This is a genomic window from Rhodanobacter sp. PCA2 (assembly GCF_013620825.1).
In the GTDB taxonomy this organism is placed as follows: Bacteria; Pseudomonadota; Gammaproteobacteria; order Xanthomonadales; family Rhodanobacteraceae; genus Rhodanobacter_A.
The window spans coordinates 1-43,606 of sequence record NZ_NJIC01000052.1 but is presented as its reverse complement, the minus strand read 5'-3'; the positions used below and the strand labels follow the sequence as shown (position 1 = coordinate 43,606).

The following is a 43,606-nucleotide window of genomic DNA, read 5'->3' as shown; positions in this document are numbered from 1 at the left end:
GCGCAGGAATGGATGGGGGAGAACGTGGAAGGGTGACGGGCTTTCTCCCTGCGCCTGTGTGCAGGGGATGGGGTAATACAATCTCGCCGCGTGCCTACCCCCTCCCAACCTCCCCCTGCTTGCAGGGGGAGGGGCGAACGAAAACGCCGCCCGGAGGGCGGCGTTTGCTTGCATAGGATTGAAGCGGGGTGTCCCTTACTTGGCCTGCCCCACGATCCAGGTCACGGCCGCCTTCACCTGTTCGTCGGTGAGCGCGGGGTTGCCGCCCTTGGGTGGCATGAAGTTGCCGTCGGGGCCGTGGTAGCCGTCGATGGCGTGCTTCACCAGGGTGTCGATGCCCTGGGCGACGCGCGGCGCCCACATGGCCTTGTCGCCCAGCTTGGGCGCGCCGGCGATGCCGGCGGTGTGGCAGCTGTGGCAGAGGTTGTCGTAGATGGTCTTGCCGTCGGTGCTGCCGCCGTAGGCGACTTGCGAGGCGGCGGCCTTGCTGGCGGCCTCGGCGGCGGCCTGCATCGCGGCGCGACCGGTGTTGCCCGCGTACACCGCGCCGACGGGCGCGATCCGGGCGTCGACCTGAGGCTGTGCGTTCGGGTTGGTTTCCTTGGGTTCGTGGCGGTAGATCGCCAGAGCGACGAGGATCAGCACCACGGTCAGCACGCTCAGGCCGCCAATCAGCTTGGCGAACTGGTGCACGAACACCCGGTCGGAATCGTTCATGGAACCGCTCACGTATGTACTCCAGGTCGGTGGATCGTCCGGAAAGCCCCGTTGGCATCCGGCAGGCCGGTCGGCTGCCGCATGCCCGCACCTGCCGGGGCCGCGGTGCAGCGGGGCCGGTAGGGCAGGCACAAGGCCTGAAGTATAGACGAAGCCGCCGGCAAGTTTTCAGCCGGCCGCGGCGGCGATCTGTCGCGCTGCGGAACCGTGGCGCCCGGTGCGGGTCCAAGCCGGGCGATGCGGCGGGGGCGCATCCCTGCCATCGGTCATGCCGCACCCCTGTCAACTGGCATTGTTCCAATTCGTTGCAGTGCACCTATGCTTGGCACCCATACGCCGGTCGCCTGCCGCGTCGGCACGGGGTCCAACGGTGGCACAGTTCATTTGGGAGTTTTCCGCATGTCGCGTTTTTGGAAGATCGCGCTGGTCGTCGTTGCGGTAGTCGTGGTGGCCGTGGTCGCTGTGCGGCTGTTGCACAAGCCCGGCGGTGGCGGCGGCAAGGGCACTCCGCAGGGCCCGGGCGGCAAGGACAACCCGCCGGTGCCGGTCACCGTGGTGCCGGTGGCGAAGCAGAACGTGCCGGTCTACCTCACCGCGCTGGGCACGGTGCAGGCGTTGAACACCATCGCGGTGAACCCGCAGGTGGGCGGCCAGCTGGTCAGCCTGGCGTTCACCGAGGGCCAGCAGGTGAAGAAGGGCCAGGTGCTGGCGCAGATCGACCCGCGCACCTACCAGGCCAGCTACGACCAGGCGGTGAGCAAGCGCAACCAGGACCAGTCGCTGCTGGCCACGGCGCGCAGCAACTACGAGCGTTCGAAGGATCCCAAGTACAGCCAGTACGTGGCGAAGATCGACCTGATCACGCAGCACAACACCGTGGCGCAGTATGAGGCCGCGGTGGCGGCCGACAACGCCGCGATCAGCAGCGCGAAGACCCAGCTCGACTACACCCAGATCCGCTCGCCGATCGACGGCCTCGCCGGCATCCGCGGCGTGGACCCGGGCAACGTGGTGACCACCAGCAGCACCATCGTCACGCTGACCCAGCTGCATCCGATCAACGTGATGTTCACCCTGCCCGAGCAGAGCCTGGACATGGTGCGCAAGGCGCAGGACGGCGCGCCGCTGCAGGTCACCGCGCTGGACCGCGTGGACGCGCACCCGGTGGCGACCGGCGGCGTGCTGAAGGTGATCGACAACCAGATCGACACCTCCACCGGCACGTTCCGCCTGAAGTCGGAGTTCCCGAACGCGGACAACGCGCTGTGGCCCGGCCAGTTCGTCAACGTGCGGCTGCAGGTGCGCGTGGACGACGGCGCGCTGGTGGTGCCGGCGCAGGCCGTGCAGCGCGGCCCGGACGGCGACTACGTCTACCAGGTGCAGGGCGACAACACGGTCAAGATGCAGCCGGTGGTGGTCGCCGGCGAAGTGGGCGACAGCCACGTGATGATCGGCAGCGGGCTCAAGGCGGGCGAGCAGGTCGTCACCGAAGGCCAGTTCCGCCTGAAGCCCGGCAGCAAGGTGAACCCGCTGAAGCCCGGCGAAGTGCCGCCGGCGCCGACCGCGGCGGATCTGAAGAAGGCCAGCGAGCAGGGCAAGGGCGGCGGCCGGCGCGGCCGCTGAGCCCGGTCAGGCGGCCGCCGCCGCGGCGACGACCGCCTGACCTTCGCCGCCGTGGTGGCGGCCCGCGCATCACCTCCCGGCGGCCTCGGCTGCCGGCGAGCAGGAAGCCATCCACACAGCAGCACGGATACCCATGGGATTCTCGACGCTCTTCATCCGCCGCCCGATCGCCACTTCGCTGCTGATGGTGGCGATCCTGCTGCTCGGCATCCTGGGCTACCGCCAGTTGCCGGTGTCGGCGCTGCCCGAGATCGAGGCGCCCAGCCTGGTGGTGACCACCCAGTATCCGGGCGCCAGCGCCAGCACCATGGCGGTGCTGGTCACCACGCCGCTGGAACGCCAGCTCGGCCAGATCTCCGGGCTCACCATGATGAGCTCGGACTCCTCGGCCGGGCTGTCCACGATCATCCTGCAGTTCTCGATGAGCCGCGACATCGACGTGGCCGCGCAGGACGTGCAGGCGGCGATCAACCAGGCGCGCGGCGTGCTGCCGAGCAACCTGCCGTACCCGCCGGTGTACAACCGCGTGAACCCGGCCGACGCGCCGATCCTCACGCTGTCGCTGCAGTCGGACAGCCGCCCGCTGCGCGACGTCAACGATTTCGCCGATTCCATCCTGGCGCAGAAGCTGTCGCAGGTGCCCGGCGTGGGCCTGGTCTCGATCGCCGGCAACGTGCGCCCCGCGGTGCGCGTGCAGGTGAACCCGGCGCAGCTCTCCAACCTCGGCCTGACCCTGGAAGACGTGCGCAGCGCGCTCACCCAGGCCAACGTCAACGCGCCCAAGGGCACGCTCAACGGCAAGACGCAGAGCTATTCGATCGGCACCAACGACCAGCTCGCCGACGCCGCCGAGTACAAGAACACCATCATCGCGTACAAGAACAACGCGCCGGTGAAGCTCTCCGACGTGGCCCAGGTGGTCGACGGCGTGGAGAACGACCAGCTCGCCGCGTGGGCGAACGGCAAGCCCGCGGTGCTGCTCGACGTGCGCCGCCAGCCCGGCGCGAACATCGTGCAGACCGTGCAGCAGATCCGCCAGATCCTGCCCGAGCTGCGCGCCGCGCTGCCGGCCGACGTGCACCTGGACGTGTTCGCCGACCGCACCATCACCATCCGCGCCTCGGTGGAGGACGTGCAGTTCACCCTGCTGCTGACCATCTTCCTGGTGGTGGCGGTGATCTTCGTGTTCCTGCGCCGGCTGTGGGCCACGGTGATCCCGTCGGTGGCGGTGCCGCTGTCGCTGCTCGGCACCTTCGGCGTGATGTCGTTCACCAGCATGTCGCTGGACAACCTCTCGCTGATGGCGCTCACCGTGGCCACCGGCTTCGTGGTGGACGACGCGATCGTGATGATCGAGAACATCGTCCGCTACATCGAGCAGGGCAAGAGCGGCAAGGAGGCGGCCGAGCTCGGCGCGAAGGAGATCGGCTTCACCGTGCTGTCGCTGACCGTGTCGCTGATCGCGGTGTTCCTGCCGCTGCTGCTGATGCCGGGCGTCACCGGGAGGCTGTTCCACGAATTCGCCTGGGTGCTCACCATCGCGGTGGCGATCTCGATGCTGGTGTCGCTGACGCTGACGCCGATGATGTGCGCCTACCTGCTGAAGCCCGACCAACTGCCCGAGGGCGAGGACGCGCACGAGCGCCACCTCGCCGCCGGCAAGCGCACCGTGTGGGCGCGCACCGTGGGCCTGTACGAGCGCTCGCTGGACTGGGTGCTGGACCACCAGAAGCTGACGATGATGGTGGCCGCGGCCACGGTGGCGGTCACCGTGTTCCTGTACATCGCGATCCCCAAGGGCCTGCTGCCCGAGCAGGACACCGGCATGATCACCGGCGTGGTGCAGGCCGACCAGAACGTGGCGTTCCCGGCGATGGAGCAGCGCACCAGCGCGGTCGCCGAGGCGCTGCGCAAGGATCCGGCCGTGGCCGGCGTGGCCGCGTTCATCGGCGCGGGCACGATCAATCCCACGCTGAACCAGGGCCAGCTTTCCATCGTGCTGAAGGACCGCGGCAAGCGCGACGGCCTGGACAAGATCCTGCTGCGCCTGCAGCAGGCGGCGGCCGGCATCCCCGGCGTGGCGCTGTACCTCAAGCCGGTGCAGGACGTGACGCTGGACAGCACGGTGTCGGCCACCGAATACCAGTACGCCCTGTCCGACACCAACACCGCCGAGCTGGGCACCTATGCCGGCCAGATGACCCAGGCGCTGCGCCAGCGGCCCGAGCTGGCGGACGTGGACAACAACCTCGCCGACCAGGGCAACTCGCTCAAGCTCACCATCGACCGCGAGAAGGCCAGCCGCCTCGGCGTGCCGGTGCAGACCATCGACGACACGCTGTACGACGCGTTCGGCCAGCGCCAGATCTCCACCATCTTCACCCAGCTCAACCAGTACCGCGTGGTGATGGAAGTGGCGCCGCAGTTCCGCACCACCACCGCGCTGCTCGACCAGATCACCGTGCGCGGCAACGGCAGCGGCGCGCTCACCGGTTCCAACGCCACCAGCTTCGGCCAGCTCACCTCCAGCAACTCGGCCACGCCGTCCGGCATCGGCAACACCGGCAACGTGGGCTTCCAGATCGGCGGCGGCGGCACCATCCCGCTGTCCTCGCTGGTCAGCGCCAAGGTCGCCAGCGCGCCGCTGGTGATCAGCCACCAGCAGCAGCTGCCGGCGGTGACGCTGTCGTTCAACGTGGCGCCGGGCTATTCGCTGTCCGACGCGGTGACCGCGATCCACGAGGTCGAGGCGCAGCTGAAGTTCCCGCCGCAGGTGCGCGGCGAGTTCATCGGCAAGGCGGCGGAGTTCTCCAACAGCCTCGGCGACGAGGTGCTGCTGCTGCTCGCCGCGATCGTGGTGATCTACATCGTGCTGGGCGTGCTGTACGAGAGCTACATCCACCCGCTGACGATCATCTCCACCCTGCCGCCGGCCGGCGTGGGCGCGCTGCTGGCGCTGATCCTGTTCGGCATGGACCTGTCGGTGGACGGCATCGTGGGCATCGTGCTGCTGATCGGCATCGTGAAGAAGAACGCGATCATGATGATCGACTTCGCGATCGAGGCGCGGCGCAAGGGCATGAACGCGCGCGACGCGATCCACCGCGCCTGCCTGCTGCGCTTCCGCCCGATCATGATGACCACCGCCGCCGCCATGCTGGGCGCGCTGCCGCTGGCGCTGGGCAACGGCATCGGCGCGGAACTGCGCCGGCCGCTGGGCGTTTCCATCGTGGGCGGCCTGCTGCTCTCGCAGCTGGTGACGCTGTACACCACGCCAGTGATATACCTGTACATGGAGCGTTTCCAGGACTGGTTGCACGCCCGCCACGAGCGGCGCCTGCTGGCCCGTGCCCAGGCCGGTGGCGCAATGCATTGAGAGGCCGGTCCCGTCGGACACCGCGCGGCGAAACGGATCAACCGTTTCGCCGCGCGCACGTTGAGCAGAGCATGAATCCCAGCGTTTGCATCCGCCTTGCCGTGCCGCGGCCCCCCCGGGGCCGGGCATGAACATCTCCGGCAGCTTCATCCGCCGGCCCATCGGCACCTCGCTGCTCGCGATGGGCATGTTCGTGGCCGGCCTGATCTGCTACCTGCAGCTCGGCGTGTCGGCGCTGCCGGACATGCAGTTCCCGGCGATCTTCGTGCAGGCCAGCGAGGCCGGCGCGGACGCCTCCACCATGGCTTCCACCGTGGCCGCGCCGCTGGAGCGCCACCTGGGCCAGGTGCCGGGCATCCAGGCGATGCGCTCGTCCAGCTCCGAGGGCAGCAGCTTCGTCTTCATGATGTTCGACGGCAACGTGAACCTGGATTCCGCCGCGCGCGACGTGCAGGCCGCGATCAACGCCGCGCTGCCCGACCTGCCGCCAGGACTGAACGGCGCGCCCAGCTACCAGAAGGCGAACCCCAACGACGATCCGGTCATCGCGATCGCATTGACCTCGACCACGCAATCGGCGGCGGACATGTACAACGCCGCCGACACCTTGCTGGCGCAGCGCCTGCGCCAGCTCAAGGGCGTCTCCTCGGTGGACATCGCCGGCGCGGCCACGCCGGCGATCCGCGTGGACGTGAACCTGCGCGCGCTGAACGCGATGGGCCTGTCGCCGGACCAGCTGCGCAACGCGCTCACCGCGGCCAACGTCACCTCGCCGGAGGGCTTCCTGTCCAACGGCCGCACCACGATGGCGGTCAGCTCCACTTCGCAGCTGCATACCGCGGACGACTTCGCCAGGCTGGTCATCGCGATGAAGAGCGGCACGCCGGTGCGGCTGTCCGACGTGGCGAACGTCTACGCCGGCACCCAGGATGCGTACCAGGCGGCCTGGTTCCAGGGCAAGCCGGCGATCCTGCTATACGTGTACAAGAAGTCCGACGCGAACGTGATCGCCACGGTGGACGCGGTGCGCGCCCAGCTGCCGCTGCTGCGCGACTACCTGCAGCCCGGCACCACGATGACGCCGTTCTTCGACGACACGCCGACGATCCGCGCCTCCCTGCACGAGGTGCAGGCCACGCTGCTGATCTCGCTGGCGATGGTGGTGCTGACGATGGCGCTGTTCCTGCGCCGGCTCGCGCCCACGCTGATCGCCGCCACGGCGGTGCCGCTGTCGCTGGCCGGCGGCTTCGTGGCGATGTACATCTTCGGCTACACGCTGAACAACCTCACCCTGCTCGCGCTGGTGATCGCGATCGGCTTCGTGGTGGACGACGCGATCGTGGTGATCGAGAACATCATCCGCCACATCGACGCCGGCATGGGCCGGATGGAGGCGACGCTGGCGGGCGCGAAGGAGATCGGCTTCACCATCGTCTCGATCACCGCCTCGCTGATCGCGGTGTTCATCCCGCTGCTGTTCGCCGGCGGCATCACCGGCATGTTCATGCACGATTTCGCGATGACCCTGGTCGCCGCGATCGTGATGTCGGCGGTGGTCTCGCTGACGCTGACCCCGGCGCTGTGCGGGCGCTTCCTCAGCGGCCACCCCGAGCAGGCCGCGCCATCGCGGCTGGGGCGCGCGCTGGACCGCTTCCATGCCGGCATGCAGTCGATCTACAGCCGCGCGCTGGCGTTCTCGCTGCGCCACGCGCTGGCGTTCGCGCTGACCCCGCTGGTGCTGATCGCGGCCACCTACTTCCTGTTCGGCGTGGTCAAGAGCGGGCTGTTCCCGGCGCAGGACACCGGCCTGATCTGGGGCCGCGCCACCTCCGGCGCCACCGTCTCGTTCGAGCAGAGCCGGCAGCGCATGCAGCGCCTCACCCAGATGCTGATGGCCGATCCGGACGTGGCCACCGTGGGCACGCGCCTGGGCAGCAGCCGGCAGGGCGCCAGCGGCTCGTTCAACATCGACCTCAGGACCCGCGCCGAGGGCCGCAAGGACGACACCTTCGCGGTGCTGGCGCGGCTCAGCGCCAAGGCGTCGAAGTACCCCGACCTCAACCTGCGCCTGCGTCCGCTGCAGGACCTGCCCAGCGCCAGCGGCGGCGGCACCAGCCAGGGCGCGCAGTACCAGATCGGCCTGCAGGGCAACGACCTGGCCGGGTTGCAGGAGTGGCTGCCGAAGCTGGTGGCCGAGCTGAAGAAGAACCCGAAGCTGCAGGACGTGGGCAGCGACGTGGACGAAGGCGGCCTGCGCCAGAACATCGTGATCGACCGCGCCACCGCGGCGCGGCTGGGCGTGTCCATCGGCACCATCGACGGCGCGCTGTACGACGCGTTCGGCCAGCGCCAGGTGTCCACCATCTACTCGGACATCAACCAGTACAAGGTGGTGGTGAACGCGCTGCCGAACCAGACCGCCACGCCGGAGGCGATCAACCGGGTCTACGTGCGCTCCAGCAGCGGAAAGATGGTCCCGCTCAACGCGTTCGCGCGCCAGGTGCCGGGGCTGGCGCCCTCGGCGGTCACGCACGAGAACCAGTACACCACCATGGATCTCAGCTTCAACCTCGCGCCGGGCGTGAGCATGGGCGAGGCGATGGGGATCGTGCAGGCCACGGTCACGAACATGCGCATGCCCGGCGACATCAAGCTCAACGTGGGCGGCGATTTCCGCCGCTTCCAGCAGATGCAGGGCGGCATGCTGTGGCTGGTGCTGGCGGCGGTGCTCACCGTGTACATCGTGCTGGGCATGCTGTACGAGAACCTGATCCACCCGGTGACCATCCTGTCCACCCTGCCGGCCGCCGGCGTGGGCGCGCTGATGGCGCTGTGGCTCACCGGCACCGAGCTCTCGGTGGTGGCGCAGATCGCGCTGGTGCTGCTGATCGGCATCGTGAAGAAGAACGCGATCATGATGATCGACTTCGCCCTGGTGGCCGAGCGCGACCACGGCAAGGCTCCGCTGGACGCCGTGCACGAGGCCTGCCTGGTGCGCTTCCGCCCGATCATGATGACCACCATGGTGGCGATCCTCGCCGCGCTGCCGATCGCTATCGGCTTGGGCGAGGGCAGCGAGCTGCGCCGCCCGCTGGGCATCGCGCTGATCGGCGGCCTGCTGATCTCGCAGAGCCTCACCCTGCTCAGCACGCCGGCGCTGTACGTGGTGTTCTCCTGCCTCGGCGCGCGCTGGAAGGCCTGGCGCGCCCGCCGCGCCGAACAGCGCCGCGCACGCCGCGCGGCGCCGCTGCAGCAGCCCGGCTGAGTCCCGCTGCGCGCGTCCTCTCCCCCTCTGGAGAGAGGATCGCGCGCAGAGCCCCCGCCCGTCATCCCGGCGCAGGCCGGCAACCAGCCGCGCAGCCTTCGTCCTGGCCACGCAGGCGTCGTGCCATTCCCACCGGACCGACGCCGCGCCCGTTCGCCTGAACGCCCGACCCCCGCCCCGCGCGCAATCCCTCCACTCACCGTAATATGACGGCCCGGCGTCCGTCGGGTTACGGTCAGGGGACAGGCGGCATGGTGTGGTTTTCGGTGCGTTTCATGCGCAGCGGCGTGGTGCGGGCGGTCGCCGTGCTGGCCTTCGCGGCCTGTGCGTGGGCCACGGTGTGGCCGGAGCCGGAGCCGCTGCAGAAGCTGTTCGTGCTGGCCTTGATGCTGTGCGTCACCGGCGTGCTGCTGTGCGCCAGCCTGCGGCCGGCTTTTTCGCTGCTGTTGGCCGGCGGCCTGTTCTTTGGCCTGCGCTTCATCTCCGACCTCAAGGAGGCCTACCTCGAAACGGCCCTGATGCCGGCGGACTTCGTCTACTACGCGCGCTCCAGCCTGCTCGCCACGCTGCGCCATTACCCGCACCTGTACCTGCTGGGCGCCGGCGTGCTGCTGCTGGTGCCGCTGCTGCTGGTGCTGGCGTGGAAGCTGGATCGCCCGCTGCTGGCGCGGCGGCCCGGCCGGGGCAGGACGGCCTGGCGCATCGGCGGCGCGCTGCTGTGCGCGGTGGCGTTCCGCGCCTGCCTGCTGCCGGCGGGGCCGTTCGCCGCGCTGCACGACCGCAACGTGTGGGACAAGCTTTCCGACGACGCCCAGCTCACCAACTTCTTCGTCAACCTCAACGACGACGGCGTGACCATGCCGGCGATGTCCGACGACGCCACCGCGCTCAGGCAGTGGGGCGCCACCGCGCAGGCGCCGTCGGCCACGCGGCCGCCGCCGTATCCGGACATCGTGCAGGTGCTGGAGGAGAGCACGTTCGACCCGGCCATCTTCGCCGCCTGCGACGGCGTGCCGGGCTGCCGCTTCGCGATGTTCCAGCCGGACGCGCGCACGCGCGGCACCGGCATGCTGCGCACCCACACCTTCGGCGGCGGCACCTGGGTCAGCGAGTTCGCGGTGCACACCGGCCTGCCGCAGGACATCTTCGGCCCGGGCGGCATGTACGCGCCGTTCGTGCTGGCGCCGCACGTGCACGACACGCTGCCGAACCTGCTGCGCCGGCTGGGCTACCTCACCATCGCGATCTATCCCACCAACGGCGCCTTCCTCAACGGCCGCGACGCCTACCGCGCCTATGGTTTCGACCACCTCTACGGCGCGGGCGAACTGGGCCTGGACGAGTGGGAGGAAACCGACGCGCAGATGTTCGCCGCCGCCAGGCGCGCCTACGACAAGCTGAAGAAGCCGGGCCAGCCGGTGTTCGTGATGATCCTCACGATCAACCAGCACGGCCCGCACGACGACAACCCGATGGAGAAACTGCCGGCGCCCTGGCGCGGCATGGTGCAGGGCCTGTCGGGCAAGGGCGAGAGCGCGCTGGATTTCGACACCTACCTGTGGCGCCTGCACGATTCCGACGTGGCGATGCAGGGCCTGGAGCGCGACTTCCTCGACCGCGACCAGCCCACCGTGCTGGTGCATTTCGGCGACCACCAGCCGTCCTTCGAAGGGCTGATCCGCCCGCTCGAGCGCAGGCTGCCGCCGGAGTTGCGGCCGCAGCGCGACTTCCTCACCTACTACATGATCAAGAGCAACTTCGCCGGGCCGCCGCTGCCGACCTACCCGTCGCTCGACATCGCCTTCCTGCCGACGATGGTGCTGCAGGCCGCGGGCCTGCCGCCCGATCCCTATTTCTCCGCCGCCACCGCGCTGCGCGAGCGTTGCCAGGGCCGTTTCGACGACTGCCCGGACAAGCCGCTGCTGGCCTCCTACTACGCCTGGGTCTTCGGGCGCCTGCACGTGTACGAGTAGGCGCGACATGGCCGGACATGCCGCTGCAGCGTATCCGCGCGCGCTCGCCGCCGCAGTGCTGGCCGCGGCCGCCGCCGCGATCGCGGGCGCGTTGATGGCGCATGCGGCGCCGGGCTGGCAATGGCTGCACTGGTGCTGCAAGCCGCTGGCCACCGCATTGATCTTCGCGCTGGCGTGGCGCGCGCGGCCGGCGGTGTCGCCGCGCTATCGGTGGCTGGTGCTGGCCGGCATCGCCTGTTCGCTGGCAGGCGACGTGCTGCTGATGTTGCCGGGCGACCTGTTCGTGCCGGGGCTGCTGGCCTTCCTGCTCGCGCATGCGTGCTTCATCGCGGCGTTCCTTGGCGACAGCCGCTTCGCTGCGCCGGCGTGGCCGCTCGCCATCTGCCTGGCGTATGGCGCGGCGAATCTCGCGCTGCTGTGGGGCGCGGTCGACGCGCCGCTGCGCGTGCCGGTGATCGTCTACGTCGTGGTGCTGTGCGGCATGGGCGGACAGGCGCTGGCGCGCGCGTTGGCGCATCGCGGCGACGTGCTGGCGCCCGCGGCGTGGCGTGCGGCGCGTGGCGCGCTGGTATTCATGCTGAGCGACAGCGTGCTGGCCTGGGATCGCTTCCGCGGCCCGCTGCCGCTCGCCAGCCTGTGGGTGCTGTCGGCGTACTATCTGGCGCTGTGGTGGATCGCCCGCTCGGTGCAGGGCGACGGGCGCGGGGGCGGGGCATGAACACGCAGGAACTCATCATCACCTGGGCCACGCCGGTGTTCTTCCTGCTGATCGGCATCGAGCTGCTGGTGGCGAAGCTGCGCGGCCGCGACGCCTATGCCGGCAACGATGCGATCAACAGCATCGGCCTGGGCGCGATCTCGCAGCTCGTGGCGGTGTTCACCAAGCTGCTGACCATCGGCATCTACGCGTGGTGCGCGCAGCGCTTCGCGCTGTTCGAACTGCCCGCCGGCAACGTGCTGGTGTGGATCGGCGCGCTGCTGGGCTACGACCTCTGCTACTACTGGCTGCACCGCCTGGGCCACGAGGTGAACATCCTGTGGGCCGCCCACGTGGTGCATCACCAGAGCGAGCGCTACAACCTTTCCACCGCCCTGCGCCAGACCGGCAGCGGCGCGCTGCTGGGCTGGGTCTTCTACCTGCCGCTGGCGATCCTCGGCGTGCCGGTCGAGGTGTTCGTGGTGGTGGCGCTGATCGACCTGCTGTACCAGTTCTGGGTGCATACCGAGCAGATCGGCCGGCTGGGCTGGTTCGATCGCGTGTTCTGCTCGCCGTCCAACCATCGCGCGCACCACGCGGTGAACGATCGTTACCTCGACCGCAACTACGGCGGCATCCTGATCCTGTGGGACCGCCTGTTCGGCAGCTTCGTGGAAGAGGACGATGCCGACCCGCCGGTGTACGGCACGCGCTCGCCGCTGCGCAGCTGGAATCCCTTGTGGGCGAACGCCGAGGTGTACTGGCGCACCGCGCAGGATGCGTGGCACGCGCGGCGCTGGCGCGACAAGCTGCTGGTGTGGATCAAGCCGCCGGGCTGGCGTCCCGCCGACGTGGCGGCGCGCTTTCCCAAGCCGGCGTTCGCGATGCCTGCCGCGCGCTACGACCCGCCGATGTCCGGCGCGCTGAAGTGCTACGTGCTGCTGCAGTTCGCGCTGCTGCTGGGCATGGTCACCCAGTTCCTCGGCATGGCGGGCAACGCGGCGTTGTCCGTCCTGCTGCTGTATGCGGCCTACCAGGTGGCCGCGCTCTGCGTGCTGGGCGCCCTGATGGAAGGGCGGCGCTGGGCGTGGTGGGCGGAGGGCCTGCGCGCGCTTGCCACCGCGGCGCTGCCGCTGGCCAGCGGGCGCTGGTTCGGCGTCGCCCGCCTGGATGGCCGGGTCGCGCTGGCGATCGCCTTGGTGTTCGGCCTCAGCGCGCTGGCGCTGCCGTGGCTGCGCACTGCCGCGATTCCCGGGCGGCCCGTGACGGTTGACCCATGACCCCGGGCGGCCATTGGCTATGATCCCCCTGTTTCCCGCAGGAATGAGCGCATGAGTTTTCTGAGCCGGATACTCCGCCACAAGTCCGTGGAACAGCTGCAGAGCGAGGCGCAGCGCCGCGGCGATTTCCGCCGCGTGCTGGGCTTGTGGCAGCTCACCGCGATCGGCATCGGCGGCATCATCGGCGTGGGCGTGTTCGTGCTCGCGGGCCAGCAGGCGGCGATCAACGCCGGGCCGGCCGTGGTGCTCTCGTTCCTGATCGCCGGCGTCGCCAGCGCGGCGGCGGCGCTGTGCTACGCCGAGTTCGCCGGCATGATCCCGGTCACCGGCAGCGCCTACACCTACGGCTACGCCGTGCTCGGCGAACTGGCGGCGTGGCTGATCGGCTGGGACCTGCTGCTGGAATACGCGCTGATCGTCGCGGTGGTGGCGATCGGCTGGTCCGGCTACGTGCAGTCCGCGCTCACCGGCCTCGGCATCCACATCCCGGTGTGGGCGCAGGGCGCGATGGGCACCGGCGAGGGCCACGTGTTCAACGTGGTCGCCGCGCTGGTGACGCTGGGCGTGTCGGCGCTGCTGATCTTCCGCACCGAGTGGGGCGCGCGCTTCAACACCCTGGTGGTGGCGATCAAGGTGGCCGCCGTGGTGCTGGTGATCGGCATAGGCGCGTTCTACGTGAAGCCGGAGAACTGGGTGCCGTTCATCCCGGCCCGCGCGGTCGGCGCCGACGGCGTGGCGCATTTCGGTTTCCAGGGCGTCGCGGCGGCCGCGGCGGTGGTGTTCTTCGCGGTATTCGGCTACGACACGCTGACTACGGCGGCGGAGGAATCGAAGAACCCGCAGCGCGACCTGCCGCGCGCGGTGCTGCTGTCGCTGGGCATCTCGATGGCGATGTACCTCGCGGTGTCGCTGGTGCTCACCGGCATCGCGCACTACAACACGCTCAACACCGCGGCGCCGGTGGCCGACGCGTTCAAGGGCCTGGGCCTGGAGTGGGTGGCGTTGTCGGTGTCGGTGGCGGCGGTGTTCGGCCTGATCAGCGTGCTGTTCGCCTTCATGCTGGGCGCCACCCGCATCTGGTTCGCGCTGGCGCGCGACGGCCTGCTGCCGGGCTGGTTCGCGAAGGTGCATCCGCGCTACGGCACGCCGCACCGCCCCACCGTGGTGCTGGGCGTGTTCACCGCGCTGGTGGCCGGCCTGCTGCCGATCGAGGAGGTCGCCAAGCTGGTGAACATCGGCGTGCTCTCCGCCTTCATCGTCATCTGCACCTCGGTGATGATCCTGCGCAGGCGCAAGCCGGATCTGCACCGCGCGTTCCGCACGCCGTGGGTGCCGCTGGTGCCATTGGTCGGCATCGCGTTCTCCATCTGGCTGCTGGCGGAACTGCCGGCGATCACCTGGAAGGTGTTCCTGGTCTGGGTGAGCCTGGGGCTGCTGATCTATCTCGCCTACGGCATGCGGCACAGCAAGCTGGAGGACGGGCGCAAGTAGTTTCGTCGCGCGGCATGACCTCTGGCAGGGTGGTCGCGCGCAGGCGCGGCCTACCATCCAGCGGCCAAGCCGTCGTTCGCCGGAGCTTTCCGTGACCCGCCACACCCTGCATTCCAGCCTGCTCGCCGCCGCCGTGGCCGCGGCGTTTTCCCTGTCCGCCGTTGCCGCCGCACAGGATGCGCGTCGCGCCGCGCCGGTCGACCAGCCGTATGCCGGCACGCTCACGGTGAACGTGGACCTCACCGACGCGCCGAAGCGCATGTTCCGCGTGCGCGAGACGATTCCGGTGAAGCCGGGCGAGGTGACCCTGCTGTATCCGGAATGGATTCCCGGCGAGCACGCGCCGTCGGGCCCGATCCAGAACGTGGCGGGGCTGGTCATCACCGCGAACGGCAAGCAGCTCGCATGGCGGCGCGACCTGCGCGACATGTACGCGATCCATCTCGACGTGCCGGCGGACGCGGGCCAGCTCGATCTCTCGTTCCAGTTCCTCTCGCCAGCGCCGGGCGAGGACAGCCTGTTCGGCGCCAGCGCCTCGTCCACGCCGAACCTGGTGGACGTGGAGTTCAACCAGGTGGCGTTCTATCCGGCCGGCTACTACTCACGGCAGATCCAGATCCAGCCCACGGTGCAGCTGCCTGCCGGCTGGAAGTTCGGCACCGCGCTGCAGGTGGCCAGCCAGAGCGGCAGCACGGTGCGGTTCAAGCCGGTGAGCTTCAACCACTTCGTGGATTCGCCGCTGATCGCGGGCCAGCACTTCGACCGCGTGGACCTGGCGCCGGGCGCGAAGGTGCCGGTGCACCTCAACGTGGTGGGCGACGGCGCGAAGGACATCAAGCTCACCGGCAAGCAGCTGGAAGAGCAGCGCGCGGTGGTGACGCAGACCAACCTGCTGTTCGGCGCGCACCACTACGATCACTACGACTTCCTGCTCACGCTGTCCGACCACACCGGCCACTTCGGGCTGGAGCACCACCAGTCCAGCGACGACCGCCTGCCGGCCGACTTCTTCACCAGCGACGACATGCACACGCTGGCGGCCAGCCTGATGCCGCACGAATTCGTGCACTCGTGGAACGGCAAGTTCCGCCGCCCGGCCGACCTGTGGACGCCGAACTTCAACGTGAAGATGCAGGACGACCTGCTGTGGGTGTACGAGGGCCTCACCGACTACTGGTGCAGCGTGCTCACCGCGCGCGCCGGCCTGTGGACGCCCGAACAGTTCCGCGACACGATGGCGAACATCGACGCGTCGATGAGCGGCCGCACCGGCCGCGCCTGGCGCTCGCTGCAGGACACCGCCGACGCCGCGCCGCTCACCTACTACGGCGGCGGCGGCTGGGCCAACTGGCGCCGCGGCACCGACTTCTACCCGGAAGGCCAGTTGCTGTGGCTCGACGTGGACACCAAGATCCGTGAGCTGTCCGGCGGCAAGCATTCGCTGGACGACTTCGCGCATGCCTTCTACGGCATGGACAACGGCGGCTACGTCACCAGGACCTATACCTTCGACGACGTGGTGAGCACGCTGAACCAGGTGCAGCCGTTCGACTGGGCGAAATTCCTGCGCACGCGCCTCGACTACACCGGCCCCGAACTGCCCGAGCACGGCATCGCACGCGGCGGCTGGAAGCTGGTCTACACCGACAAGCCCAACGCCGAGACCAAGGCGATGGAAAACGTTCGCCACGGCGTCAACCTCGCCGACTCGCTCGGCCTTTCCGCCTCGAAGAGCGGCAGCATCCACGACGTGCAGTGGAACGGCCCCGCGTTCAAGGCCGGCCTGGTGCCCGGCCTCGTCATCGTGGCGGTGAACGGCAAGGACTTTTCGCCCGATGCGCTGAAGGATGCCGTCGACGCGGCCAAGACCGGCACAGCGCCGATCGAGCTGCTGGTGAAGAACGTCGACGTGTACAGCACGGTGAAGATCGACTACCACGGCGGCCTGCGCTATCCCCATCTGGTGCGTGCCGAAGGCAAGGACCTGCTCGGAGCGATCATCGCCCCGCGCAAGTGATACCGCGTTCCCCCACGACCGTTGCCGTGGAAAGCGCCTCCCCCGCCGCATGTGGATGGGCGGGGGAGGCGCTTTTCCTTGCATTGCCGCCGCGGTCTTTCCTGCCGGCGGGAAGGCATTGGCACATCCCGTGCCGGCGCGCATCCGCCATGACCAATGGCAGGGGGATGGGTCGCCCGGCCGGTCTAGCATCCGTGTTCCATGTCCGCGCCACGCGATCCGCGCGGCGGTAGTCCCAGGGAGAACCCATTGAAAGCCACACGCCTCGCCTCCGCCATCGTCGCCAGCGCCTTCGGCCTGGTCAGCCTCAACGCCTTCGCCGATGTGCCGCCGCCGCAGGACGTGGCCTACCCGGGTACGCTGCAGATCAAGGTGGACGCCACCGACCTCGCGCACCGCGTGTTCCGCGTGCATGAAGTGGTGCCTGCGCAGCCTGGCCCGCTGACCCTGCTGTATCCGCAGTGGCTGCCGGGCAACCATTCGCCCACCGGCCCGATCGACAAGTTCGCCGGCCTGGTGGTGAAGGCGAACGGCAAGGCGATCCCGTGGACGCGCGATCCGCTCAACGTCTACGCCTTCCATGTCGAGGTGCCGCAGGGCGCGGGCAACGTCGAGGTGGACTTCCAGTTCCTGTCGCCGCAGAACACCCGCCAGGGCCGCGTGGTGATGACGCCGGAAATGCTCAACCTGCAATGGAACGCGAACTCGGTGTATCCGGCCGGCTACTACACCCGCCAGATCAAGACCGAGGCCAGCGTGACCTTCCCGGCCGGCTGGCAGTTCGGCAGCGCGCTGGAAGTGGCCTCGCGCGACGGCGACACCGTGCACTTCAAGCCCACCACCTACAACACCCTGGTGGACTCGCCGATCTACGCCGGCAAGTACTTCAAGCGCATCGACCTCGACCCGGGCGCCAAGGCCGGCGTGCACATGGACATCGTGGCCGACGCGCCGAAGTACCTCGAGATCAAGCCCGAGCAGATCAAGCCGTTCCGCGAGCTGGTGCAACAGATGTACAAGCTGTACGGCGCGCACCACTACGACCACTACGACTTCCTCGTCTCGCTCAGCGACAAGATGAGCGGCAACGGCCTGGAGCACCACCAGTCCAGCGAGGACGGCACCTCCGCCGACTTCTTCACCGCGTGGGAGAAGAACGCGCTGGGCCGCGACCTGTTCTCGCACGAGTTCAACCATTCCTGGGACGGCAAGTACCGCCGCCCGGCCGACCTGTGGACGCCGAACCTCAACGTGCCGATGCAGGACTCGCTGCTGTGGGTGTACGAAGGCCAGACCCAGTTCTGGGGCCAGGTGATGGCCTCGCGCTCGGGCCTGTGGAACGAGGAGCAGGCGCACGACATGTGGGCCTACGTGGCCGCCACCTACGACAAGGGCCGCCCCGGCCTCGCCAGCTGGCGCAACGTGCAGGACACCACCAACGATCCCATCATCGCCCAGCGCGCGCCGCTGCCCTACCGCAACTACCAGGGCAGCGAGGACTACTACTCCGCCGGCCAGCTGATCTGGCTGGACGTGGACGGCAAGCTGCGCGCGCTCAGCGGCGGCAAGAAGAGCATCGACGATTTCGCCAAAGACTTCTTCGGCATGGACAACGGCAGCTTCGTCACCAACACCTACACCTTCGACGACGTGGTGAAGACGCTCGACGCCATCGCGCCGTACGACTGGGCGAAGTACCTGCGCGACCTGCTCGACGGCCACGGCCCGCTGACCGGCGGCTTCGCGTCGCACGGCTGGAAGCTGGTCTACACCGACAAGCCCAGCGCCGCGGTGAAGGCGATCGAGGCGCGCCGCCACTTCGCCGACCTCACCTACTCGCTCGGCGTGTCGGTGGGCAAGGGCGGCGCGATCAACGACGTGCTGTGGGACGGCCCCGCGTTCAAGGCCGGCCTGTCGCCGGGCATGACCGTCGTCGCCGTCAACGGCCACGACTACGATCCCGACGACCTGAAGGAAACCGTCGCCGCCGCGGCGAAGGACAAGAACCAGCCGATCGAACTGCTGGTGAAGGACTTCGACCAGTACAAGACGCTGCGCATCGACTACCACGACGGCCTCAAGTACCCGCACCTGGTGCGCGACGCCGGCAAGCCCGACACGCTGACCACGCTGTTCAAGGCCCGCTGACCGCAACCCCCCTCGCCTGAAGCCGCTCCCTCTCCCCTCCGGGGAGAGGGCCGGGGTGAGGGGACGCCTCGCGAAACCACTGCAACCCGGCAGTCCCGCCCGCATGGGCGATCCCCGCCATCTCCGCTATACTGCCCGTCCGCCGCGGACCGCAACGGTCCCGCGCGGTGCTGCACCACCACGCGCCCGTAGCTCAGCCGGATAGAGTAGTGGCTTCCGAAGCCATTGGTCGGGGGTTCGAATCCCTCCGGGCGCGCCATCTTGGCTCCAGGGAAACCCCTGGTCGCCCTCCAGTCGACATGTTGCAGGGCATCCCCTTCGGGATGGCAACCCTGCCGCGCGTCAGTCGCCAATCAGCCTTGGCGCGCGCGTCGCCGATAGCTGCATGTGGGGTGCCGAAGAATGTGTGGCTAATGCATCGCGTGGCGCGCCCGGGCCTGTCAGCGGGAGCTGGCGCGGGTCGATGAGCGCCGTGCATGACCGGGTGGAGTGGTTGCGATCCCCGGCACGGCGGCCCGGGTTTGCAACTAGCGTTCCTTCGCGCGTGCCGTGTTCGACAGCCTCCGGCCGAAGATCGCGGCGATGCCGAGAAACAGGACGGCGGTGCCCAGGTTCCATCCGAGGATCATCGCGGTGGCATCGAGCGGATGGAACATGGAAAGGGCGGTTGCCGTGATCGCCGAAACCGCGAGGCTCCCCATTAGGACGATCGACGTGGGCCGGAGCGTCGCCGTGTAGCGCAGCATCACCAGCATCAACAGGGACAGCGGCAGGCTGGTCAGCACGAGCGTGGCGAGGCAGCTCGAAGCCCCTTCCACCGTGATGGCGCCCGGCGGTACCGGCACCCAGCCGGCGAAGCACTGATAGCCGATGGTCGACAGCCAGGCGATCAGCGGCGGCGCGGGCAGGAGCAGCCATCGGCGCGACCGGTCCGGCAGGCTGACGAAGAAGGTGGCGACGGTCGCGAGGATGCCGGTCAGCAGCGACGAGACCATGTTGATGGCGAACACGGGGTCCCGCATGTGTTCGGCGAATTGCGGGCGCACGCCATGGCTGAGCGTCATGAGGCCCATGATCGCGGCGGCAAGCAGCAGCCACCCCAGCGCGCGCAACATCGGCGGCCGCAAGCGTTTCACGGGCGGGACGTTGGTGGCGAGGGAGAGGAGCAGATCGGAAGTGTCCATCACGAGTCCCTCCGGTCGGAGAGCAGGTTGCGCAAGTTCCGAAGCGCCCGGTGGGTCGCCATCTTGAGCGACGCCACGGAAAGCCCGGTAGCGTCGGAGGCTTCCTTCAACGACATTTCCTTCAGCTTGAGGAGATCGACCGCCGTCCGCTGGATCGGCGGAAGGTCATTGATGACCTTTTCCAGGTGCTGCTTTTCCAGCGCATCGTCGCTGTTGCCGGCTGCCGCGATGGTTGCCTCGTGCTCGGCGGTGAGCGGGGTTTCGCGCAGCGCCTGCCTGCCGCGGCGACGCAGCTTGTCGATGGCCCGGCGATTGGCGATGCCGACCAGCCAGGGCCCGAATGGCCGCGAGGGATCGTAGGTATGCCGGATCGAATGCAGCGTCAGCAGAATGTCCTGCACGGCGTCTTCGATGTCCCATGCATCCTTGATCCACCGCCTGACCAGCGATCGAAGGTAGGGCGTGATTTCCCGGAGCAGGCGCAGGTAGGCGGTCGAATTGCCCTCCTGGGCGTGCGCCATGAGGATCGACCAGTCGAGATCGCGCGATACGCCGACCTCCGGTTCCCGGGAGGCGGCTTTCGCTTTCCCGCGGATGGCCTCGCCATCCGAGGTCACCAGGGTGAGGCGCGCGTCATCCTGCATCGTGCCGGCTTCCGGAAGCAGAAGAAGCGAGCGGGCCATGGTCCTGCGGCCTTGCGGAGGAGCAGGGGGAGATCATCGCTGTGCTCTCGGCGAACCAGGCCGAACGGTGCCCTTGGCGATCCAGTGGTCGATGGAGATCGCCCCCGGTCCGACGGCGATGATGCCCATGGCCATGGCCGCCCAGTACAGGTGGAAATTCGCCCAGCCGTCCGGAAACACCAGCTGGATCACCGCGGTCATCAGCAAGAGGCCGAACGCGGCAATGCGCGTGGCGAACCCGGCCAACAGCAACGCCGGAAGCGCAATCTCGGCACATGCCGTCAACCAGGCCAACTGGTCGGGCGCGGCGAGCGCATATTCGCCGCCGAAGACATGCAGCTTGAACTGGTTCTCGAACAGGAAAAGCGTGGCGGGCGAAAGCGACAGGAAGCCGTCCCAGCGCGTGAGGCCGGAGCGCAGGAAAGGCAGCGCCAGCGCCACGCGCAGCACCGGCGGCGCGATCCAGCGCGCCAGCGTTTCCATCCGGGACAGCGCATGACGGACCGCGGCGGCCGCACCGCCTAACGAAACCAGCCTGGGGCTCATGCTTCCTCCAACGATCCGGTGGGTGCTGAGTCGTGGCCGACGACGATTCCGGCCTCGACCACGCCGCGCAGCGTGCCGGCAAGATCGAAACGCGAACTGGCCGAGTGGCCTTCGGCGGCGGCATCCACGATGGACGCTCCCGCCCGCAATGCCTCGATGAAAGCGGCGGCGCCTTCCGGCAGGCGTCGAACTTCCACCTCCATGTCGGGACGGGCGACGAGCGCGTCGCCACCGTCGTCGAGGTCGATGGACAGGCTGCCGTTGCCGTCGACGTTCGCCTGCCAGATTTCGACGATCGGGAAAACGGACCTTGCGATGCGGGCCGACGGATGCAGCACGAGCCGCAGGCGCGGGATATCTTCCGGCGGTATTCGGCCGAACGCGGACAGCGGCAGCGGCAAGGCATCGGCGGCGTGATAAGCCTCCACCCATCCGCGTTCAAGCCGGGCTACGTCCTGCAGGTAGGGCAGGGCGGCGGCCGGCTCGAACTGCCCGATGAACCGGGGGAAGCCGGCTCCGTAATCGAGCATGATCGGCGAGGCCGGCGGTTCCACCCTCACGTACGCACGTGCCATGGCAACGAAGAACTCCTCGCCGACGAGGCGAAGAATCACCGGATACGCGGCTTTCAGGGTTTCGACCAGGCCGACGACGACGTTGTTGCGATAAACGGCAAAGCGCCTGGCGCTCGGCTGCCCGTCGGGACCCTGCAGGCCGGTGGGGAGCGGCTGCTGCGCATCAAGGAGCGCAATGGCGAAGGCCGCCTGCTGCTCGGCAAGGCTGGCAGCGCGGACCCTCCGTGCGGGGTATGGAAGATTGCGGGTGGAGCCGCGAGCCGTGTCGATCATGGGCAGCCTCCGCCAGAACGAGATTGAGCGGGGGCGGCGCCATGGCTGCGATGGTTGCCGGTGCTGCCGGCGAAGGAGGGAGCTCGCCGTCGCGCGCCGTCGATGTCGGCCATGACGATCTGGGCGTGCTCGGCTTCCGCCTTCAGCGTGGGCCAGGAAGGCACGTTCGCATCCCATTCGATCAAGGTCGGCAGCGGACCGGTGCGTTCGATCACATGTGCGTACAAGGCCCACACCATTTCCGCGACCGGACGATCGTGCGCATCGATCAGCAGGGTGCGATGTTTTTCATCGGCATCGGTCGCAAAACCGGCCAGGTGAATCTGCTGCACGTCGGAAAGCGGACAGGCGTCGAGATAGGCAACCGGGTTCCAGCACTGGTTGGTGCAGGCGACATGCACGTTGTTCACGTCCAGCAACAGGCCGCAACCCGTGCGCCTGACGATCTCGGCAATGAATTCGGGTTCGGACCAGGTGCTCTCGGCAAAGGAAAGATAGGTCGAAGGGTTTTCGAGCAGCATCTGGCGACCGATCGACGCCTGCACCTGGTCGATGTGCTCCGCCACGCGTTCGAGCATCGCGTTCGTATAGGGCAGGGGAAGCAGATCGTTGAGAAAGCCGGCGTCGTGGCTGGACCAGGCGAGGTGCTCCGAGAAAAGCGCCGGTTCATAGCGATCGATCAATCGCCTCAGGCGCGAAAGATGATCCTTGTCCAGAGGACGATCCGCGCCGATCGACAGACCGACGCCGTGCAGCGACAGCGGATAGCGGTCGCGGATCGCGGACAGGTAACGGTGAGGCGGGCCGCCCGCTCCCATGTAGTTCTCGGCGTGCACCTCGAAGAAACCCACGTCGGGCGAAGTCTCGATGATCGTCCGGTAATGCTCGGCCTTCAGGCCAACGCCGGCGCGTTTCGGCATACGCATGTGAGACGGCTTGAGGGTCGAACCGGGCATGGCGTTCGTCTCGGGCGATACATGTGAGAGGGCGCTGGCCGGGCTGCGGAAGTCCGGCCAGGCGGGTCGTCAGACCTTGGGCTTGAGGCTGCCCATCCCGTTCGGCGTCTTGATGGCGGTGCAGGTGCCGGTCGCCACCAGCTTGAACGCATTGCCCTGGTAGTCGGCGGTGCTGGTGCCTGCGCAGGACGTGCCGGCGCCGGCATAGCAGTCGTTCTGGCCCTTCAGTGCGACGCCGAAGCACGGCTCGACCTTGCCGGACTTCACCTTCGCCATGTTGGCGGCCTGGACTTGCTTCTGCATCGGCGTGAATTCCTGGGCGGTCGCGGCCGTGGCGGCAAGCGAACCGAAGGCAACGGCGAAGGCGCCAACCACCAGCTTGGACATCAGTCGATCGGACATGTTTGCTCTCCTCAAAGTTGGGCCAGCCATGGTTTGCTGCTGGCGGTATGGCGGCCGTCGGGGCGCGCCTGCAAGTAAGGTTCGTTGTCGAGGCTGCCGAGGTAACGCCGGTGCGCAGAAATTTTTTTCATCGCCCTCGGCGCTTCGATGGGACTTCTGGATCGTGGAACGTTCATGCCGAACGGCGGCGTGCGTTTCGTCGATGCGCAGGTTGCACGGACTCGGGCGCGGCCTTGTTCACGACGCCGGCTTCGACGAAATCACCGTGCTCGGATGAAGCTCGGGCTCCGCTGCCAGCAGTTCCGGAACGGTCGCGAAGATCTGGGTCGCGGCACGGCCGGTCATGTGCGCGTCCAGGCTTTCGTCGCTGTCGAAGAGATCCACGAGGAAAATCTTGTCCGCGTCGGCCTTTGAGCGCAGCACGAGCCAGAGCATCGTGCCTGCTTCCTTTTCTACCGCGGGAAGTGCCGCGGCGATTCGTTTCGCTGCTTCCTCGCCCTGGCCGGGCCTGGCAGTGAAGACGACAACGCCTGCTGTCCTGGTCATGGATTCGTTCCTCGTCTCGGATGGTCTGGATGGCGTGCCTGTCCGGCTTCGCGAAGAAAGGTTCGCTACAGGGGCGGGCGAGGTAACGGGTTGGTCCGTGCCGCTGACATCTGACCGTCATTCCACGTGTTTACGGTGCGTGGGATGAGGCGCACCCGTTTCCTTACTCGTGGATCGATGGTCGTGGCCCGCACGGCCGGACGGGCGGCATGAGCGCCTCGCGGCGGAACTTCCTGCGCGCCGCCGGCAGCCTGCTGGGCGCCGGCGTGCTGGCCGATGTGCTTGCACGGCCCGGCATGGCGACGGATGCGATGCCGGGCATGCCGATGCGCAGCACGGCGGCCTTGCTCGCCGCGCCGAAGGTGCCGCTGGTGAATCCCGTCACGCTGGCGCCGTTCGTCGATCCCTTGCCGCTGCCGGTGCGTGCGCATCCCGTCGGGCGGCGCGAGCATCCGGCGTGGCCCGGGCATTCGCTGCCGTGCTATCGCATGGAGATGCGCGCGTTCGCGGCGCGTCTGCATCGCGACCTGCCGCCCACGCCGCAGTGGGGTTACGCGGGCAGCTCGCCGGGGCCCACGATCGAGGTGGAGCGCGAGCAGCCGGTGCTGGTGGAATGGACGAATGCGCTGCCAGCGCGGCATTTCCTGCCGATCGACCACACCATCCACGGCGCCGAACGCGACAAGCCCGAGGTGCGCGCGGCGACGCACGTGCACGGCGCGCGCGTGCCGGCGGACAGCGACGGCTGGCCTGAAGACTGGTACGCGCCGGGCCGCTCCGCGCTCAACCGCTATCCGAACGGGCAGGACGCGGCGACGCTGTGGTACCACGACCACGCGATGGGCATCACCCGCCTCAACATCTACGCCGGCCTGTACGGCGCGTGGCTGGTGCGCGATGCGCAGGAGCGCGCGCTGGACCTGCCGACGGGCGAACACGACCTGCCGCTGTTCCTGTGCGACCGCCTGATCGGCCGCGACGGGCAGCTGTACTACCCGGTGTCCGACGATCCCGCGGCGCCATGGGTGATGCAGTGCCAGGGCAATGCCGTGCTGTGCAACGGCAAGCTGTTTCCGTATCTCGACGTGGAGCCGCGCCGCTATCGCCTGCGCCTGCTCAACGTGGCGAACAGCAGCTTCTTCGAGCTGGCGCTTTCGCACGGGCTGGTGTTCCAGCAGATCGGCAGCGACCAGGGCCTGCTGCCGGCGCCGGTCGAGCGCGAACGCATCACGCTCTATCCCGCCGAGCGCGCCGACGTGGTGGTCGATTTCGCCGCGCTGGCCGGAAAGCGCGCGCAGCTGCAGTTGCATGGCGGCGGCATCGTGGAATTCCGCGTGCGCGAACGCGGCGGCCGCGACGATTCGGTGTTGCCCGCACGACTGCGGCCGGTGCCGCGCCTCGATGTTTCGGGCGCGCACGACCGCGTGCTGGCCCTGGGCGAGATGGACGATGCCGGCGGCAATGCGCTGCGCATGCTGCTCGACGGCAAGCGCTGGTCCGATCCGATCTCCGAACGGCCGCATGCGGGCCAGGTGGAAACCTGGAGCTTCATCAACCTCAGCGGCGACGCGCATCCGGTCCACCTGCACCTGGTGCGCTTCCAGGTGCTCGACCGGCGTCCGTTCGACCTGTTCGCCTGGAATGCGCACCGGCAGTTGAAGTACACCGGCCCCGCGGAACAGCCGCCGCCGCACGAGGCGGGATGGAAGGACACCGTGCGCGCCGACCCCGGCATGGTCACGCGCATCGCCGTGCGCTTCGAGGGCGAGCCCGGTCGCTACGTGTGGCACTGCCACCTGCTCGAACACGAGGACAACGAAATGATGCGTCCTTACGAACTGCTGCCAGGCTGAGTGCGCTGTAGCGCAAGTTGCTGCGAATTTTCATCACCTTGAAATGATCCGGCGTGCGCGTGTCTTGCACGCGCCAACACGCGGTCATTTGCGCGGACAAGACTGTCGCCCTGGCCGCGGCGCACACCCCCACGACGCAGCCGGAATCAGGGGGACTATCGCCCAGGCCGTGCGGAGCGGCCTCAGGAGAAGCCCATCATGTTCACGACGTTTCGTCGCAAGCGATTGAGAGCATTCGTTGTCGCCGCACTCGTCACCGGCGTCGCCGGTGTGGCGAGCGCGCAGACCGCCGCGCAAGCCGACCAGGACGCGCAGTTCCGCAACCAGGCGCGCCAGCATGCGCAGCACGGCCTGCCAGGCGGCGTGGTGTTGCTGCACGGCGCCGAAGAGGGCGACGACCGCAGCGACCGCACGCGCACCCCGATCAAGCACGTGATCCTGCTGATCGGCGAGAACCGCACCTTCGACCACGTGTTCGCCACCTACACGCCGCCGGGCGGCCAGCGCGTGCGCAACCTGCTGTCCGAAGGCATCGTCAACGCCGACGGCACGCCGGGTCCGCACGTGGCGAAGGCGCAGCAGTGGCAGGCGCGCAGCACCGGCAAGTTCGCGATGGCGCCGCAGCGCACCGCACCCTACGACATGCTGCCGGCGATGAACACCGGTGGTACGCCGACCCAGCCGTATTTCGCCTCGGCGCAGCAGGCGCAGGCGGTGGAGCCGGGGCTGCCGGACGACGCCTACGGCCAGCTCGCCTCCGGCGGCAGCGGCCTGCCGAACCACGTGCTCGACACGCGCTTCCCCGCGCAGCTGCCGAACGCGCCGGTCGACATGCACGCCTCGCTCAGCTACGACGCCTACGCGAACAGCCCCGTGCACCGCTTCTTCCAGATGTGGCAGCAGCTGGACTGCAGCGCCGCCGCGGCGACGGCCGCGAATCCCAGCGGCTGTCGCAGCGACCTGTTCCCCTGGGTGGAAACCAGCATCGGCGCCGGCAGCGACGGCAAGCCGCAACCCGCGAACTTCACCGACCAGACCACCGGCGAAGGCGCCACGGCGATGCAGTTCCTCAACGTGGCCCGGGGCGACGCGCCGTACTTCGCCCAGCTCGCGCGCAGCTACGCGCTCAGCGACAACTTCCACCAGTCGGTGATGGGCGGCACCGGCGCCAACCACATCATGCTCGGCTACGGCGACCTCATCTACTACGCCGACGCGCAGGGCAGGCCGGCGACGCCGCCGGTGAACCAGATCGAGAACCCCGACGCGCAGCCGGGCACCAACAACTGGTACGTGCAGGGCGGCTACGGCGGCGGCTCCTACGTCAACTGCGCGGACGACAGCCAGCCCGGCGTGGCCGAAGTCAGGAACTACCTGAAGGGCCTGCCGTACCGCAGCTTCCGCCACGGCGACTGCCGCCGCAACGCCTACTACCTGGTCAACAACTACAACCCGGGCTATCTCGGCGACGGCACGCCCGCGCCGCTGGGCGCCAACCAGTTCACCATCCCGCCGACGAAGCAGGACAACCTGGCCCTGCTGCTCAGCCGCCACCACGTGAGCTGGAAGTACTACGGCGAAGGCTGGGACAACGGCAAGGAAGACGGCGAGGGCGGCACCTACTGCAACATCTGCAACCCGTTCCTGTACTCCACCCAGGTGATGACCGATCCCAAGCTGCGCGCGCGCAACCAGGACATCAACGACCTGTACAGCGACATCCGGAACGGCACCTTGCCGGCGGTCTCCATCGCCAAGCCGGACGGCCTGCTGGACGGCCATCCCGCCTCGTCCAAGCTTGGCCTGTTCGAAGGCTACGTGCAGAAGATCGTGACGATGGTCAAGGCGAACCCGAAGCTGTGGGCCGACACCGCGATCATGGTGACCTTCGACGAAGGCGGCGGCTACTACGACTCCGGCTACGTGCAGCCGCTGGACTTCTTCGGCGACGGCACGCGCATCCCGCTGCTGGTGGTGTCGAAGTATTCCGAGGGCGGCCGCGTGGTGCACACCTACTACGACCATGTCTCCTTCGACAAATTCGTCGAGGCGAACTGGGGCCTGCACGAGCGCATCTCGGCACGCAGCCGCGACAACCTGCCGAACCCGGTCAGCACGCCGGCCGATCCCTACGTGCCGCTCAACGCCCCGGCCATCGGCAACCTGATGGATATGTTCAACTTCCGCCTGGCGCACCAGCAGGGCAACGACGACGACGATCAGGGCATGCAGGACTGATCGGGCAAGGAAAGCGGAATGCGCGGGCGGCCGGCGACACCGGCCGCCCGCGATTCGCACCATGAAGAACAAGAGCATGCCCATGTCGCACCGAAAGGCGGCGCATCGACCGCAGGTACCGGCACGGCGTTTCAGCCTGCCCGCGATCCTGCTGCTTGGCGCAACTTCCGTCGCCGTGATCCGCGCCGACCCCGCCGATTTCCAGGCCATGCCCGGCCTGTGGCGCGTCGTGCTGCGCGTGGTCGACCACGGTCGCGCCGGGCCGCCCAGGGTGGAGTGGCACTGCGTGAACGAAGGGGACGATCCCTGGACCAGTTTCGCCGCGTTGCCCATGCCGGCGCCGCAATGCAGGCGCAGCGATGCGCATCGCAGCACCACCACGCTGGACTGGACGCTCGCGTGCGCGGGCATGCCAACGCCGAGCGGACAGGGTCGCGTGGCGTTCGACACGCCCGAGCACTACGCCGCCAGCATCAGCCTGCAGGGGCGGGGCGAGGTGCTGCGGGTGGAAGGCGTGCGCCGCGCCGCCTGCACCGGGCCCAGCGACTGAAGCAGCGTCGGGCGCACGTGAAACCGGCACCACCGCATCACCCGATGGCCACACCGCCTCGCCGATCGGATCGGCATGCATGTGCGCCGCGCATCCGTTCCAGCTTTGGCCTTTCCTGCCGCCCGCCGCGCGGACAGGCGCAACGGCTTCATGTCGCGGCGACCCTCTCAACGGAACCGACCCCATGGGCAACACAGTTCGACAGCCGCCGATCCTCCTTCGCCACCGCACGTCCGTGCTGGCGCTCGCCATCCTGGCCGCGATGGCCGGCGGCCTCCACGGCACGGCGGCCCGCGCCGCCGATCTCGGCACGGCGCCCGTGACGAACGCCGGCGATGGCACCAGCACCCCCGCCGACGACGCGAAGAAAAAGCCGAAGAAGGAAGTGACCCAGCTCAACGGCGTGTCGGTGACGGCCGCGACGATCAACGACGTGCCGCCGACGGCGACCTACACGCAGAGCCAGATCGACACGGAGACCCTGCGCAACCTGTCGCCCGCGCCGGTGGTGACCGTGCAGACGATGCTGAACCAGCAGCCCTCGGTGTTCGCCTATGCGAACGGGCCGAACGGCGTGGAGAGCAGCGTCAACCTGCGCGCCTTCAACTCCAGCCAGTTCTCGGAAACCTTCGCCGGCGTGGCGCTCAACGACGTGTTCAACGGCGGCGTGACGAACCAGGCGGAGAACCGCAACAACGTGCTGCTGATTCCCGCCAACCTGCAGTCGGTGGACATCTACCGCGGCATCAACAACCCGGCGGTGAACTCCTACAACTCGCTGGGCGGCACCATCAACTACGTGCCGCGCCAGCCCGGCGACACCATGGGCGGCCGCGTCGGCGCGAGCTACGGCAGCTTCCGCAGCTACGACTACCACGCGAGCTTCGACACCGGCGACTGGAACGGGCTCAAGCAGTACTTCGCGTTCGCCCATTCGAGCAGCCGCGGCTGGATCGACCACACCCACGACCGCAACGACAATTTCTACTGGGCGCTGTCGTACGCCTTCGACGAGAACAACACGCTGTCCAACTACCTGCTCTACAACACCAACAAGGGCCTGTCGCCGTTCAACATGCCGCAGGCGCTGCAGCAGCAGTACGGCCGCAGCTACCAGTGGCCGCTGGACTGGACCTCCTCGCCGATCAAGGACCGCAACTGGCTGGACATCGTGGACTGGAAATCGCAGTTCGCCGACAACGTCGCCTTCAGCAACAAGCTGTTCTTCGGCCGCAACGAATACCTGCGCACTTCGTATTCCAACCCGCTGTACCAGCAGAGCGCCACCCAGCCCTACAACCTGGAAGACAACCCGAGCGGCTACGCGTTCTGGCTGGGCAATCCGGACGGCCCCACCTACGATCCGGCCGCCGTGTTCGGTTCGGTGGAGGCCGGCACCGCCTACCACTTCTACGGCTACACCACTTCGGGCGTCGGCGACACGGCCGAGCTGACCCTCAGCCTGCCGAACAACGAGGTCGTGATCGGCGGCAACGTCACCTGGGGCAAGCTGCATTCGCGCGAATACTGGTACGGCTCGGCGCCAGTGCCGAAGATCAATGGCTACAACGACACCTGGGACGAGCACGACCACCGCACGGTGAGTTCGCTCTTCGCGCAGGATACGGTGTCGCTGTTCGACGACAGGCTGCACCTCACGCCGGGCCTGAAGTTCATCCACGCCAGCACCACCAACCACGACATCGTGGGCATCTACTACCCGATCGCCGGCACGGTGAAGGACACCGAGCACTTCGTCTCGCCCACGTTCGGCGCGAACTACCAGGTGGCCGACGGCCTGAACGTCTACGCCTCGTACGGCAAGAACTTCAAGCTGCCGGACATCTCCGCGTACTACGGCGCGTTCCAGACCGACGCGAACGGCAACAACACCCTCGTGCCGCCCACGGTGAAGCCGGAATACGTCGAGGACTACGAGGTCGGCGCGCGCTACCGCGTGGACGGTTTCAGCGCCACGCTCAACGGCTATCGAGAGAACTTCAGGAACACCTTCATCACGGTCACCGACCCGGTCACCCAGCTCAGCCATTTCCGCAACGGCGGCAGTTCGCGCTACCAGGGCGTCGAGCTGCAGTTGCGGGAGGACTGGCAGACGATGTCCGCCGGTACGTTCGGCGCGTACTTCAACTACGCGCACAACCAGGCGAAGTTCACGTCCAGCTTCACGTCCGATTTCGCGGGGCAGGTCAACGCCGGCCAGCCGCTGGCGGGCGTGCCGCAGAACCTGTACAGCGCGGGCGTGACGTGGAAGTGGCAGGGCTGGCGCGTCGACGCGCAGGGGCGCTTCGTGGACAAGCAATACATCGACCAGTTGTTCGCCGGCACGCCCACGGCCGCCACGATCAAGCCGTATGCGGTGTTCGACATCGGCGTGAGCGACACCGTGCAGTTCGCGTCCTCCGGCTTCGGGCACGAGGTGCGCTTCGGCCTCAACGTCGACAACCTGTTCAACCGGCACTACCTGAACACGGCGTACACCGACACCGACTACAACGGCAACGACTTCATCCGCGGCATCATCGCGGCGCCGCGCAGCGTCACCGGCAGCGTCGACATCCACTTCTGAGCATATGCGCAGCCGCAACGCCCGTGCGGGGCGCTGCGGCTGCATCAGGACGGCGATGGCTTCAGCGGTTGCCGATCTCGAAGTCGCGGCTGGCGGCGTGCTTGCCATCCAGCGAGATCTCCACGCTGTACTTGCCGGCGGGCCACCGGTTGGGGTTCTGCACCTTGAACGTGGTCACCGCGGGGCCGTCGGCGGCGATGGTCTGGCGGAGTTCGTTGACCAGCACGCCCTGGCCTTCGAGGTAGCGCCAGCGCGCATCCAGCGTGGCGCCCGCGGTACGCCCGGTGGTGGCGACGCTGGCGTAGATCACCGGCGTGTTGTCGGCGAAGCGCGTGGCGGGCGCGGTCACGGCGTAACCGCCGTCGATCGCGCTGCCCAGGGTGAGGGTGGCGACGCGGAAGCTGTCGTCGGTCGCGGCGACGGGTTTCTTCGCCGTGCTCGCGGCGGGCGCGGGTGCCGTGGCGGCGGGGGCGGGCTTGGCCGTGTGTGCCGCCACGGGCGTTTTTCCGGAGGTGCCGGCGATCGGTTCCACCGGCGTGCTGTCGTGCCCATGGCAGGCACCCAGCAGCAGGCTGGCGAAGCACAGGGTGAGCGGGCAGGCGAGTCGGCGCATGGCGGTATCCCGTGGCCGTGGCATCGCACCGGGCGCGATGCCATGGCGAGTCGAGTCGGATCGAGGCTAGTACGCGCGGACTGAAGCGCCGGTTACTGCCGCGCGCCGCGGCGGTTGTCGGGCGCGCTGCCCGGCGCGGTCGCCACGCTGCTGCGGAACGGGTTGATGTCCAGGCCGCCGCGGCGGGTGTAGCGCGCGTACACGCTGAGCCGCTCGGGCGCGCAGCGCGCCGTGACGTCCATGAAGATGCGCTCCACGCACTGCTCGTGGAACTCGGTATGCGTGCGGAACGAGACGAGGTAGCGCAACAGCCCCTCGCGGTCGATCGGCGCGCCGCGATAGGCGATCTGCACGCTGCCCCAGTCCGGCTGGCCGGTGACCGGGCAGTTCGAGCGCAGCAGGTCGGAGACCAGGGTTTCCTCGACCACGGCGGCATCGGCATCGACGCGCAGGTACTCGGCCTTGGGCGGGCCGTAGTCGTCGATGGCGACAGGCAGGGCGTCGATGGATTCGCCGGCGAGATCGTCGAAGGAAAGTGCGGCGGCGCGCGCGGGATGCAGGATCACTTCCACCACGTCGCCCGCGGCGGCGCTGAGGTCCCGCTGCAGCAGGGCGCGCAGCGCGTCCGCGTTCGCCAGCGGTTCCTGCGCGAAGCCGTTGAGATAGAGCTTGAACGACTTCGATTCGACGATGTTCGGCGTGCTCGCCGGTACGCGGAATTCGGCCACGGCCACCTGCGGCTTGCCCTGCATGTCCAGCCAGGACAGCTCGTAGGCATTCCAGATATCCGTGCCGTGGAACGGTAGCGGCAGGCCCACGCCGATCTCGGCGCGCTTGGCGCTGCGCGGGATGGGAAACAGCAGCGCAGGATCGTAGCGGTCGGCGTAGACGGTGGCCTTGCCGAGGGGGGAGTGGTCGGGCGTGCTCATGCCGCCATTCTAGCGAGGCGGCCGCAGCCAGTACTTCTGGCCTATCCACCGGGACGGTACGATTCCTATAGTGGGCGGGCTCGCCCACGCCCAAAGGCACTCCATGAAGAACCCGATTGCGGTCCGCCGCCCCGCGGCCGCCCTGGTCGTCCTGTTCGCCGTCGCCGCGCTGTGCGCGCCGGCCTTCGCCCAGGACAAGGGCTCGCCCTTCGATCCGCAGAAGCTGTTCGCGCCGCTTGCGCTGCCGCAGCCGGTCAACGCATTCCGCGACGGCGCCGGCAAGCCCGGCCCGGGGTTCTGGCAGAACCGCGCCGACTACGACATCAAGGCGAGCATCGATCCGGCCACGCACCGCCTGTCCGGCGACGAAACCATCACCTACACCAACCACAGCCCCGACGCGCTCGACGCGCTGTGGGTGCAGCTCGACCAGAACATCTACAAGCCCGACTCGCGCGGCGCGCTCACCTCGCCGTGGCCGAAGAAGCCCGGCCAGTCCACCGACGGCTACCAGCTCGACGCGGTGGAAGTGGACGGCAAGCCGGTGCGCTACCTGGTGGACGACACGCGCCTGCGCGTGGACCTGCCGGCGGCGCTCAAGGCGAAGGGCGGCCAGGTGAAGCTGCGCATCCGCTACCACTACACCGTGCCGGGCACCTGGGGCGGCCGCACCGCGGTGACGCCGACGAAGAACGGCGACATCTACGAGATCGCGCAGTGGTTCCCTCGCATGGCGGTGTACGACGACCTGCGCGGCTGGGACACGCTGCCCTACCTCGGCCAGGAGTTCTACCTCGAATACGGCACCATCGACTATGCGGTGACGGTGCCGTGGAACTGGATCGTCGAAGGTTCCGGCCAGCTGACGAACCCCGAGCAGGTGCTCACCGCCACCGAGCGCGAGCGCCTGGCGCAGGCGGCGAACAGCGACCGCACCGTGTACATCCGCAAGCCGGAGGAAGTGAACGATCCCGCTTCGCGCCCCACGCGCAGCGGCACGCAGACCTGGCGCTTCCGCATGGAACACACGCGCGACGTGGCCTTCGCCGCCTCGCCCGCCTTCGTGTGGGACGCCGCGCGCATCAACCTGCCCGACGGCAAGCACGCGCTGGCCATGTCGATCTACCCGGTGGAAGGCGTGGGCGCCGACCAGTGGAACCGTTCCACCGAATACCTCAAGGGCGCGATCGAGCACTTCTCCGCGAAGTGGTTTCCGTACCCGTGGCCGAACGCGGTCAACCTCGGCGGCCACGGCGCCGGCATGGAGTATCCCGGCATCGTCTTCGACGGCTACGAGGACCACGGCAAGGGCCTGTTCTGGATCACCGCGCACGAGATCGGCCACACCTGGTTCCCGATGATCGTGGGCTCGAACGAGCGCCGCCACGCGTTCATGGACGAAGGCTTCAACACCTTCATCGACGTCTACGCGTCGGATGCCTTCAACCACGGCGAATACGGTCCCAAGCGCGACGGCGAATACGCGCCCAAGGGCGGCAACCCGGTGGACGAGATCCTGCCGCTGCTGGCCGATCCCGACGCGCCCACGCTGATGGCGCATGCGGATACGGTGAGCGAGAAGTACCGCCACCCGCTCACCTACTTCAAGGGTGCGCTGGGCCTGATCCTGCTGCGCGAGCAGATCCTCGGCCCCGAGCGCTTCGACCCCGCGTTCCGCGCCTACATCCGCACCTGGGCCTACCACCATCCCACGCCCTCGGACTTCTTCCGCTTCATGGACAGCGCGGCGGGCGAGGATCTGTCGTGGTGGTGGCGCGGCTGGTACTTCCACAACTGGCAGCTCGACATGGGCGTCACGGGCGCCAGCTACGTGGGCAACGACGCGGCCAGGGGCGTGACGGTGGACCTGGTCAGCAGGCAGAAGCTGGTGATGCCGGCCACGCTGCGCGTGGACTTCACTGACGGCACGCACCGCGACATCCGCCTGCCGGTGGAAACCTGGCGCTTCAGCGGCACGCCCAAGCTCACCCTGGATACCGCCAAGCCCATCGCGAAGCTGGAACTCGATCCCGACCACAAACTGCCGGACGCGGACCGCTCCAACAACAGCTACACGATGCACTGAAGTTTCGCGCCCTCTCCCGTGCGGAGAGGGCGCTGCGCGCCGTCGACAGGAAGCTCGTCAGGCCTTGCGGGCCACCCAGCCCTTGAACGTGAACCCGGCGTAGAACAGTTCGACGTCCGTGAATCCGACTTCGCCGAGCAGGTCGGCTTCCTGCTGCGGCGTGAGCACGGGCAGGCGCTCCTTGATCGCCGCCGCGCCGCTGCGGGCTTGCTCCGCGGGCACGCCGGCCGCGACCGCGAATGCCGCATTGCGCGCGAGCCATCGGTCTTGCGCCGGGCCTTCGTTGGGAAAGCTGTGGTGCGCGACGACGAGCGGTGCGCCGGGCTTGAGGCGCCGATGGATCGCTTCCAGCGTGTCGAGCCGTTCGGCGCGGCCGAGGAAGTGCAGCGTCAGGAGGCATGTGGCGCCATCGAACGGCCCCATCGGCGCATTGTCGATATAGCCTTCATGCAAGCGCACGCGCGAGGCGAGCGGACCGAGGGTGGTGCGGGCCAGTTCGAGCATGTCGGCCGACGGGTCCACGCCGTCGAACTGCCAACCGGGCTGCAGCTCGGCGAAGGCTTTCAGTTCCAGCCCGCCGCCCGCGCCCAGCACCAGGATGCGGGCGTCGACCGGCGCGCGTTCGGCCAGCAGCACGCCGGCCATCCGGTGCAGGTCGCGCAGGCCGGGTACGATCCTCGCGGTCCGCTCGGCATAGCTCGCCACGGTCGACGGGTCGGAAAACGTGCTCATCGGTGGGCGGTTGCTTCATGCGCTGGCGCCACCGTCTCGGGCCAGACCAGCGAGCGGTGCAGCTGGATGCCGGCCATGGCGCCGTTGCCCACGGCGAGCGACACCGAGTGCGGCGCGCTCGCCGCGTCGCCGCACGCGAATATCCCGGTCACCGAGGTCTTGTTCTCGGCATCGACGTGCAGCTGCACGCCCATGGGCGTCTCTTCCAGCGCGCAGCCCGCAGCCTCGGCGAGCGGGCTGGACGGCGCGCAGCGCGGCACCGCGAACAACCCGGCGAAATGCAGCAGCCTTCCGTCCGCGGTGCGCACGTCGGCCCCACCTTCGATCCGCTCGATGGATGCCGTCTCGATCGCGATGCCGTATTGCTGCATGGCGGCGCGGGCTTCGTCGTCCAGTTCCATCGCGCCGTTGACGAGCAGGGTCACGCTGCCCCAGTCGGTGAGGAGTTTCAGGTGGCTTGCCGGAATCGGTCCGCTCGCGATGACGCCGATGCGTCCCTGGCCGAGTTCGTAACCGTGGCAGTACGGGCAATGGAACACCGACTTGCCCCAGCGCTCGACGAGCCCGGCGATGGCCGGCAACTGGTCGGAGACGCCGATGGCGAACAGGATGCGACGGCCCCGATGGTGCGTTCCGTCCGACGCCACGACGGTGAAATCGTCCACCTGTCCGGTGACGGACTCGGCGCGGCCGTCGAGCCAGGTCAGCGTCGGATAGGCTTCGAGCTGGCGGCGGGCGGTCGCGGCGATCTCGCCGGGATCGACGCCGTCCTGCCCGAGAAACCCGTGCGAATGGCTGGCGTGGCGGTTGCGCCGCCGGCCTTCGTCGATCACCAGCACCGACTTGCGCGCCCGCACGAGTTGCAGGGCCGCGGCCATGCCCGCGTAGCTTCCGCCGATGACGATGATGTCGTGTTGCATGCTCAGTGCTTCCTCCTGCGTCGGGCCGCTGCGTGCCGGCGCGCGAAGTCGGCGGCCAGATCGGCGAGCGTGATGTCCGAGAACCGTTCCAGCAGCAGCGCCTCGGCTTCGGCGAACGTGTCTTCGAGCGCGGCATTCACTACCTGCTCGACCAGGCACGCCGGGTTCTCGTTGCGGTTGCCGATGGCGAACATCGCCGGTTCGCCCAGCGCTTCGTGCAGCTGGCGCAGGGTGACGTCGGCAAGGTCCGCGCTGATGCGCCAGCCGCCGGCATGGCCGCGGTCGGAGGCGACGATGCCGGCTTCGCGCAGGTAGCCCATGGTGCGCCGGACGACCACGGGGTTGGTGCCCAGGCATTCGGCGAGCGTGTCGGAAGTGACCGGTCCGTCCTGCTCGGCCATGTGCAGCAGCGCGTGCAGGACGGAGGAGAGGCGGCTGTCGCGTTTCATGTAACTTACGATGTTGCATTTGAACGTGCGTGTCAAGGCGCGGCCCGCAAGCCGCGCCCCGACGGGTTTCCCGGCGCCCGCCTCAGCGGTTGAGATGCGCCATGCCCGCCGCGGTGTAGCGCTCGCCCGCCACCGCGTCGGGCGGGAACACCGCGTCGATCGCCGCGAGTTCCGCCACCGACAGCGCCACGTCCAGCGCACCCAGGTTCTCGTCCAGCCGCGAGCGCTGCTTCGTGCCGGGAATCGCCAGCACGTCCTTGCCCTGCGCCAGCACCCAGGCCAGCGCCAGCTGCGCGGGCGAGCAGCCCTTGTCGGCGGCGAGCGCCTTCACCCGGTCCACCAGCGCGAGGTTGCGCGCGAAGTTCCCGCCCTGGAAGCGCGGGCTGGAACGGCGGTAGTCGTCGGCATCGAAATCCTCCGGCGAACGGATCGCGCCGGTGAGGAATCCGCGGCCCAGCGGCGAGTAGGCCACCAGGCTGATGCCCAGCCGGCGGCAGGCGTCGAGCATGCCGTTCTGCTGCGGGTCGCGCGTCCACAGCGAGAACTCGCTCTGCAGCGCGGCGATGGGATGCACCTTGCTGGCTCGCTCCAGCGTGGCGGCGGACGCCTCGGAGAGACCCAGGTGGCGCACCTTGCCCGCCTGCACCAGCTCGGCCATCGCGCCCACGGTTTCCTCGATCGGCACGTTCGGGTCCACGCGGTGCTGGTAGTACAGGTCGATGGTCTCGATGCCGAGGCGCTTCAGGCTGCCGTCGCAGGAGGCGCGCACGTAGTCCGGGCGGCCGTCGACGCCGCGCGCGGCCGGGTTGCCGGGGTCGCGCACGATGCCGAACTTGGTCGCGACGAAGGCCTGTTCGCGACGGCCCTTGATCGCCTTGCCCACCAGTTCCTCGTTGCGATGCGGGCCGTACACGTCTGCGGTGTCGAGCAGGTTGAGGCCGCGGTCCAGCGCGTGGTGGATGGTGGCGATGGATTCGGCGTCGTCGCGGTGGCCGTAGAAGTCGCTCATGCCCATGCAGCCGAGGCCGAGGGCGGAGACGTGGGGGCCGTTCTTGCCGAGCGTGCGGGTTTGCATGGGGATTCGCTCACGTGGGGGGGGAGGAGGCGCCATGCTGCGCCCTGGCCGTTGTCGGATAAATACCCAATAATCGCCATCACCATTCCATTCACGACAACAATCCATGGATCGGCTGGACACCATGCGGCTGTACGCGCGGATCGTCGAGCTCGGCAGCTTCACCGCCGCCGCCAACGACCTCGACCTGCCGCGCGCCACCGTCACCCACGCCATCAAGCGACTGGAGGCGCGGCTGGGCGCGCAACTGCTGCAGCGGACCACGCGCAGCCAGCGCGTGACCCGCGACGGCCAGGCCTATTACGCGCATTGCGTGCGCCTGCTCGCCGACCTGGACGAGGTGGAAGCCGATTTCCGCGACGCCGCGCTGAAGCCGCAGGGCCGCCTGCGCATCGACCTGCCGGCCACGCTGGCACGGCAACTGGTGATCCCGGCGCTGGCGGAGTTCTGCGCGCGCTTTCCGCAGATCGAGCTGGAGATCGGCACCGGCGACCGCCTGGTGGACCTGCTGCGCGAGGGCGTGGACTGCGTGCTGCGCGTGGGCGAACTGCCGGATTCGGGCCTGGTGGGGCGGCGCGTGGCCACGCTGCCGCAGGTCACCGTGGCGAGCGCCGCCTACCTGCGCCGGCACGGCAAGCCGCGGTCGCTGGCCGAGCTGCAGCAAGGCCACCTCGCGGTGAACTGGGTCTCGCCCACCACGCGCCGGCCGGAACCCGCGCTGGAGTTCGTGGTGAACCGGCGTCGCCGAATGGTGAGCCTGCCGGGACGCGTCACGGTCAGCGGCGTGGAGGCCTACCTCGCGTGCTGCGAGGCCGGGCTGGGCATCGCGCAACTCCCGCGCTACCGCGTCGCCGACGCGCTGGCCGCGGGCAGCATGCGCGAGATCCTGCCCGAGCTGCGGCCGCCATCGCTGCCCGTGCACGTGCTGTACGCGTCGCAACGGCAGATGCCGGCGCGGCTGCGCGTGTTCGTGGACTGGCTGGTGGAACTGATGGGGACGCGGAGCTGAGCGCTCACGACGTGCGCGGGAACACCGGCCGCGGCGCGCAGGTGCCCATGGTCTCGCTGCTCAGCGGCGCGCCGGCGCTGAGCAGGGTCGCGCGCTGCTCGGCCAGCGGCATGCGCAGCATGCAGTCCTCGTAGCGGGCGAGCTTCTGCAGCGCCGGCTGCGCTAGCACCAGGGCCACCAGCGCGGCGCTGCGCGGCCAGCGCGCGGCATCGATCTCGTAGCGCGCGAACGCGGCGGTGCGGAAATAGCTGGCGATGCTGATGTCGGCGATCGACAGCGCGCCGAAGATGAAGCCGTCGTCCGGCAGCTGGCTTTCCAGGTAATCCAGCGCGGCGGGAATCTCCACCTCCACCGCCTGCTTCACCACCGCCTCGTCGGGCGCCTCGCCGAACACGCGGCGGCGGATCGAGCGCTGGTAGAACACACGCCAGATCAGGCCGTCGGCCAGGCGCGTGTCGGCGTACTCCTCCAGCCAGCGCGCGCGGGCGCGGTCGGCGATGTCGCGCGGGTACAGCGAGGGCGTGGGATGGCGGTCTTCCAGGTACTGGCAGATCACCGAGGAGTCGTTCAGCACCAGCCCTTCGTCGATCAGCACCGGCACGCGCCGCAGCGGGCTCAGGCGCGCGAACGCCTCGTTGCCCGTGAACGGCGGGATCGGGTCGATCTCGTAGTCCAGTTCCTTGAGTTCCAGGCAGGCCAGCACCTTGCGCACATAGGGCGACAGGTAGCTGCCGATCACTTTCCGTGGTGTGGGCATCGCGGTGATCTCCATGCACTCGGCCTTGGAAAATCCTACACGAGCCGGCGCCTGCTTGTTACCGCGCCGCCCGGCGCGCCGCCGGCGGTTCAGCCCGGCGTCGGCAGCGGAGGTATCGCCGTGGGCCGGCCATCGGCATCCAGCGCGATCATCACGAAGCGGCCGGTGGTGCAGACCTGGCGCTCGCCGCTCAACGGGTCCTCGGCGGTCATCTCCACCTCGACCTGCATGGAGCTGCGGCCGGTGCCCACGATGCGCGCCACCAGTTCCACCAGCTGGCCCTTGCGCACCGGCACGCGGAAGTTCACTTCCTCCGAGCGTGCCGTGACCACGATGCGCCGGGCATGGCGTGATGCCACGATGAAGGCGGCCTTGTCCATCCATGCCAGCGCCTGGCCACCGAACAGTGTGCCTAGGTGGTTGGTGTGGTCGGGGAAAACCATTTCCAGCAGGCGCGCTTCGGGCAGGGCGGTCGGCATCGACGGGTCCGGGCGAAAGAAAGTGCGCCATTCTGCACCAGAAGCCGCAGCGGCCGGCCATGCGGGTGCGCCGCCGCCTCAACCTTTGGCAGGGGTGCCCGCCGCCGCAAGGCGCTAGCATCGGGCGCTGGTGCACCCGCAATGCGGGCGCCGGTTTCGTTCCCTCGAAGGGGTTGCATGATGAGTTCGATGACAGACAAGACGCGCCTGTGCGGCGCGTTGGCCGCCGGGTTGCTGGTGTGCGCCACCGATGCGATGGCGCAGGGCCGCACGCTGACCGCGCAGGACTACGCGCAGGCGGAACGCTTCATGTCCTACAACACGGCGCCGCTGGTCGACCACGACGTGCAGCGGGTGAAATGGCTGGACGACACGCGTTTCTGGTATCGCGACCACGATGCCAGCGGCGACCACGTGATGATCATGGACACCGCCACCGGCAAGGCCGCGCCCGCGTTCGAGCAGGGCAAGCTGGCCGCCGCGCTGTCCAGGGCCACCGGCAAGCCCGTGGCGGCGGACAAGGTGCCCGCGCGCGGTTTCGATTTCAGCGTGGGGAAGGATGGCCGCTACGACATCGAGCTGTCGGGCAAGCATTACCTGTGCGACCTCGAGGGCGCCGGCGAATGCAAGGCCAAGGCGGTGGCGAAGACCGGCAGCGAGCCCGGCATCCTCTCGCCGGACAAGACGAAGGAAGCCTTCATCCGCGACTGGAACCTGTGGGTGCGCGACGTCGCCACCGGCAAGGAGACCCGGCTCACCACCGACGGCGTGAAGGATTTCGGCTACGCCACCGACAACGCCGGCTGGATCCATACCGGCCGCGCCGTGCTCAACTGGTCGCCCGACTCGACGAAGGTCGCCACCTACCAGCAGGACCAGCGCGGCGTGGGCGAGATGTACACCGTGCGCACCAGGGTCGGCCATCCCGAGCTGGACGCGTGGAAGTACCCGCTGCCCGGCGACGACAAGGTGTTCATGATCGAGCCGGTGGTGATCGACGTGGCCTCGCGCAAGACGGTGCGCCTGCAGCTGCCGCCGCAGCAGCGCCTGTCCAGCCTGTGCGACGACATCAGCTGCAGCAGCGACGGTCGTTGGGACGACTTGCAGTGGGCGCCCGACGGCAGGACGCTCGCGATGGTCAACAGCTCGCGCGACCGCAAGCAGGTCTGGTACCGCATCGCCGACGCCGCCACCGGCGCCGTGCGCACCGCGTTCGACGAGAAGGTGCAAACCTATTACGAAAGCGGCATGAACCACGCGAACTGGCGCTACCTGCCGGAGTCGCACGAAGCCATCTGGCCGTCCGAACGCAACGACTGGCAGAACCTCTACCTGTACGACACCCGCACCGGCAAGGAGCTGCATCCCATCACCACCGGCGACGGCAACGTCATCGACGTGCTGCACCTCGACCGCAAGGCGCGCGAGCTGTGGTTCGTCGGCACCGGCCGCGTGGCTGGCGTGGATCCGTACTTCAAGCAGTTGTGGAAGGTCGGCCTGGACGGCGGCAAGCCCGTGCTGCTCACGCCGGAGGACGCCGACCACACCATCACCATGTCGCCCGACGGCAAGACCTTCGTGGACAGCTGGTCCACGGTCGACACGCCGCCGGTCGCCGTGCTGCGTTCCAGCGACGACGGCCACGTCATCGCCACCATCGCCAAGGCCGACATCTCGCGGCTCAAGGCCGCCGGCTGGGTGGCGCCGATCCCGTTCACCGTGAAGGCGCGCGACGGCAAGACCGTGCTCTACGGCCAGATGTTCAAGCCCAGCCACTTCGACCCGAACAGGAAGTACCCGATCATCGACTACGTCTACCCCGGTCCGCAGACCGGCTCGGTGCGCTCGCGCAGCTTCATGCCGGCGCAGGGCGACAACCAGGCGCTGGCCGAACTCGGCTTCATCGTGGTCGCGCTGGACGGCATGGGCACGCCGTGGCGCAGCGCCAGCTTCCACCACACCTGGTACGGCGACATGGGCGACAACACGCTGCCCGACCAGGTCGCCGGCATCAAGGAGCTGGCGCAGCGCTACCCGTGGATCGACCTCGACCGCGTCGGCATCTGGGGTCATTCCGGCGGCGGCAACACCACCGCCGACGCGATGTTCCGCTACCCGGACTTCTTCAAGGTCGGCTGGGCCGAGAGCGGCAACCACGACAACCGCAACTACGAGAATGACTGGGGCGAGAAGTACCAGGGCCTGCTGGTGACGAACAAGGACGGCAGCACCAACTACGACAACCAGGCCAACCAGGACATGGCGAAGCACCTGAAAGGCCGCCTGATGCTGGTGCACGGCACGATGGACGACAACGTGCCGGTCGGCGAGACCTACCTGGTGGCCGAGGCGCTGATCAAGGCGAACAAGGACTTCGACATGCTGATCATCCCGAACGTCCACCACGGTTACGCGGCGGCCACGCCGTACGCCACGCGCCGGCGCTGGGACTACTTCGTGCAATACCTCGCCGGCGACACGCCGCCGAAGGAGTACGAGCTGAAGAAGTGGCCGTGGCAATGACGGACTGAGCCGCCCGGCCCTGCCCGGTCGGGCCGGGGCGCAACGGCAAGCCCGGATGCAGGAAAGCCGGCGGAGCGATCCGCCGGCTTTCTTGTGGGTGGTACTGGCTCGTGGGTAGTGCCAGGGATGGTCTGGTTTTGCTCGTCGTCCCGGCTTCGCTGTCGTGAAGCGCCTGCTGCCTGATCGGTCCCTGGTCGTTGAAAGCCGCAGGAACGAAGGGCAGGTAGTCGATGGATCAGACCTTTCCCTGGGCTGCGGAACGCGTTCGGTCAGTCCGTGCCCAACGGCTTGGCGATACCCTGGGCCAGGGCCTCGTCCAGCAGCTTGCCCATCTGCTGTTCGGCCTGCGCCGTGGCCGCACGCTGCCGTTCGCCGAGCGCCTGCTGCTGCTTGCCCAGCGCCTGCTGCTGCCGACCCAGGTCCCGCTGCTGCGAACCCAGGCCTTGCTGCTGTTCGCCCAGCGCGGATTGCTGCTGATGCATGGCCTGCTGCTCCGCGCCCAGCTTGGCGATTTCGGCTTGCAGCGTCTTGCGCGCCTCGGACGTGCCCGGGTCGCTCGCGGCGGCGCCGACCCGGTTGTCCAGTTGCGCCAGGCGCAGGCTCAGGCTGGCTTGCCGCGTGGCGAGTTCGGCCTGGCGTGCGCCGAATTCGCCCTGCTGGCCGCCCAGGCCGCCCTGCTGCTCACCCAATCGGCCCTGTTGTTCGCCCAGCGCACCTTGCCGTTCGCCCAGCTTGCCCTGCTGCTTGCCCAGCTCGGCCACCGGCGCATAGGCGGCCTTCGCGCGCTGGATGTAGGCAGGGTCGCGGATCAGGTAGGACTTGCCGCCGCGGCGGAACCAGAGCAGCGGTTCACCCTGCTTGCGCAGGCGTCGCACCGTAGCGAGATCGCCGTCGGTGCCGTTGACGGTGACGGAGTCGCGATCCAGCAGGGCGAAGCCGTAACCATTGTCGCCGTGCGTGCTGATGTTCACGTGATGGGCGTTGAAGCCGGTGGGCGGCGGCGGTGGCGGCACCGGCGGACGCGGCGCGTCGGGTACGGGCGGCGGCGGGGGAG

General features: G+C 68.6%; 32 protein-coding genes, 1 tRNA gene and 1 pseudogene. 17 read left to right on the top strand and 17 right to left on the bottom strand.

Translation table 11 applies throughout. The annotated features are described in order from the left end of the window. Positions 1 to 195 precede the first annotated feature (195 nt). The gene (locus PCA_RS16340; protein WP_181303678.1) at positions 196 to 717 is read right to left on the bottom strand and encodes a c-type cytochrome; all 522 of its coding nucleotides are present in this window, start codon (positions 715 to 717) and stop codon (positions 196 to 198) included. A 399-nt stretch (positions 718 to 1,116) separates the two neighbouring features. On the opposite strand from PCA_RS16340, the gene PCA_RS16335 reads away from it, so the two are divergent. From PCA_RS16335 to PCA_RS16290, 10 genes are all read left to right on the top strand, one after another. Further along, positions 1,117 to 2,340, top strand: a complete 1,224-nt coding sequence (locus PCA_RS16335) for an efflux RND transporter periplasmic adaptor subunit (protein ID WP_181303677.1) — start codon at positions 1,117 to 1,119, stop codon at positions 2,338 to 2,340. Positions 2,341 to 2,473: 133 nt separating this feature from the next. Continuing rightward, complete coding sequence (locus tag PCA_RS16330) at positions 2,474 to 5,716, top strand: efflux RND transporter permease subunit (protein ID WP_181303676.1); 3,243 nt, start codon at positions 2,474 to 2,476, stop codon at positions 5,714 to 5,716. Positions 5,717 to 5,843: 127 nt separating this feature from the next. Then, the gene (locus PCA_RS16325) at positions 5,844 to 8,981 is read left to right on the top strand and encodes an efflux RND transporter permease subunit (RefSeq protein ID WP_181303675.1); all 3,138 of its coding nucleotides are present in this window, start codon (positions 5,844 to 5,846) and stop codon (positions 8,979 to 8,981) included. A 251-nt stretch (positions 8,982 to 9,232) separates the two neighbouring features. Beyond that, complete coding sequence (locus PCA_RS16320; protein ID WP_181303674.1) at positions 9,233 to 10,954, top strand: sulfatase-like hydrolase/transferase; 1,722 nt, start codon at positions 9,233 to 9,235, stop codon at positions 10,952 to 10,954. A 7-nt stretch (positions 10,955 to 10,961) separates the two neighbouring features. Beyond that, entirely contained in the window at positions 10,962 to 11,672 is a 711-nt protein-coding gene (locus PCA_RS16315) for a lysoplasmalogenase (RefSeq protein WP_181303673.1), read from the top strand. Continuing rightward, positions 11,669 to 12,931, top strand: a complete 1,263-nt coding sequence (locus PCA_RS16310; RefSeq protein ID WP_181303672.1) for a sterol desaturase family protein — start codon at positions 11,669 to 11,671, stop codon at positions 12,929 to 12,931. The genes PCA_RS16315 and PCA_RS16310 overlap by 4 nt, the downstream gene beginning before the upstream one ends. 51 nt (positions 12,932 to 12,982) lie before the next feature. After that, positions 12,983 to 14,422, top strand: coding sequence for an amino acid permease (locus PCA_RS16305; RefSeq protein ID WP_181303671.1), 1,440 nt, complete (start codon positions 12,983 to 12,985; stop codon positions 14,420 to 14,422). A 91-nt stretch (positions 14,423 to 14,513) separates the two neighbouring features. Then, positions 14,514 to 16,439, top strand: a complete 1,926-nt coding sequence (locus tag PCA_RS16300) for a M61 family peptidase (RefSeq protein WP_343204509.1) — start codon at positions 14,514 to 14,516, stop codon at positions 16,437 to 16,439. A gap of 249 nt (positions 16,440 to 16,688) precedes the next feature. Next, entirely contained in the window at positions 16,689 to 18,587 is a 1,899-nt protein-coding gene (locus PCA_RS16295; RefSeq protein WP_181303670.1) for a M61 family metallopeptidase, read from the top strand. Between the two features lie 182 nt (positions 18,588 to 18,769). Further along, positions 18,770 to 18,846, top strand: a tRNA-Arg gene (locus PCA_RS16290). Positions 18,847 to 19,114: 268 nt separating this feature from the next. On the opposite strand, the gene PCA_RS16285 is transcribed toward PCA_RS16290, so the two are convergent. The 7 genes from PCA_RS16285 to PCA_RS16255 form a co-directional block, all read right to left on the bottom strand. After that, positions 19,115 to 19,771: a DUF1109 domain-containing protein gene (locus tag PCA_RS16285; protein ID WP_181303669.1), complete on the bottom strand. Its 657-nt coding sequence runs from the start codon at positions 19,769 to 19,771 to the stop codon at positions 19,115 to 19,117. Continuing rightward, a complete protein-coding gene (locus PCA_RS16280; protein ID WP_219918888.1) occupies positions 19,771 to 20,454 on the bottom strand; it encodes a sigma-70 family RNA polymerase sigma factor in 684 nt (227 codons plus the stop codon). The genes PCA_RS16285 and PCA_RS16280 overlap by 1 nt, the downstream gene beginning before the upstream one ends. 33 nt (positions 20,455 to 20,487) lie before the next feature. After that, positions 20,488 to 21,000, bottom strand: a complete 513-nt coding sequence (locus PCA_RS16275; protein ID WP_181303668.1) for a DoxX family protein — start codon at positions 20,998 to 21,000, stop codon at positions 20,488 to 20,490. Beyond that, positions 20,997 to 21,848 carry a putative DNA-binding domain-containing protein gene (locus PCA_RS16270; RefSeq protein ID WP_181303667.1) on the bottom strand — a complete coding sequence of 284 codons (852 nt, stop codon included), beginning with the start codon at positions 21,846 to 21,848 and terminating at the stop codon, positions 20,997 to 20,999. Before PCA_RS16270 ends, PCA_RS16275 begins: the two co-directional genes overlap by 4 nt. Beyond that, on the bottom strand, positions 21,845 to 22,804 hold the full coding sequence (locus PCA_RS16265; RefSeq protein ID WP_181303666.1) for a DUF692 domain-containing protein: 960 nt from the start codon (positions 22,802 to 22,804) through the stop codon (positions 21,845 to 21,847). The genes PCA_RS16270 and PCA_RS16265 overlap by 4 nt, the downstream gene beginning before the upstream one ends. Positions 22,805 to 22,873: 69 nt before the next feature. Next, complete coding sequence (locus tag PCA_RS16260) at positions 22,874 to 23,206, bottom strand: DUF2282 domain-containing protein (RefSeq protein WP_181303665.1); 333 nt, start codon at positions 23,204 to 23,206, stop codon at positions 22,874 to 22,876. Positions 23,207 to 23,443: 237 nt separating this feature from the next. Then, positions 23,444 to 23,752 (bottom strand): antibiotic biosynthesis monooxygenase, encoded by a 309-nt coding sequence (locus PCA_RS16255; protein ID WP_181303664.1) that lies wholly within the window; start codon positions 23,750 to 23,752, stop codon positions 23,444 to 23,446. Positions 23,753 to 23,961: 209 nt separating this feature from the next. On the opposite strand from PCA_RS16255, the gene PCA_RS16250 reads away from it, so the two are divergent. The 4 genes from PCA_RS16250 (at position 23,962) to PCA_RS16235 (ending at position 30,980) form a co-directional block, all read left to right on the top strand. Continuing rightward, on the top strand, positions 23,962 to 25,605 hold the full coding sequence (locus PCA_RS16250; RefSeq protein WP_181303663.1) for a multicopper oxidase domain-containing protein: 1,644 nt from the start codon (positions 23,962 to 23,964) through the stop codon (positions 25,603 to 25,605). 198 nt (positions 25,606 to 25,803) lie between these two features. Continuing rightward, positions 25,804 to 27,843: an alkaline phosphatase family protein gene (locus tag PCA_RS16245; protein ID WP_181303662.1), complete on the top strand. Its 2,040-nt coding sequence runs from the start codon at positions 25,804 to 25,806 to the stop codon at positions 27,841 to 27,843. A gap of 82 nt (positions 27,844 to 27,925) precedes the next feature. Beyond that, the gene (locus PCA_RS16240) at positions 27,926 to 28,393 is read left to right on the top strand and encodes a DUF3617 family protein (RefSeq protein ID WP_181303661.1); all 468 of its coding nucleotides are present in this window, start codon (positions 27,926 to 27,928) and stop codon (positions 28,391 to 28,393) included. Between the two features lie 184 nt (positions 28,394 to 28,577). Continuing rightward, positions 28,578 to 30,980 (top strand): TonB-dependent receptor, encoded by a 2,403-nt coding sequence (locus tag PCA_RS16235; RefSeq protein WP_181303660.1) that lies wholly within the window; start codon positions 28,578 to 28,580, stop codon positions 30,978 to 30,980. A 61-nt stretch (positions 30,981 to 31,041) separates the two neighbouring features. Here PCA_RS16235 and PCA_RS16230 read toward each other — a convergent pair whose 3' ends face one another. Both PCA_RS16230 and queF read right to left on the bottom strand, forming a co-directional pair. Beyond that, the gene (locus PCA_RS16230; RefSeq protein WP_181303659.1) at positions 31,042 to 31,593 is read right to left on the bottom strand and encodes a hypothetical protein; all 552 of its coding nucleotides are present in this window, start codon (positions 31,591 to 31,593) and stop codon (positions 31,042 to 31,044) included. A gap of 92 nt (positions 31,594 to 31,685) precedes the next feature. Then, positions 31,686 to 32,522, bottom strand: a complete 837-nt coding sequence (queF, locus tag PCA_RS16225; RefSeq protein WP_181303658.1) for an NADPH-dependent 7-cyano-7-deazaguanine reductase QueF — start codon at positions 32,520 to 32,522, stop codon at positions 31,686 to 31,688. A gap of 103 nt (positions 32,523 to 32,625) precedes the next feature. Here queF and PCA_RS16220 point away from each other — a divergent pair, with 103 nt between their 5' ends. Then, entirely contained in the window at positions 32,626 to 34,608 is a 1,983-nt protein-coding gene (locus tag PCA_RS16220) for a M1 family metallopeptidase (RefSeq protein WP_181303657.1), read from the top strand. A gap of 57 nt (positions 34,609 to 34,665) precedes the next feature. Here PCA_RS16220 and PCA_RS16215 read toward each other — a convergent pair whose 3' ends face one another. From PCA_RS16215 to PCA_RS16200, 4 genes are all read right to left on the bottom strand, one after another. Beyond that, on the bottom strand, positions 34,666 to 35,340 hold the full coding sequence (locus tag PCA_RS16215; protein ID WP_181303656.1) for a class I SAM-dependent methyltransferase: 675 nt from the start codon (positions 35,338 to 35,340) through the stop codon (positions 34,666 to 34,668). Beyond that, complete coding sequence (locus tag PCA_RS16210; protein ID WP_181303655.1) at positions 35,337 to 36,260, bottom strand: NAD(P)/FAD-dependent oxidoreductase; 924 nt, start codon at positions 36,258 to 36,260, stop codon at positions 35,337 to 35,339. Before PCA_RS16210 ends, PCA_RS16215 begins: the two co-directional genes overlap by 4 nt. 2 nt (positions 36,261 to 36,262) lie before the next feature. Beyond that, entirely contained in the window at positions 36,263 to 36,709 is a 447-nt protein-coding gene (locus PCA_RS16205; RefSeq protein WP_181303654.1) for an Rrf2 family transcriptional regulator, read from the bottom strand. 82 nt (positions 36,710 to 36,791) lie between these two features. Next, a complete protein-coding gene (locus tag PCA_RS16200) occupies positions 36,792 to 37,784 on the bottom strand; it encodes an aldo/keto reductase (protein ID WP_181303653.1) in 993 nt (330 codons plus the stop codon). 106 nt (positions 37,785 to 37,890) lie between these two features. Here PCA_RS16200 and PCA_RS16195 point away from each other — a divergent pair, with 106 nt between their 5' ends. Then, positions 37,891 to 38,793, top strand: a complete 903-nt coding sequence (locus PCA_RS16195) for a LysR family transcriptional regulator (RefSeq protein ID WP_181303652.1) — start codon at positions 37,891 to 37,893, stop codon at positions 38,791 to 38,793. Positions 38,794 to 38,797: 4 nt separating this feature from the next. Here the strand turns inward: PCA_RS16195 and PCA_RS16190 are convergent, their stop codons facing one another. Next, on the bottom strand, positions 38,798 to 39,550 hold the full coding sequence (locus PCA_RS16190) for a glutathione S-transferase family protein (RefSeq protein ID WP_181303651.1): 753 nt from the start codon (positions 39,548 to 39,550) through the stop codon (positions 38,798 to 38,800). An 89-nt stretch (positions 39,551 to 39,639) separates the two neighbouring features. Next, the gene (locus PCA_RS16185) at positions 39,640 to 40,029 is read right to left on the bottom strand and encodes an acyl-CoA thioesterase (protein ID WP_181303650.1); all 390 of its coding nucleotides are present in this window, start codon (positions 40,027 to 40,029) and stop codon (positions 39,640 to 39,642) included. 180 nt (positions 40,030 to 40,209) lie between these two features. Here PCA_RS16185 and PCA_RS16180 point away from each other — a divergent pair, with 180 nt between their 5' ends. Further along, on the top strand, positions 40,210 to 42,552 hold the full coding sequence (locus tag PCA_RS16180; protein ID WP_181303649.1) for a S9 family peptidase: 2,343 nt from the start codon (positions 40,210 to 40,212) through the stop codon (positions 42,550 to 42,552). Positions 42,553 to 42,821: 269 nt separating this feature from the next. Here the strand turns inward: PCA_RS16180 and PCA_RS16175 are convergent. Continuing rightward, positions 42,822 to 43,606: pseudogene (locus tag PCA_RS16175) on the bottom strand (peptidase M56); the annotation flags it as partial.

Bases quoted from the DNA above. Each gene is read 5' to 3' on its own strand.
- PCA_RS16330 (WP_181303676.1), top strand. From the start codon at position 2,474: ATGGGATTCTCGACGCTCTTCATCCGCCGCCCGATCGCCACTTCGCTG.
- PCA_RS16190 (WP_181303651.1), bottom strand. From the start codon at position 39,550: ATGCCCACACCACGGAAAGTGATCGGCAGCTACCTGTCGCCCTATGTG.
- PCA_RS16280 (WP_219918888.1), bottom strand. From the start codon at position 20,454: ATGGCCCGCTCGCTTCTTCTGCTTCCGGAAGCCGGCACGATGCAGGAT.
- PCA_RS16315 (WP_181303673.1), top strand. From the start codon at position 10,962: ATGGCCGGACATGCCGCTGCAGCGTATCCGCGCGCGCTCGCCGCCGCA.
- PCA_RS16185 (WP_181303650.1), bottom strand. From the start codon at position 40,029: ATGCCGACCGCCCTGCCCGAAGCGCGCCTGCTGGAAATGGTTTTCCCC.
- PCA_RS16235 (WP_181303660.1), top strand. From the start codon at position 28,578: ATGGGCAACACAGTTCGACAGCCGCCGATCCTCCTTCGCCACCGCACG.
- PCA_RS16340 (WP_181303678.1), bottom strand. From the start codon at position 717: ATGAACGATTCCGACCGGGTGTTCGTGCACCAGTTCGCCAAGCTGATT.
- PCA_RS16255 (WP_181303664.1), bottom strand. From the start codon at position 23,752: ATGACCAGGACAGCAGGCGTTGTCGTCTTCACTGCCAGGCCCGGCCAG.
- PCA_RS16335 (WP_181303677.1), top strand. From the start codon at position 1,117: ATGTCGCGTTTTTGGAAGATCGCGCTGGTCGTCGTTGCGGTAGTCGTG.
- PCA_RS16245 (WP_181303662.1), top strand. From the start codon at position 25,804: ATGTTCACGACGTTTCGTCGCAAGCGATTGAGAGCATTCGTTGTCGCC.
- queF (WP_181303658.1), bottom strand. From the start codon at position 32,522: ATGAGCACGCCCGACCACTCCCCCCTCGGCAAGGCCACCGTCTACGCC.
- PCA_RS16265 (WP_181303666.1), bottom strand. From the start codon at position 22,804: ATGCCCGGTTCGACCCTCAAGCCGTCTCACATGCGTATGCCGAAACGC.
- PCA_RS16275 (WP_181303668.1), bottom strand. From the start codon at position 21,000: ATGAGCCCCAGGCTGGTTTCGTTAGGCGGTGCGGCCGCCGCGGTCCGT.
- PCA_RS16320 (WP_181303674.1), top strand. From the start codon at position 9,233: ATGGTGTGGTTTTCGGTGCGTTTCATGCGCAGCGGCGTGGTGCGGGCG.
- PCA_RS16215 (WP_181303656.1), bottom strand. From the start codon at position 35,340: ATGAGCACGTTTTCCGACCCGTCGACCGTGGCGAGCTATGCCGAGCGG.
- PCA_RS16285 (WP_181303669.1), bottom strand. From the start codon at position 19,771: ATGGACACTTCCGATCTGCTCCTCTCCCTCGCCACCAACGTCCCGCCC.
- PCA_RS16205 (WP_181303654.1), bottom strand. From the start codon at position 36,709: ATGAAACGCGACAGCCGCCTCTCCTCCGTCCTGCACGCGCTGCTGCAC.
- PCA_RS16200 (WP_181303653.1), bottom strand. From the start codon at position 37,784: ATGCAAACCCGCACGCTCGGCAAGAACGGCCCCCACGTCTCCGCCCTC.
- PCA_RS16310 (WP_181303672.1), top strand. From the start codon at position 11,669: ATGAACACGCAGGAACTCATCATCACCTGGGCCACGCCGGTGTTCTTC.
- PCA_RS16220 (WP_181303657.1), top strand. From the start codon at position 32,626: ATGAAGAACCCGATTGCGGTCCGCCGCCCCGCGGCCGCCCTGGTCGTC.
- PCA_RS16250 (WP_181303663.1), top strand. From the start codon at position 23,962: ATGAGCGCCTCGCGGCGGAACTTCCTGCGCGCCGCCGGCAGCCTGCTG.
- PCA_RS16195 (WP_181303652.1), top strand. From the start codon at position 37,891: ATGGATCGGCTGGACACCATGCGGCTGTACGCGCGGATCGTCGAGCTC.
- PCA_RS16260 (WP_181303665.1), bottom strand. From the start codon at position 23,206: ATGTCCGATCGACTGATGTCCAAGCTGGTGGTTGGCGCCTTCGCCGTT.
- PCA_RS16230 (WP_181303659.1), bottom strand. From the start codon at position 31,593: ATGCGCCGACTCGCCTGCCCGCTCACCCTGTGCTTCGCCAGCCTGCTG.
- PCA_RS16325 (WP_181303675.1), top strand. From the start codon at position 5,844: ATGAACATCTCCGGCAGCTTCATCCGCCGGCCCATCGGCACCTCGCTG.
- PCA_RS16180 (WP_181303649.1), top strand. From the start codon at position 40,210: ATGAGTTCGATGACAGACAAGACGCGCCTGTGCGGCGCGTTGGCCGCC.
- PCA_RS16240 (WP_181303661.1), top strand. From the start codon at position 27,926: ATGTCGCACCGAAAGGCGGCGCATCGACCGCAGGTACCGGCACGGCGT.
- PCA_RS16210 (WP_181303655.1), bottom strand. From the start codon at position 36,260: ATGCAACACGACATCATCGTCATCGGCGGAAGCTACGCGGGCATGGCC.
- PCA_RS16305 (WP_181303671.1), top strand. From the start codon at position 12,983: ATGAGTTTTCTGAGCCGGATACTCCGCCACAAGTCCGTGGAACAGCTG.
- PCA_RS16270 (WP_181303667.1), bottom strand. From the start codon at position 21,848: ATGATCGACACGGCTCGCGGCTCCACCCGCAATCTTCCATACCCCGCA.